At 46.8% G+C, this 57,671-nt stretch carries 45 protein-coding genes and 1 pseudogene (1 of these 46 running past the window's edge); 39 read left to right on the forward strand and 7 right to left on the reverse strand.

The annotated features are described in order from the left end of the window. The first annotated feature begins 291 nt into the window (after positions 1–291). The 3 genes from BUB86_RS18140 (at position 292) to BUB86_RS17210 (ending at position 1,612) form a co-directional block, all read left to right on the forward strand. A complete protein-coding gene (locus BUB86_RS18140; protein WP_262503386.1) occupies positions 292–423 on the forward strand; it encodes a hypothetical protein in 132 nt (43 codons plus the stop codon). Position 424: 1 nt separating this feature from the next. Beyond that, positions 425–1,279 (forward strand): DUF4595 domain-containing protein, encoded by an 855-nt coding sequence (locus BUB86_RS08695; protein WP_175549462.1) that lies wholly within the window; start codon positions 425–427, stop codon positions 1,277–1,279. 237 nt (positions 1,280–1,516) lie between these two features. Further along, positions 1,517–1,612 carry a bacteriocin gene (locus tag BUB86_RS17210; protein ID WP_139261534.1) on the forward strand — a complete coding sequence of 32 codons (96 nt, stop codon included), beginning with the start codon at positions 1,517–1,519 and terminating at the stop codon, positions 1,610–1,612. A gap of 11 nt (positions 1,613–1,623) precedes the next feature. On the opposite strand, the gene BUB86_RS18145 is transcribed toward BUB86_RS17210, so the two are convergent. After that, the gene (locus tag BUB86_RS18145) at positions 1,624–1,746 is read right to left on the reverse strand and encodes a hypothetical protein (protein WP_262503387.1); all 123 of its coding nucleotides are present in this window, start codon (positions 1,744–1,746) and stop codon (positions 1,624–1,626) included. Positions 1,747–1,913: 167 nt separating this feature from the next. Here BUB86_RS18145 and BUB86_RS17215 point away from each other — a divergent pair, with 167 nt between their 5' ends. The 8 genes from BUB86_RS17215 to BUB86_RS08725 all read left to right on the forward strand — a co-directional run bounded on the left by BUB86_RS17215 (position 1,914) and on the right by BUB86_RS08725 (position 5,880). Continuing rightward, a complete protein-coding gene (locus BUB86_RS17215) occupies positions 1,914–2,024 on the forward strand; it encodes a bacteriocin (protein WP_139261535.1) in 111 nt (36 codons plus the stop codon). 60 nt (positions 2,025–2,084) lie between these two features. Beyond that, a complete protein-coding gene (locus BUB86_RS08700) occupies positions 2,085–2,312 on the forward strand; it encodes a hypothetical protein (protein WP_073208479.1) in 228 nt (75 codons plus the stop codon). 191 nt (positions 2,313–2,503) lie between these two features. Next, on the forward strand, positions 2,504–2,626 hold the full coding sequence (locus BUB86_RS18150) for a hypothetical protein (protein ID WP_262503388.1): 123 nt from the start codon (positions 2,504–2,506) through the stop codon (positions 2,624–2,626). Positions 2,627–2,642: 16 nt separating this feature from the next. Next, on the forward strand, positions 2,643–3,548 hold the full coding sequence (locus BUB86_RS08705) for a helix-turn-helix transcriptional regulator (RefSeq protein ID WP_073208481.1): 906 nt from the start codon (positions 2,643–2,645) through the stop codon (positions 3,546–3,548). 180 nt (positions 3,549–3,728) lie between these two features. Next, positions 3,729–4,163: a hypothetical protein gene (locus BUB86_RS08710; RefSeq protein WP_073208486.1), complete on the forward strand. Its 435-nt coding sequence runs from the start codon at positions 3,729–3,731 to the stop codon at positions 4,161–4,163. A 15-nt stretch (positions 4,164–4,178) separates the two neighbouring features. Beyond that, on the forward strand, positions 4,179–4,637 hold the full coding sequence (locus BUB86_RS08715; protein ID WP_073208490.1) for a hypothetical protein: 459 nt from the start codon (positions 4,179–4,181) through the stop codon (positions 4,635–4,637). A gap of 165 nt (positions 4,638–4,802) precedes the next feature. Next, positions 4,803–5,078 carry a hypothetical protein gene (locus BUB86_RS08720; RefSeq protein ID WP_073208510.1) on the forward strand — a complete coding sequence of 92 codons (276 nt, stop codon included), beginning with the start codon at positions 4,803–4,805 and terminating at the stop codon, positions 5,076–5,078. Between the two features lie 145 nt (positions 5,079–5,223). Beyond that, positions 5,224–5,880 carry a Rha family transcriptional regulator gene (locus BUB86_RS08725; RefSeq protein ID WP_073208513.1) on the forward strand — a complete coding sequence of 219 codons (657 nt, stop codon included), beginning with the start codon at positions 5,224–5,226 and terminating at the stop codon, positions 5,878–5,880. 150 nt (positions 5,881–6,030) lie between these two features. Here BUB86_RS08725 and BUB86_RS17640 read toward each other — a convergent pair whose 3' ends face one another. Beyond that, positions 6,031–6,201, reverse strand: a complete 171-nt coding sequence (locus tag BUB86_RS17640) for a hypothetical protein (protein ID WP_175549461.1) — start codon at positions 6,199–6,201, stop codon at positions 6,031–6,033. Positions 6,202–7,203: 1,002 nt separating this feature from the next. On the opposite strand from BUB86_RS17640, the gene BUB86_RS08730 reads away from it, so the two are divergent. The 25 genes and pseudogenes from BUB86_RS08730 to BUB86_RS08850 all read left to right on the forward strand — a co-directional run bounded on the left by BUB86_RS08730 (position 7,204) and on the right by BUB86_RS08850 (position 47,105). Beyond that, on the forward strand, positions 7,204–8,343 hold the full coding sequence (locus tag BUB86_RS08730) for a DUF3987 domain-containing protein (protein ID WP_254795134.1): 1,140 nt from the start codon (positions 7,204–7,206) through the stop codon (positions 8,341–8,343). Between the two features lie 27 nt (positions 8,344–8,370). Next, complete coding sequence (locus BUB86_RS08735; RefSeq protein WP_073208517.1) at positions 8,371–8,757, forward strand: hypothetical protein; 387 nt, start codon at positions 8,371–8,373, stop codon at positions 8,755–8,757. Next, on the forward strand, positions 8,754–9,182 hold the full coding sequence (locus tag BUB86_RS08740; protein ID WP_073208520.1) for a hypothetical protein: 429 nt from the start codon (positions 8,754–8,756) through the stop codon (positions 9,180–9,182). Before BUB86_RS08735 ends, BUB86_RS08740 begins: the two co-directional genes overlap by 4 nt. Before the next feature lie 259 nt (positions 9,183–9,441). Continuing rightward, on the forward strand, positions 9,442–12,585 hold the full coding sequence (locus BUB86_RS08745; protein ID WP_073208522.1) for a SusC/RagA family TonB-linked outer membrane protein: 3,144 nt from the start codon (positions 9,442–9,444) through the stop codon (positions 12,583–12,585). Between the two features lie 51 nt (positions 12,586–12,636). Then, positions 12,637–14,208 carry a RagB/SusD family nutrient uptake outer membrane protein gene (locus BUB86_RS08750; protein WP_073208526.1) on the forward strand — a complete coding sequence of 524 codons (1,572 nt, stop codon included), beginning with the start codon at positions 12,637–12,639 and terminating at the stop codon, positions 14,206–14,208. A gap of 34 nt (positions 14,209–14,242) precedes the next feature. Next, positions 14,243–15,196 carry a hypothetical protein gene (locus tag BUB86_RS08755; protein ID WP_073208529.1) on the forward strand — a complete coding sequence of 318 codons (954 nt, stop codon included), beginning with the start codon at positions 14,243–14,245 and terminating at the stop codon, positions 15,194–15,196. A 138-nt stretch (positions 15,197–15,334) separates the two neighbouring features. Next, complete coding sequence (locus BUB86_RS08760) at positions 15,335–16,132, forward strand: hypothetical protein (protein WP_073208532.1); 798 nt, start codon at positions 15,335–15,337, stop codon at positions 16,130–16,132. 18 nt (positions 16,133–16,150) lie between these two features. After that, a complete protein-coding gene (locus tag BUB86_RS08765; RefSeq protein ID WP_073208696.1) occupies positions 16,151–17,488 on the forward strand; it encodes a family 16 glycosylhydrolase in 1,338 nt (445 codons plus the stop codon). Next, the gene (locus BUB86_RS08770; protein WP_175549463.1) at positions 17,485–18,861 is read left to right on the forward strand and encodes a CotH kinase family protein; all 1,377 of its coding nucleotides are present in this window, start codon (positions 17,485–17,487) and stop codon (positions 18,859–18,861) included. Before BUB86_RS08765 ends, BUB86_RS08770 begins: the two co-directional genes overlap by 4 nt. Continuing rightward, the gene (locus BUB86_RS08775; RefSeq protein WP_073208538.1) at positions 18,858–20,084 is read left to right on the forward strand and encodes a glycoside hydrolase family 5 protein; all 1,227 of its coding nucleotides are present in this window, start codon (positions 18,858–18,860) and stop codon (positions 20,082–20,084) included. The genes BUB86_RS08770 and BUB86_RS08775 overlap by 4 nt, the downstream gene beginning before the upstream one ends. Before the next feature lie 232 nt (positions 20,085–20,316). Continuing rightward, complete coding sequence (locus BUB86_RS08780) at positions 20,317–23,283, forward strand: ThuA domain-containing protein (RefSeq protein ID WP_073208540.1); 2,967 nt, start codon at positions 20,317–20,319, stop codon at positions 23,281–23,283. An 89-nt stretch (positions 23,284–23,372) separates the two neighbouring features. After that, positions 23,373–24,104: a helix-turn-helix domain-containing protein gene (locus tag BUB86_RS08785; RefSeq protein WP_217653238.1), complete on the forward strand. Its 732-nt coding sequence runs from the start codon at positions 23,373–23,375 to the stop codon at positions 24,102–24,104. Positions 24,105–24,126: 22 nt separating this feature from the next. Beyond that, entirely contained in the window at positions 24,127–25,071 is a 945-nt protein-coding gene (locus BUB86_RS08790; protein ID WP_073208545.1) for an ROK family protein, read from the forward strand. Between the two features lie 13 nt (positions 25,072–25,084). Beyond that, positions 25,085–25,840: a 6-phosphogluconolactonase gene (locus BUB86_RS08795; RefSeq protein ID WP_073208697.1), complete on the forward strand. Its 756-nt coding sequence runs from the start codon at positions 25,085–25,087 to the stop codon at positions 25,838–25,840. Then, on the forward strand, positions 25,830–27,047 hold the full coding sequence (locus BUB86_RS08800) for an MFS transporter (RefSeq protein ID WP_073208548.1): 1,218 nt from the start codon (positions 25,830–25,832) through the stop codon (positions 27,045–27,047). The genes BUB86_RS08795 and BUB86_RS08800 overlap by 11 nt, the downstream gene beginning before the upstream one ends. Before the next feature lie 222 nt (positions 27,048–27,269). Beyond that, on the forward strand, positions 27,270–30,401 hold the full coding sequence (locus BUB86_RS08805) for a SusC/RagA family TonB-linked outer membrane protein (RefSeq protein WP_073208551.1): 3,132 nt from the start codon (positions 27,270–27,272) through the stop codon (positions 30,399–30,401). 11 nt (positions 30,402–30,412) lie between these two features. Beyond that, on the forward strand, positions 30,413–32,383 hold the full coding sequence (locus tag BUB86_RS08810) for a RagB/SusD family nutrient uptake outer membrane protein (RefSeq protein WP_073208554.1): 1,971 nt from the start codon (positions 30,413–30,415) through the stop codon (positions 32,381–32,383). 35 nt (positions 32,384–32,418) lie between these two features. Then, complete coding sequence (locus tag BUB86_RS08815) at positions 32,419–35,196, forward strand: SusC/RagA family TonB-linked outer membrane protein (protein WP_073208556.1); 2,778 nt, start codon at positions 32,419–32,421, stop codon at positions 35,194–35,196. 11 nt (positions 35,197–35,207) lie between these two features. Beyond that, positions 35,208–36,902: a RagB/SusD family nutrient uptake outer membrane protein gene (locus tag BUB86_RS08820; RefSeq protein ID WP_073208558.1), complete on the forward strand. Its 1,695-nt coding sequence runs from the start codon at positions 35,208–35,210 to the stop codon at positions 36,900–36,902. Between the two features lie 33 nt (positions 36,903–36,935). Continuing rightward, positions 36,936–38,282, forward strand: coding sequence for an IPT/TIG domain-containing protein (locus tag BUB86_RS08825; RefSeq protein ID WP_254795135.1), 1,347 nt, complete (start codon positions 36,936–36,938; stop codon positions 38,280–38,282). Positions 38,283–38,297: 15 nt separating this feature from the next. Continuing rightward, a pseudogene (locus BUB86_RS08830) lies at positions 38,298–39,431 on the forward strand (PIG-L family deacetylase); the annotation flags it as partial. Beyond that, complete coding sequence (locus BUB86_RS08835; RefSeq protein ID WP_073208562.1) at positions 39,428–41,029, forward strand: beta-N-acetylhexosaminidase; 1,602 nt, start codon at positions 39,428–39,430, stop codon at positions 41,027–41,029. The pseudogene BUB86_RS08830 and the gene BUB86_RS08835, both read left to right, overlap by 4 nt. Before the next feature lie 12 nt (positions 41,030–41,041). After that, positions 41,042–42,913, forward strand: coding sequence for a glycosyl hydrolase family 18 protein (locus tag BUB86_RS08840; RefSeq protein ID WP_081373177.1), 1,872 nt, complete (start codon positions 41,042–41,044; stop codon positions 42,911–42,913). A gap of 73 nt (positions 42,914–42,986) precedes the next feature. After that, positions 42,987–44,705, forward strand: coding sequence for a glycosyl hydrolase family 18 protein (locus tag BUB86_RS08845; protein WP_081373186.1), 1,719 nt, complete (start codon positions 42,987–42,989; stop codon positions 44,703–44,705). A 183-nt stretch (positions 44,706–44,888) separates the two neighbouring features. Then, a complete protein-coding gene (locus tag BUB86_RS08850; RefSeq protein ID WP_073208699.1) occupies positions 44,889–47,105 on the forward strand; it encodes a glycoside hydrolase family 3 C-terminal domain-containing protein in 2,217 nt (738 codons plus the stop codon). 141 nt (positions 47,106–47,246) lie between these two features. On the opposite strand, the gene BUB86_RS08855 is transcribed toward BUB86_RS08850, so the two are convergent. Genes BUB86_RS08855 through BUB86_RS08875 form a run of 5 tightly spaced genes read right to left on the reverse strand, consistent with a single transcriptional unit; the run spans position 47,247 to position 54,231 of the window. Then, positions 47,247–48,098 carry an efflux RND transporter periplasmic adaptor subunit gene (locus tag BUB86_RS08855; RefSeq protein ID WP_081373178.1) on the reverse strand — a complete coding sequence of 284 codons (852 nt, stop codon included), beginning with the start codon at positions 48,096–48,098 and terminating at the stop codon, positions 47,247–47,249. Further along, the gene (locus BUB86_RS08860; protein ID WP_073208569.1) at positions 48,091–49,509 is read right to left on the reverse strand and encodes a TolC family protein; all 1,419 of its coding nucleotides are present in this window, start codon (positions 49,507–49,509) and stop codon (positions 48,091–48,093) included. Before BUB86_RS08860 ends, BUB86_RS08855 begins: the two co-directional genes overlap by 8 nt. Then, positions 49,506–51,611: an ATP-binding cassette domain-containing protein gene (locus tag BUB86_RS08865; RefSeq protein WP_175549464.1), complete on the reverse strand. Its 2,106-nt coding sequence runs from the start codon at positions 51,609–51,611 to the stop codon at positions 49,506–49,508. Before BUB86_RS08865 ends, BUB86_RS08860 begins: the two co-directional genes overlap by 4 nt. 5 nt (positions 51,612–51,616) lie before the next feature. After that, positions 51,617–53,368 carry an ABC transporter transmembrane domain-containing protein gene (locus BUB86_RS08870; protein WP_175549465.1) on the reverse strand — a complete coding sequence of 584 codons (1,752 nt, stop codon included), beginning with the start codon at positions 53,366–53,368 and terminating at the stop codon, positions 51,617–51,619. A 2-nt stretch (positions 53,369–53,370) separates the two neighbouring features. Further along, the gene (locus BUB86_RS08875) at positions 53,371–54,231 is read right to left on the reverse strand and encodes a biotin/lipoyl-containing protein (protein ID WP_073208575.1); all 861 of its coding nucleotides are present in this window, start codon (positions 54,229–54,231) and stop codon (positions 53,371–53,373) included. A 115-nt stretch (positions 54,232–54,346) separates the two neighbouring features. Here BUB86_RS08875 and BUB86_RS08880 point away from each other — a divergent pair, with 115 nt between their 5' ends. From BUB86_RS08880 to BUB86_RS08890, 3 genes are all read left to right on the forward strand, one after another. Continuing rightward, positions 54,347–56,020, forward strand: coding sequence for a DUF6377 domain-containing protein (locus BUB86_RS08880; protein WP_073208577.1), 1,674 nt, complete (start codon positions 54,347–54,349; stop codon positions 56,018–56,020). A gap of 137 nt (positions 56,021–56,157) precedes the next feature. Continuing rightward, on the forward strand, positions 56,158–57,498 hold the full coding sequence (locus tag BUB86_RS08885; RefSeq protein WP_073208579.1) for a TolC family protein: 1,341 nt from the start codon (positions 56,158–56,160) through the stop codon (positions 57,496–57,498). A gap of 31 nt (positions 57,499–57,529) precedes the next feature. Beyond that, positions 57,530–57,671 carry the 5' end (the start) of an efflux RND transporter periplasmic adaptor subunit gene (locus BUB86_RS08890; protein WP_073208581.1) on the forward strand. It continues 1,082 nt past the right edge of the window, so only the first 142 of its 1,224 coding nucleotides appear in the window; it begins with the start codon at positions 57,530–57,532; its stop codon lies off the right edge, out of view.

Below are 57,671 nucleotides of genomic sequence, written 5' to 3' on the forward strand. Positions count from 1 at the left end.
CATTGTCATTGTCATTAAGGTCATTAAGCTTTCTGAACTCTAAAAAGTAGCTATAAAATATATATTATATATAATATATATTTTATAGAGATAATTTTACCCCTCCAACCTCCAAACCCTTAATGACAATCATGACAATGACAATCCATGACAACGGTGAGTTTTATTTGTGCCATTTTCGCAAAAATGTTGTGCCAATTTTACAAAATTTGCTTATTTGCATTGTGCATTGTGAATTATTTCTTATCTTTGCAACGAAATCAAACATCAAACTTTTAAAATATTACAACTATGACAGAAGACAAGATTAAAAAGCAGAAAGAAGACGAGCAGCTCAAGGACGAACAGCTCGACGAAGTGAATGGTGGTCAGGTGGATGCATTTAAGGATGCATTTAATGGCAAGTATAACGTTTTGCGTTAATTTGTGTCTTTGCAGCATGAAACAAGGTCAGATATATTACCAATATACTTGGATTATCAATACGCTCATGGCCTTGGTGGCTGTGGGCGTAGTGTTCGCATCGTGTTCTAATGTTGATAATCCCTACAACGTTACACCCCCCGATGGTAAGTATGTATTGGTAAAGGATTCTATTACCAGTCCTGATGGAGAATTACAAATGTATGTGTGGGAGTACGATGCCGAAGGCAAGATGGCGAAGGAAACTTTCGATTTTCATCACTCAGATAACACTTCTGATCATATTGTAAGTACATACACCTATAGTGAGAATCTGATTACAAGAAAGTCGGTGAAAAACGACGAAACAACTTACTTTGCCTATTGCTATCTTAACTCAAAGGGGTTGGTAGAGAGAATAAAAGACGAGTTGGGGGAGTCTGAATGTAGTTATAAGTACGATGACGACGATCACGTCATGTTATGTATGGAAGATGGTAGAGATAGTCTCGTATGGAAAAACGGCGATGCGGTTAGTTATGTGATAAATACTGCTGAAGGAGGAATTATAAATTTTACATCGAGCCCCTATGAGGTTGATTTCCCTTATTTGATGGCGTATTTACCTTATTATGAAAATGCATTATCACCAATGGGTTTTTTCGGAAAGACAACACGCCACCTTATTTCCAATTTGCATTTTGAGCATGAAGCAGATGGTAAATCTAGCTATCTTAATGGTGACTTCAGCTATGTTGTGCGGGGTGGCCTGGTAGTGGAATTCACTGCCGACATCGATGAATGGTATTTCGAAAACGGCGAAACCGAAGACTATAGTCGTATCGAACATCATTACTTAACCTGGAGAAAACTGTAAACGTTTCCGGCAGTGATACATCAGTTTCGGAAATTTTGTCTACTTTTGCAGCAGAAATAAGTTCAATCATTAATTTTTATACATTACTATTATGAAAACAGAAGAAAGCAAAAAGCAAGAGGAGCTCACCGACGAGCAGCTCGACAAAGTAGCAGGTGGAGGCGCTGCCGGCAAAACAAGCAAAGTAAGCAAAAAAGTTATAAAGTAGATGTAGAATTATTTTTAAACATTACTATTATGAAACCAGAAGAGAACAAGAAGCAACAGGAGCTCAACGATGAGCAACTCAATGAAATCAATGGTGGGCTGCCAAGGAAAATACAGAAAATTTGAGTTTATACTGATTAAGCTGCCAAGGGACAGAGGTTCCTGGCACATTTTTCCTGATTTGAGACAACTTTTTCCGGCAGTGATACATCAGTTTCGGAAATTTTGTCTACTTTTGCAGCAGAAATAAGTTCAATCATTAATTTTTATACATTACTATTATGAAAACAGAAGAAAGCAAAAAGCAAGAGGAGCTCACCGACGAGCAGCTCGACAAAGTAGCAGGTGGAGGCGCTGCCGGCAAAACAGACAAAGTAAGCGAAAAAGTTATAAAGTAGATGTAGAATTATTTTTAAATATTACAATTATGAAACCAGAAGAGAACAAGAAGCAACAGGAGCTCAACGATGAGCAGCTTGACAACGTGTCGGGAGGTGGAGAGTTTACAGGTTACGATCCATCTGAGCGCCCGAGGTGAAGGAACTACGCCTGCCAAGGGACAGTTCCTGGCATACTTTAATTTTTAAACATTATAATTATGGCAACACTTACAGCAGCGCAAATTGAGCAGAAGAAGCAATTGCTCATAGAGAAAACTAGAGAGATGAAGGCTATCTACGACGAACTCGTAGCAGCTGGCGCCATTGAGCTCTCCGATGAGCAACTCAATGAAATCAATGGTGGATTTTACTGGGACAAGGTAAAGGAACAAGCGAAAAAAGCTGCCAAAGAAAGCACGGATACAGGTAACTTGAGTTTATACTGATTAAGCTGCCAAGGGACAGATCCTGGCATACAACAAGGCTCGCACCAATCCTGGCTGCGGGCCTTTTTTGTGTCAACGTTACAGAAATGTTGTGCCAATTTTACAAAATTTGCTTATTTGCATTGTGCATTGTGGATTATTTCTTATCTTTGCAACGAAATCAAACATCAAACTTTTAAAATATTACAACTATGTCAGAAGACAAGATTAAAAAGCAGAAAGAAGACGAGCAGCTCAAGGACGAACAGCTCGACGAAGTGAATGGTGGTGGTCAGGTGGATGTATTTCATGGCAAGCATAGCGTTATGATTTAATTTGTGTCTTTGCAGCATGAAACAAGGTCAGATATATTACCAATATACTTGGATTATCAATACGCTCATGGCCTTCAAGGCGTTAACGCTTGAGGAGCTGAGCCGGAAGTGGCAGGACGATAAAGTGAACGACGGCAGCCCGCTGACGCGCCCCTCGTTCACCCGCCATCGCAAGGCTATACAAGACATGTTCGGCATTATCATCGAAAGTGCACCCATCACCTATAAGTATTATATCGCCAACCCGCAGAGGTTGCAGAACGGCAGTCTGGAGCAGTGGCTCTATTCTACACTTACGGTGCATGGCGTGCTGGCCGAGAGTGTGGCTATTAAGGATCGCGTGGTGCTTGAGGATGTGCCCTCGGGCGAGCATTATCTGAGCAGTATCATACATGCCTTCCGCACGGGGCGCCGACTGCTGCTGGGCTACCAGAAGTTTGGCTCCGAGGGCTACGTGAAGACGGTGTGCCCTTACGCCCTGAAGCTGTTTCACCGCCGATGGTATCTGCTGGCGAAGAACAGCGAGGAGCAGCTGCGCATCTATGCGCTCGACCGCGTGACCAGCTTAGCGCTTACTGACCAGACTTTTGAGATGCCTGCCGGATTCCTGCCGCAGGAATATTTTGCAGAGTATTTCGGGGTGCTTACTAACGATACCCCCTTGGCGCGCGTGGTGATACGCGCTCACAACTATACGCCCAACTACCTGCGCACGCTGCCGCTGCACCACTCGCAGCGCGAGTTGGAATCGGGCTCGCTGCCCGACGGCGGTACGTATACCGACTTCTCGTTCGACATACGTCCCACTGCCGACTTTCTGGGCCAGTTGCTATCGCATGGAGCAGGTATCGAAGTGCTCTCGCCACCCGATTTGCGCGAGAAAATGCGGCAAACAATAGCCGAAAATCTTAAAAGATATTAAATTTCAGAGGGGTGTATCTTGTTTTGATACACCCCCTGTTTTATTTTGCAGCCAGAAATCAATAATTCGTGAACGATTAAAAATTTTTGAGATTATGGCAAGTGTATTTTTCATCATTGTTCTGGCGGTGGCTCTGAACGAGCTGGCATCAGACTATAATAAAGCTTAACATTAAAACTTATGGAAATGAACGTTGAAGAACTTAAGGATTGGAAAGATGGCGCTCGGCGCCAGCTCGATCGCGGAATCGAGCGTTTTAGAGAGAAAAAAGAGCGGTTGCAGGATTACTCGCGATGGATGATGGAGGCTACCGACGAGTTGATAGCCGAGAACGAGCGTCTGAGCTACGAGTTGCAAAAGGTGCAGGCCGAGGTCGAATGGGCCAGGCAGCAGTGGCTTCGCAGTTATCTGAAGACCTTGAAGCGCAAGACGCTGGCCAAGCGCGAGGCGGCCAAGATGGTCATCACCGAGCTCTTTGCCAATGCCAAGGTTGAGCTGCCCGATGACATCGTGGACATGCTTGACCATCTGGACGACGAGCAGATAGAGCCCAAGGTGGTTAACGTGGCGGGCTGCTACAACGAGATTCATGATAACGGCCGAGTAGCAGTTTAAAAAAGCAGGATTGATATGGCAGGAAACAACATTTATGTACAGGGCTCGTATGTCGATATTCACGACAACGAGGTAGTGAATCTCTCAGTTGATAAAGGCGAGGTTCATGTTGGCGACAATGGCAAGGCCGTAGTTGCCGAGGGTGGCGGCGATAATGATATAATAAAAGAGGTGATACAGCAGCTTAGAGCCGAGGAGATTATATCTCACTTGTATGATTATACCTGGGTTATGCTGGCTATGAACGACACCCAAGGGCTGCCGAGTTTCGACAGTCCTCAGTCGTTCGTTACTTTTATGAAGAATATTGGGCTAGACTGCCTGCCTTCAGAATCGAGCATCAAGAAGAAAAACGAAAAGGTGCTTGGTGTGTTCCCTGATTTGACTTTTATCGATGCTGATAAAACAGAGGGCGACCGACGTGTAAATGTTGGCAAAAGGTTCTTGAATTTATACCGTAGTAGGGTGAAGTAGGGCGATTGTTCCCTAATTCGTTCCCTATATTTTTCCCTTATTCCCCAATTCTTTCCCGACGTGCTTTTTTAACATCGCCGGGAATTTTTTTGTTTGTACTTTTGCCAACGCAAACCTGAGGTTGCTCGGGAATTGTGAGTTCTTTGACTTATTGATACAAACATTATGCAGACAAAGATTTTAAGAGTGGTGCGCCAGGGCGAGGCCTTTGGCGTGCAGTCAAGTAAGAGTGAGAGCGGCCAGATCCAGAAGTGCAATATCGTATTGCGCGAGATGGGTGGAAGGTTCGAAAACGAGTATGTGTGCGCCATGCTGGGTAATCTGGCGGCGTGCAGGTTCTACGAGGGTGACATCGTAGCATGTACCCTTCGTTTCTCTACCCACGAGTATCAGGGGCAAGTATTCCAAGAGATACTGGTTACTGATATCGTAAAGATTTAACACCGTAGGAAATTATTACTTAATCCGTAAAATCCGTAAAATCCGTAGGTAAAACAAAAAAAACTCTGAGTTGAAGTGAGGAGGATGTTCTCGAGTAAATGCGCAAAGAATCTGAAACTTCTTCTCTATTAATTCAACTCAAATTATGGAAACAAACATTATTAAAATAGAACAGACAATGACGTCGCTCGAGATTGCAGAGCTGACTGGTAAGCAACACAAGAACCTGATGCGAGACATCAGAAACATGGAGCCCGCTTGGGAGAAAGTACATGGGCTCAAATTTGAGCTCATCGAATATAAAGACCGATTGGGACGTATAAAACCCTGTTACTCTCTCACCAAAACCGAGACGCTCTATATCGCCACTAAGTTTAACGATGAGGCGCGAGCCAAGCTGGTTCTTCGATGGGAATATCTGGAGCGTAAGGAACAGGAGCGCCGCCAGCAGTTGTGCCTGCCATCGCCCAAGAAGATTCTGGCGCTGGCCGATGAGATAATTGGCAGCACACTTAGCATGCTGAACGAGGACGCCGAGGACACCCTCACCGCCACGCAGGTGGCTAAGACATTCAATATGAATGTCTACGACTTCAACGCCGTGCTGCGCGACATGGGCATTCAGTACCGCCGAGGCGGAAAGTGGAACCTATCTGACGATCTGCAGGGTCGCGGCTACACCGCCGAGCGCATCCACGTGTCTTACTCGCTAAAGGGCGAAAAGAAAATCAAGACCTACATGACCTGGACCATGGCTGGTCTGCACTATCTTAACGCTAAACTGGGTTACCCCAATTTTTAAAGGAATTTTAAAGGAATGGAAAGGAATTCTTTAACTTCCCTTTAACTTCCCTTTAACTTCAAAAAAATCAAATCTATGAGCGTACATTATATATATGTTGAGGATGGGGTGAAGAAGATGCGCCCCATCCATTCGCGAGAGGAGTATTTGTCACTGCGAAACGGCGGTAGCCAGAAGTCGATACTTGCAGCCGTTCGCCGTGGCGATGAGAGTAAGAAGCACCTGCTGGTGCAGATGAACTACAGCTGTCTGCCTAACGACGACGGCACGCTGAAGGGCTCGAAGCGTATGACTACCACCGTGGCGATGGACATCGACCATGTGCCGCCCGAGGAGATGCAGCCGCTACGTGAACGCATCCTCGAAAAGAAGGATGAACTGGGCCTTGATATGCTCGAAGGGAGTGCCCGCGGCGAGGGCTATCATCTGGTGTTCGCCCGAAAGCCTGAGCTATCGCAGGAAGAAAATCTGAAATGGGCCAGCGATCTGCTCGGTGTAGAGTACGACAAGGGCGCCAAGGACATCACCCGCGTGTTCTTCACAACTACCGAGGCCGAGCTGATTTATCTCGATGATAAGATTTTTGAGCAGGCGGCACTCCCCCCCTTCTGGGATAATCAAACCACCCCTAACCTATCTTGCGTCCCTTCGGTAGCAAGCGCCCCTTCGGGTCGAGCGGTCTCTCGAGAGGAGGGGAGTAGGGCGACTCCGGAATCGCTGGCGAAGTTTGACTTGTGCGCCAAGGAGGCGGGGCTGGATGCAAGCTCGATGGATATCTGGGGCGAGCGGAACTGGCACTCGAATCTGATGGCGGTGCTGTCGGTGGGTGTGGGCAAGCTGATGTCGAGAGAACAGTTGTTTGCTGTGGTGGCGGAGCGACTGAAAAACTACTCGCAGACGGATGACTGTCGCACGCTGATTAATTACTTCTACGATAATTATAATGCCGATAAGGGCTTTATGAATGCGGGCCTGCGCGAGATTAATGCTAAGGCGCAGAGTATGGCTTCGGGTCGAGCGGTCTCCCAGGAGGAGGGGAGTGCATTGGGGCCTGACAGCGTGAAGGGGAGTGCATTGGTACCTGCCTGCGTGGAGGGGAGTACTGGCTCGGAACTCTCAGCCAAGCGGCTGCCGCAGGGGGTGAGAGACTCCGTAGCGGCTGTGGGACCGGCGCTGGCCATGCCGATTATCACGGCTATATGTCCTTGCATCGGGGCGCTGGCCACGGGGGTGAGGCTCGATGTTCACGGGCACATGCGCGGGCTGAACCTCATCTCTTATATCGCGGGTGATTTTGCCAGCGGCAAGGGCTCGATAGACCCCGTGGTGGATGCCTGGATGAGCGAGATAGCAGCGCTCGACGCGATGTACTTGCAACAGGAAGAGGAGTACAACAAGAAGAAACTGGCCGCCAAGAACAAGAAGGAGCAGCCCGAAGACCCGAAACTGCCCGTGCGCTACATTACCTTTAATACCACGGTGGCCAAACTGGCCGAGCGACTGGGAAACACCGAAGGCAAACACGCTTTCTCGTTTACCCCCGAGGCCGACACGGTGGCGCAGAAGTGGCGCTCGAGCATGTGCGACTTCTCGGTGATGCTGCGCCAGAGCTACGACGGCTCGAAGTACGACCGTGAGGCCCGCAGCGCCGAGGCGGTGAATGTGCACATCAAGCATCTGCTGTGGAACGTCACCATGTGCGGCACGCCCGACGCCCTGTATCGCGTGGTGACCAACTACACCGACGGATTCCAGAGCCGAATCGCGCTGGCTCAGACGCCCGACAACACCTACGCGCCGCTGGAGGATAAGCCCTACGTGCTGACCGACAAACAGGCCGAACGCATCAGGCAGGTAGCCCACTTGCTGCCACTGATGTACGGCGAGGTGGTGCTGCCCAAGCTAGAGGCGCGCGGTCGCGACTGGCTGGAGAAAATACGCCTCGAAGCGATGAAGAACGACGACCGCGTAAAGGCCCGCGAGCGATTCCGCACCTGTGTCACTGCCCAGCGCATGGTGTGCTGCCTGATGCTCTGTCGCGTGTGCGAGCAGCTGATACAGAAGCACGGACAGAGCGGCGCCGAGACGCAGCTGAAGCTCCACCCGAACCTATGGAAGGAGCTGCTGCTGAAAGCGCAGACGCCCGCCATGCTCGACACCTACGACGTGATAGCCGACTCGCTGATTGATAACGCGCTCTACTTTTTCCGCGACAGGATAGAGAATGCCTTCCGCAGTCGCGAGTATGCGGCCAGAAACGAGCGCAAACGCTATGGACGGAACGATACGATTTACGAGCGCCTGGATCTGGAGTTCGGCTTTGATATGGCCATGCAGCACAGCATCAGCATGAATGGTGCCGATGTGAGTCGCAACAAGGTTCACCAGATGCTGAAGAACTGGAAGAATCAGGGGCTGATAGTACCGATTGCGCCTAATAGGTATCGCAAGGTGAGTCATTAGTTGTCATTGTCATTAAGGTCATTAACGATGATGGAAATAAGAAACGATCAAGCCTGCTTTGTGCAGCTCTGGCGTAGGCTGGAGCGCACCAGGCAGATGCTGGCGGGGCAGTACAAACGATTCTGCATCCGCAATGTGTTGAAGGTGTGGTTCGGTCAGCAGGCCACCGACAACTTTATCTGGGAGGTATGTCACCATACCATAGTAGACGACGAGTGGGCCTGCGGCAACGATATGCTGAAACCGCCCTCGCTCTACCCGCGCAAGCATCGCGAGCTGCTTCGCGCCATTGTTGCCGTGAGCCTCGGCATCAGTCTGCGCAAGGTAGACCTCAAGGCCCTCGACGCCGCGTATAGCGTGGCATTCCCGAATAGTACACCGATTAATGTAAACAAGAAAAAAAGAAAATTATGACTACACCAAGAGGAATAAGAAACAACAATCCACTGAACATCCGCCGTAGTAAGGATAAGTGGAAGGGCCTGAGGGCTCAGCAGACAGACGCAGCGTTCTGTCAGTTTGAATCGATGGAGTGGGGCTGGCGCGCAGCCTTCTGGCTGCTCACGCGTACTTACTACCATAAGTACCGCCTTTATACCATCCGTGCTATCATCAGCAAATGGGCACCGCCGATAGAGAACAAGACCGAGGCATATATCGCCAACGTGAGCCGCCTAACGGGCATCGCCCCCGACGAACCAATCGGCATACCGAGCGACCAACCCGCCCGCTGGATGGCAGTAGCCACCGCCATGGCCATCCAGGAAAACGGCACCGCCGCCCTCGACTATTTCGCCATGCTCAGAGGCTGGACCCTATGCCGGCAGGATGTAGCATAAGCGTTTTGTGGACACTTAAAAATTAGCAAAAATTAGCTAAAATGTACAAAATACACCTCTATATTTTATCCACTCTTTTAATGAGATGTGACTTATTTAACCGCCTGATAATTAGGCGGTTAAATTTTTAGAAACATTGAAACATTCCACTTTTCACTCTATGAGGTGAGGTGAGAATGTTTTTTTTTTACTAATTTTGCAACAGGAAAACCTAATTGGTATATTCTAACTTATAATTAACATTTAATAAAACCAAAGTATGAAGAAAAGCAGGTTTATGATGATGATGTTGGCACTTATGGTGTCACTTACATCTTGGGCCCAAGGTATCTCGGGCACTGTGATTGACGACCAGGGCGAAGCCGTTATCGGTGCCTCAGTCGTTGAGAAAGGTAATCCTCAGAACGGAACAATCACCGACTTTGACGGTAGATTTACCATCAAGGTGAAGGAGGGTACACCTATTATTATTAGTTATATTGGCTATGTAACCCAAGAGGTTAAGGCCGTAAACAACGTGAAGATTACTCTGCGTGAGGATGCTCAGACTCTGCAGGATGTGGTTGTTATCGGTTATGGCGTTCAGAAGAAAAGCGTGGTAACAGCCTCTATCGCCAAGGTATCGGCTGATGACTTGGAGGGAACAGCTCCCGTGCGTATGGACAACGCCCTGAAAGGCTTGGCAGCTGGTGTTAACGTAACATCTTCGTCAGGTCAGCCTGGTGCTGCCTCTCGTATACGCGTACGTGGTACAGGTACTATTAACAATTCTAATCCTCTTTACATTGTTGACGGTATGCCTATCGAGGGTGGTCTTGACTATATCAACCCTAGTGACATCGAGAGTATCGAGGTACTGAAAGATGCTGCTTCGGGTGCCATCTACGGAGCTCGTGCTGCCAACGGTGTTATTCTGGTTACCACTAAGAAGGGTAAGATGGGTAAGGTTTCTGTTAACTACAACTTCTCTCAGGGTTGGCAGTCGGCATGGAAGCATCGCGACGTTCTTAACGCTACTCAGTATGCTATTATGCGTAATGAAGCACTTGTAAATGCAGGTCAGGCTCCTCTTTATGATGATCCTTATAAGTTTGGTGAGGGTACTGACTGGCAGGATGTGCTGTTCAACGACAATGCTCCTGTTCAGAACCATGAGTTGACAGTTAGTGGTGCCAGCGAGAAGATTAACTACTTCCTTTCAGCAGGTTACTATACTCAGGAAGGTATCGTAGGTGGTAACTTCGACCGCTCTAACTACAGACGTATGACTCTGCGCGGAAATTTTAAGTTTAATATCTTTGATGAGTCAAAGAACCGCAACTGGCTGAATAAGCTTGATGTAGACGTAAACCTTTCTTACGCACGCGTAAATAGCACAGGTATTAATGTAAACGATCAGTATGGTGGTCTGGTAACTACAGCTGTTGCTCTTTCACCTATCTTGAAGCCATATTTGGAGACAGAAGCTGAGCAGAAGGCACAGGATGACTATTACTCAACCATGTATCCTGATTACTATTATCCCGTGTTCCACAATGGCAAGCAGCTTGCACTGCCTGGCGTTGACTACAACGAGTTTGGTAACCCAATCGATGAATTGCTGATTCCTGTACTTCCTTCTTGGAGTCATAAGTTCGTTACAAACTTTGCTGCTACTCTGCAGATCTGGGACGGTCTGAGATTCCGTACAAGCTACAGTGCCGACCTCTCTTTCTGGGGCAGTGACTGGTATTCTAAGGTGGGTTATCATAAGCCTACAAATATTATCCAGCGTTCGTCTGCTGGTTCTGAGTCAAGCCGTGGCCTGGTTTGGCAGGTTGAAAACGTTCTGACTTACGATAAGGAATTCGGCCCCCACGCAGTCAACGTTGTATTGGGTCAGTCGGCTTTCGAGAACACTGGTTTCACCGTTGGCGCTTCACGCTACAATATCAACGACTATAGCAAGCCTTGGGTAAATGCTTCACTCGGTCTGGCTGCTGATGGTGATCGTGATGGTTGGGCTGGTCCTCATACCCCACACACTATGTCATCACTCTTTGCACGTGTAAGCTACAACTATGATGAGCGTTATATGTTCCAGGGTACTATCCGTCGTGATGGTTCTAGCCGTTTCGGTACCAATAATAAGTATGGTACATTCCCATCTGTTTCTCTTGGATGGAACGTGATGAACGAGAAGTTCATGACTAGCACTCGCGACTGGTTGAACAATCTGAAGGTACGTTTCTCTTGGGGTAAGAACGGTAACGATAATATTGGTGACTTCCGCTACACCGTGTTGACACAGGGCGGTAATAACTACGGTTTCGGTCGTGGTGGCGCAGAGCAGGAAGTTGTTAGTACAAAGGCTGCGGGACTTGGCAACCCAGATATTAAGTGGGAGGAGTCTGAGCAGTACGACCTTGGTATCGACTTCGGATTCTTGAACAATAAGGTGACCTTTACTGTTGACTGGTTCAAGAAGAAGACTAATGGCATGCTGATGACTATGGCTATCCCAAGTTATGTGGGTGAGTCGAAGCCTATTGGTAACGTAGGCGACATGGAGAACAGCGGTTTGGAGTTTGAGGCTGGCTACAAGTTCAATATTGCTGATGCCAAATTCCAGATTAAGGGAAATGCCTCTTACCTGAAGAACAAGCTGATTAAGCTGGGTAATGACACCGGTACTGCTACTTATGACTGGGTACAGGGTGGTGTAGGTAACGTCTCTCGTGCTGAAAACGGTCAGCCTTGGCCTTTCTTCTGGGGCTACAAGACCGCAGGCATCTTCCAGAACATGGATGAGGTTAACAATTATGTCAATGCCGAAGGCGGTCTGATTCAGCCTAATGCAAAACCTGGTTACGTACGCTATGTTGACATCAACGGTGATGGTAAGATCAGCGACGACGATAAGACCAACATTGGTAACGGTACACCTGACTGGACCTTCGGTATCACGCTGAACGCAGCTTGGAAGGGTTTCGACTTTATGATGTTCTGGCAGGGCACAGCGGGCAATGAGGTGTTTGATGCTACTCGCCGTGTAGATATTGCATCAAGTAACCTTGCTTCATGGTATTTTGCACGTTGGACTGGAGAGGGAACCTCTAACAAGTATCCTATCTGGGTTAACAACGATACTGAGAACTGGAAGTCCTCTGACCTGTATGTTCATGATGGCAGCTACTTCCGTCTGAAGAACATAGAATTAGGCTATACTATCCCTGAGTTTATAACAAAGAAGGCATTCATCAGCCGTCTGCGTGTATATGTAGCCGCTGAGAATCTGCTGACCTTTACTAAGTACTGGGGCTTCGATCCAGAAATCTCATCTGGTGGTACATCACTCGGTATCGACTACGGTGTATATCCCCAGCCTCGCACCTTCAGAGTGGGTCTTAACCTCTCTTTCTAATAAGATCAAATCAATCAGGTTATAAGAATCAATAGTAAAATATTCAAGCATATGAAAAGAAATAAAATATATACAATAGGTCTGTTAGCACTGGCTACTCTAACGGCAACCAGCTGCTCTGACGGCTTCCTGGAGGTAACCAGTCCCAGTGATTTCCCTATTGAGGAGTATTATACCTCTAAGGAGAAAATCAACGAGGCTTTGGTGGCTGCCTATGCACCTCTCCATTGGTTCGACTATGGAACAACCAGCAACTACAATGCGCTCAACCTGTCGTCTGACATCATGAGTGACGATATGTATCCCAATGGTGGTAACGATGCCGACTGCCCTTACTTGCAGCTGGCCTTCAACTTCTCGGCAACTCCGTTGACAGACATTAATGGAATCTGGCTTGACTGCTATTCTGGTGTGAAGCGTTCCAACGATGTTATTAAATATCTTGACTGGGCAACTGAAATGTCGGATGCAGACAAAAACGTGATACTGAGTCAGACTCGCGTGCTCCGTGCCTACTATTACAATCTGTTGTGGAAGTACTATGGCAACATTCCTTTCTTCTTCGAGAATCTGGAAGCTCCCTACACAGCTCCACAACTTAAGGCCGATGAGGTTTATGCTAATGTAATTGCTGATTTGGAGGATGTTATTGAGCGTGGCGCATTGAAAGATGAGTGGGATGACACCAACATCGGTCGTGTAACAAAGCCAATGGCATACATGCTCTTTACAGAGATGGTGATGTACCAGAACGATCAGACTCGTTATGCTAAAGCTCTCGGTTATATGCAGAATATTATCGGTAGTGGTAAGTTCGGTCTGCTTGACAACTATGCCGATATTTGGACCGAGGCTGGCGAGTGGAGCAAGGAGTCGATCTTTGAAATCAACTATTACTCTGTAAATGGTGGCCGTGCATGGGACAATGGTCTTGGCGCTGGTGGTACCGTGAATGTCCGCCTCTGTGGACCCCGTGGCTTTATTGCCAAGGCTGGCGATCCATACGAAGGTGTTGTTGAGGCAGGATGGGGCTTCGGCTACATTCCTCCAAAGTCAATCCGCAGCTTTGAGGACGGCGATGTACGTAAGGACGTAACAGGATTTGATATTTGGGAACATGGTGATGCAGAGAAGATGCAGGATGCAGGCTGGATGTTCCGTGAGAGAACACCAGGTAGCTACTACAGCAATGGTAAGTATCTGCCTATGGCTGGTGGTAACGCAGGCTGCACAGGTGCTGGCGACATGAATTTCAACAACAACTTCCGCGTGTACCGTTATTCAGAGACTCTCCTCTATGCTGCAGAGCTTCTGTTGAAAACAGGTGGTAGTGCCTCTCAGGCTGCCGACTATGTTAATCAGGTTCGCAACCGTGCTGGTCTGGCTTCACTGAGTTCTGTTGACCAGGATGATATCCTTAATGAGCGTCGTCATGAGTTCATGGGTGAAGGCAAGCGTTATTGGGACCTCGTACGTACAGGCAATGCCGCAACCGTACTGAAGGCTGCTAACGACGAACTCAACTTCCGTACCAAGGACTGGGATGTTCACAACAAGTATCTGCCTATTCCACAGGACAATATCGAGGCTGATCCAAACCTTGAACAGAATCCTGGCTATTAATTCATCAAATTCAACATTTAAAAGATTATAGAATATGAAGAATATTATTAAATATATGGCTGGAGCTCTGTTCGCAGGGCTGACGATGACCGCTTGCTCTCCTGAGTCGTTCGATGGTCCAGACCAAGCTGGTATCCCTACAGCCAATGGCGCAGACTTTGATGTGGTTGTTGACCAGAGCATCAACCAGGTGACAGTGAGCTACAACCAGAAAGGCTCTTACCCTATTTGGTCGTTCGATGGCGGTAAGACTTACTCTACCCAGCCTGTACTTTCAAAGATTTTTGCACTTCGTGGCGATTATGAGGTGTCGATGAAGGTTGGTAACCGCAATGGCATTAGCCAGGGTGCTGTAACCAAGACTTTCACAATGAATGAGACAAAGGTTGACTTCGATGCCTTCAAGAGCAAGTTTGTTGGTAAAGAGTGGCGTATCAAATACGACGAGGCTGGTCACTTGGGCTGTGGCCCTTCAGGAACTGATGGTCTCGGATGGTGGAGTGCTGCTCCTAACGACAAAGTAGACTATGGTGTTTACGATGACCGTATCACATTTGGTGAAGATGGTAGCTATACCTACAATCCTGGTGCAGGCGGTACAGTTTACGTCAACTGGGGATGCTCAATCTATCCGGATTATAATATCAACAAAGCCACCGAAACTGACTTCATGGTCCCTGTTGATCCTCAGACCTCTTCTTACACACTGGATGCCGATGCCGACGGAAACGTAATCATCAAGTTGGCTGCTGAGACGCTCTTCCCTTATATTGCCAACGACGAGCAGTATAATGCTGGCGAGTACCACATCGAGAGCATTTCGGCCAAGAAGATGTCGCTCATTATTGATAATGGCAATATCGCTTGGCACTTCATCCTGACCAGCGAGGAAGATACACCTCCTACACCTGCTATAAATTGGGTAGATGTTGACTCTCCCGATAATCTCGGAGCCGGCTTTAATACAGTAGGTAATATGGAATTCTAGTGGGCCGATGGTAGCTGGACCAAGCTTGGCGATCCTCAATTCTCTTATGCCAATGGTGTATACACTATCGTTGCATCAGAGAATGGCGGTGCTGAATGGCAGGCTCAGAACTCTATCCATCACGTAACAACAAATATTGTGAAGGATGAGTACTACGATATCCGCTTCAAGATTAATGCTAGCGAAGCTATAGATCGCTATACTTTCAAAGTTTGCGATGAAGCTAACGATGACAATTTGCTCATCTACCGCGGTGATCTCTCGCTGGATGGCGGTGATAATATTGTAGAACTGACAGGTATCAAGAGTGGTGGTTCATTTGCAGAGGCCAAACTCATCATTGACCTCGGTGGTATCAACTCTGGTGTAACTGTCCAGTTAAGCGATATCATCATTCAGAAGGGTGAAGAACCAACAATTGATGAGAGTGATCCGAAGTTGATTGACTGGGCTGGTGTTAACTCTGCCGAAAACATGGGAGCTGCTTTCAATAGCGTAGGCTCAATGGAATTCTGGTGGGCCGATGGTAGCTGGACCAAGCTTGGCGATCCTCAATTCTCTTACGCCGACGGTGTATACACTATCGTGGCAACAGAGAATGGCGGAGCAGAGTGGCAGGCTCAGAACTCTATCCAGAATGTTGCTCTCAACATCGAAGAAGGTCAGGTTTATGATCTCAGTGTAAAGATTACAACAAGTGCCGATCTGGAACGCCTCACAGTAAAGATTTGTGATCAGAATGATGACGACAATTTGTTGTTCTATAACGGCAATATCACTGCAGATGCGGGTGAAAACCTGATACAGTTTGCTAATATCACGAAAGGAAAGGGTTCGTTTACTACAGCCAAGTTCTTTGTTGATCTCGGTGGTATCCCTGCTGGAACTGAGGTTAAAATCAGTGATATCATTGTTCAGAAGCACAAATTGAAGTAAGAAAGAATGACTCAAAAGATGAATTTCTTAGTAATCCTTTGGTCGTTGTTATCACTGACAGCGTGCAGTGGCAGCGATGATGGAGGCGGCAATACGCCGCCCGCCTCCATCATCATCACTGTCTCGCCCGAAAGCATTAGCAGTCCTGCTACTGGAGGCTCGTACACTATCAACGTGACTACAACGGGCGTGGAGTGGGGGGCTTATCCGGATTCTGAGTGGATAAAGACTACAGTTACCGGCTCTAACACATCGAAGGGTAGTATTTCAGTGAAGATCAGTGAAAATAAAGGAACCACTCAACGAACTGGTACTATTACCATACAGTCAGGTACGGCTCGTAAGGCTATCATCATTTCGCAGGATGCACCACTCCAAGTGTCGAAGACTCAGGTCTACACATCTTCGAAAGGCGAAACGATTGATGTTGATGTGATTAGTTCGTCGGACTGGACGGCAACCGCTAGCGACTCATGGATTACGACTGCCAAGAACGGTTCTGTATTATCAATCACCACATCGGCCAATGATGCTCAAAAGGAGCGTTCGGGCAAAGTGACGGTAAAGACTGCTGTTGAGAGCAAGGAGATTACCGTCAATCAAGCATCGGCCGAAGATAGCGAAATTAATGCTCCGGACGGCTATCGATTGGTGTGGCACGATGAATTTAGCGAGGGAACAACCCTGAACAGCGATTGGACTCACGAGGTTCAGAACTCTGGTTGGGTGAATAACGAGCTGCAGAACTATCGTAACGGCATTGCCGATGGAAAGCGTGTGACAGAAATCATTGATGGACGTCTACACATTAATTGCTTCAAAGGTTCTGACGGTAAAATCTATTCTGGCCGTATATACGCTAAGAAAAATCAGGGTTGGAAGTATGGCTACATCGAAGCCAGCATCAAATTGCCAAAAGGTAAGGGCACATGGCCTGCCTTCTGGATGATGCCGGTAAACTTCCGTTCATGGCCTGCTGATGGCGAGATTGATATTATGGAGGAGGTAGGCTATCACCCCGACTATGTGTCGTCGAGCTTGCATGCCAATACTCACGTACACAGCAATGGAACCCAGGTAACCCATGAGATGTATTGTAAGGGCGCAGAAGGTGAGTTCCATAAGTACGCCATTGAGTGGACACATGAGAACATCACGACCTACGTTGACGGCAAATTACAATTGTCATACAATAATCGAAATCTTGGTCGCGACGACTGGCCCTACGACGATCCGTTCTACGTAATCCTCAATCTTGCTTGGGGAGGCGACTGGGGTGCCGCTCAGGGCGTAGACCCAAGCGCACTGCCATGTACCATGGAAGTAGATTATGTACGTGTGTTCCAGAAGAAATGAAATTAAGGTTAGTTTTTATGTTGTTCGGTATTGCTGTGGCCAGTCAGTTGCTGGCCCAGCAGTACAAACAACTTACCGATGTGCCTACGGTGTATATCGAGACTGAGAACAGTCAGAATATCACCAGCAAGGAGAATTATATCAAGTGCACTCTGATAGTGGTTGATGGCGACAACACAACCCGTTACGAGAATACCCAGATAAGAGGACGAGGCAACTCATCGTGGTGGAACTCGGACAAGAAACCCTATCGTGTGAAGTTCGATAAGAAACAACAACTGCTAGGTAAGGACTTTGCGAATGCCAAGAACTGGACTCTGCTTGCCAATCACGGCGACAAGACAATGATTCGCAATGCCCTGACCTATCGACTCGGACGATTCATAGGGATGAAGTTCTGCCCGGCGGCTAAGTTCGTCGATCTTTATCTTAATGGCAATTACCGCGGTACCTATCAGATTAGTGATCAGGTGCAGGTGCACAAGAAACGTGTGGAGGTGGACGAGGACAACGGATGGATGTTGGAAGTGGCCAACGATAACTCGAAAGAGGATCCTTACATCACGTCGACTAAATACAGTATCATCTATAATCTCAAGAATCCAAAGGACGAGATGCTGACGGTAGACAAGCGTATAGCTATGGGCCAATGGATAGAGGCTTTCGAAGCTGCTGTGGCCTGCAACGACTATACCGACCCGGAGAAAGGCTATCGGGCCTATATCGATGAGACCGACTTCATCAACTGGTATGTAGGCGCCGAAATCACGGGAAACATCGATGCCCTCTACAGTATCTATATGTACAAGGAGGCCGACGAACAGAAGATGCACTTCGGTCCGCTGTGGGACTTGGACCTGGGTTACGATAACAGCTCGGAAAAGAGTTTGCTGCGCAACCTGGAGGCTTATCTGGGGTTGTGGAACCGCCCGTTCGAGAAAATTCTGCAACGATTGTGGCAAGACCCTTGGTTTGCCAAGGCATGCAACGACCGCCTGAACCAGTTGGTAGAAGATGGCTTGCAGGCCCATCTGATAAGCGCTATCGACAGCCTGCGTGGCGCCATCTGGCAGACTCAGGCAAAGAACTTCGAGGTGTGGCCCATCAACCAGAAGGTGTACGACTGGGAGAAGCATAGCTACTACAATACCTACGATGGCTACATCAACGACCTGAAGGGGTTTGTGAATATTCACATTCCATATCTGCAGCAAGCCTTTGCCCAGAAGTTGGAAACCGCCGGTATCAACAGTGCCAAGGCTATCGGGCCCCGTAACAATGGTGCCATCTACGATATGCAAGGTCGTCGAGTACAGAAGATTAACAAGAAAGGAATATATATCCAGAACAGACTAAAAATAGTAAAACAATGAAGAAGATTTTTGTTTACCTCTTTGCGCTACTGCTTGTTGCCTGCAGTGCAGGACAGAAAAGCACTACAGGTTTTGTAACTATCAATGGGCACGACCTGGTGAAACCGAATGGTGAGAAACTCCTGATTCAGGGTACTAACCTGGGCAACTGGTTGAACCCCGAGGGATATATGTTCGGATTCGGACGTACCAACTCGGCCTGGATGATAGACCTGATGATGAAGGAGGCTGTAGGCCCCGATTTCACCGCAGAGTTCTGGCAGCAGTTCAAGGACAACTATGTGACTAAGGCCGATATCGACTTTATTGCACAGCAGGGTGCCAACACCATCCGTCTGCCCTTTAACTACAAACTCTTTACCGATGAAGATTACATGGGGCTTACCGGACAGAAGGACGGCTACCAGCGCATCGACTCGGTGGTGAACTGGTGTAAGGCTAACAACCTGTATCTGATTCTGGATATGCACGACTGCCCAGGCGGACAGACTGGCGACAACATCGACGACGGCCACGGCTATCCCTGGCTGTTCGAAAGCGAAAAGAGTCAGGAGGAGTTCTGCCGCATCTGGCGCGAGATAGCATTCCGCTATCGCAAGGAAACAACCATTCTCGGCTACGAGCTGATGAATGAGCCCATCGCACACTACTTCGACAATCGCGATTCGCTCTATCAGCTGCTGCAGCCGCTGTACAAGAAATGTGTGAAGGCCATTCGCGATGTAGACCAGAACCACATCATACTGTTGGGCGGCGCCCACTGGAACAGCTTCTTCTGGATGCTCGACGATGCCAGCTACGACGATAAGCTGATGTACACCTGTCATCGCTACGGCGGGCCTGCCACTAAGGAGGCTATTACGCACTACATTAACTTCCGCGACTCTATCAACCGCCCCATGTACATGGGCGAGTTCGGCCATAATACCATGGAGTGGCAGCGCGACTTTGTAAACGTGCTGAAGCAGAACAACATTGGCTACACCTTCTGGCCCTACAAGAAGGTTGATAACTCATGTATGATGGCTATTCAGCGCCCAGAGGGTTGGGACAGTATCGTAGTGAAATACTCCGAGACATCGCGAAATACCTACAAGGAGTGGCGCGAGGCACGCCCCAATCAGGCTCAGTTCCGCCAGCTGCTCAACGAGTTTGCCAAGAACTGCCGCTTTGAAAACTGTAAGCCCCAGACGGATTACATCCAGTCGATGGGCATGAAATAGGAAATTATTACTGTTATACTGCCACCATCTTATCTGAAACCTTTGTGTTGCGGGAGGGATAAGATGGTGGCGTTTTTATATCCACTAATTTTATCGGCTTATTTTCTTAGAAATGTATTGATAACCAGAGATTTGGACGATTTTAAACTACCCGGTTGTCCACATTCTTGTAAGTACCCGTTTGAGCAATGTGTTTTTTTTCATAACTTTGCAAGCGCTAAACAACTAAAATATGAATAACAGATATATGGAGAAAAAACTATGGGTGGTATTATTACTCCTGTGTTTTGTCGTTAAGATTCTTGCTAATCCTCAGCGTGTACTGGTTATTACAGAACTTGGTGGACAACATGCGGAGTTTACCCAAAGAGGATTGCGCTGGTTGAACCAGCAGGCCGAGCTTCAGAACTTCAGTGTGAGAGAAATCAACGACTGCAGGGAATTGAAGGCGGGTGAAATTACTGAATACGATCTTATAGTGCAATTAAATTATCCGCCATATGTGTGGAGTGATGCTTCTGTAAAGGATTTTGAAAAGACTGTCGACGAAGGTAAAGTGGCTTGGATTGGATTTCATCATGCTTCTTTGTTGGGCGAGTTTGACGGCTACGGCATGTGGCAGTGGTTCAGTGATTTTCTGGGAGGCATCCGATTCCAGAACTATATTGCAGAAAGGGCTGATGGAGAGGTAACTGTTGAAGATCCTGGCCATCCTGTGATGTTGGGTGTTCATCCAAAGTTCATCATCCGTGAAGACGAGTGGTATACTTATGACAAAACCCCGCGTCCTCAGGTCCATGTGTTGGCCAGTGTCAACGAGGATTCCTACCAGCCTACCTCCAAGGTTAGGATGGGTGATCACCCTGTTATTTGGACTAATCCGAAAAAAGCAGCGCGTAACGTGTATTTCCAAATAGGACATAGTGGTTCGCTTTTCGATAATCCAGATTTTGTCAAGATGTTTTTGAATGCTATCCTATGGGGATTGAACCGTCCGATGAAGTGTTATGATGATGCTTCTTTAGAGGCAGGGTTGAAAGTGCAACCTGTTATGGCCTCTAAGCAGATACGAGATCATCTTACTTTATCTGTGCCGATGAGCACAGGTAAAAGGGCCACAGGACAGCCTGATGATCCTGACTATGCCATTTATGGAACAGCCAGTATCACACTGCCTTTAAAGAACAGAAATCTGGAAAAATGGAACCGACTTTCGTTTGATGTCCGTACAGATCTGGATGCAGGTGTTGCCAATGTGAATGTAGCTTTGGAAACGAAACGAAATAGTGGGTTAGGTGCTCATTTGGTGAATGTGAAGGGTAATGACTGGCAGCATGTGGTTTATCAGATTGCGGAATTGCCCCGTAAAGATGTGTCGGCAATACGTTTATATACAGATATAAAAGGTAAAAATATATCTCAGAAGGATTCTATTCATTATGAGATCCGGAACTTACAACTGGAACGGGTGGCTCAGCCTGAACCGGTGAGTGGTTGGCAGGTGGTGCCTGGACAGATAGCCTATTCAATGTCAGGCTATCTGCCTCATGGTAATAAGACGGCAGTGGTTACTGGCATAGGTGGCAATTTCCAACTGATTGATGAGTTGACGCATCAGGTAGTGTATGAGGGAACTACGATGATGCCTGAAACGACGCTTGATGGTAGGCTGTCTGTTCTTGACTTCTCAGATTTTAAGCAGGAAGGTATCTATAGCTTAACCCTCGATACGCTGCATACACTGCCGTTCTCCATTAGTAGTCATTGCATGGATGGTACAATGTGGAAGATGCTGAACTTTATACGTTGTCAACGTTGCGGTGACGTTGTACCAGGTATTCATGGAAAATGTCATACTGATGTGTTCTGCGACTATAACGGCAGACAAATAAGCTATGGTGGTGGATGGCATGATGCAGGTGACCTGTCGCAACAGACGCTTCAGACTGGCGATGTGGTTTATGCATTGTTAGAGACCTATCAGGCATGTAAGCAGAATCAGCCGCAGTTGGCTGCACAGCTGAAAGAAGAGGCTCTTTATGGTCTTCGCCAACTTGTTAATACACGATTGGGAAATGGTTGGCGGGCCAGCAGTATCGGACTGTTACATTGGACAGATGGCGTTACAGGAACAGCTGATGATATTCATTCTGTTCGCAAACAGCATAACGCTTTTGATAATTATCTCTATGCGGCTTACGAAGCTTATGCTGCTATGGTGCTTCAAGATAGCAATCTCAGGAAAGTAGCCATAGAAGATTTCGGTTTTGCTGATGAACAGTTCCTGCGTGAAGGGATTGACAGCTTTAAGATTGTGATGGAGCATGTTTATAACACTTCGGATGCTACCTGGATGGCTGCTGCCTCATGGTCTGCCTCAATGTTATATGAACTGACGGGAGAAGCATCGTATGCAGAAAAGGCAGCAAGGTATATGGCCTACACTTTAGACTGCCAGGAACAGACTGGTCATTATGCTGGTTTTTTCTATCGTGACAAGTCGCGACGTGCCATAATTCATTATATCCATCAGTCGCGTGAGCAGTTGCCTATTCAGGCACTTGTGGCGCTTTGTAAAACTCAGCCGACTCATGCCGACTTTATACGATGGAAGAATGCCATAGAGCTGTATGGGCATTATCTCAAGCAGATTGTTGCATCGACACAACCTTATGGTATGGCTCCCAGTGGTATCTACAAAAAGAACGAATATGAAGATAAGGACGGTTTTTACCGACTTCATCTTTGGGTCCCTGAGAATGCACCTGAACTTTATAATCTGCAATTGCAAGAGGGCATACAGATGGATGATAATCACTATATACGTAGATTTCCGGTGTGGTTCAGTATCTTTAATGGCAATGAGGCGCTTATTCTCTCTACAGGAAAGGCAGCTGCTCTCTGTGGAAAATATCTGAATGATGATACTCTGCTTAATATAGGACGCGAACAGTTGTATTGGACTGTTGGTAAGAATCCCCTCTGTCAGTCACTCATCTATGGCGAAGGCCATCGTTATCCTTCACAGGATAGTTTCTCTTCTGGAGAGATTGTTGGTGAGATTCCTGTTGGTATTCGCTCACTTGGAAATACTGATGTTCCATACTTCCCTATGACGAATAATGCATGTTATAAAGAAGTTTGGCTTACCTCGGCAGGAAAATGGTTGTCGCTAATAGCTGATTTGATGTCCCTATGATGACCTTTAGTATTTTTATCAATTGTTTGCTGATAGCAGTTTTTGTATGGCTTTATGTCAGACGCAGACAACCTAAGCCATGTTCTGCCGTGAAGAGCAGAATACTATTGGTTGGAATGGATAAGGATACTGAAGTTGATCTGAAGGCATGTCTGCAAAAAGAATATGATTTAGTCTTTGTGAAAAATGCCCAACAGGCCATCAGTACAATCGACAATATTCAGATAGACCTTGTTATTTCAGAATTCCTGATGCAAGAAATGAGTGGCGATGAATTCTGTCATGCCATCAGGGAAAAAACAGGAGCAAGTACGATACCTGTGGTATTCCTGTCGTCATTGTCTCATAGTGCAGATATCGTTTATGGTCTGGAGGCTGGTGCCAGGGACTATATCACAAAACCTTACGACACAACCATCTTGAAGGCAAGAATAGGTATCGTGCTTAATGAAAAGCGAGATGACGGCTCGCATCCTGAGGGGGTTCAGACGGTGAAAGATTCGCGTGATCTGGAGTTTATACAGAAACTGGATAAGGTCATCAGAGGACAACTATCTAACAGTTACCTGCAGATTAATGATATCTGTAAGGAGATGGGAATGAGTAGAACTGCCATGTTTACCAGAGTTAAAAGCGTAACAGGACATAGCCCCAACGACTATCTGCGGATCTACCGGCTTAACGAGTCGAAAAGACTGTTAGAGGCTAAGTTATGGACAATTGCAGAGGTTGCTGTCAAGGTGGGGTATAATGATCCGAAATACTTCAGTACAAGTTTTAAGAAACAGTTTGGGGTCTCTCCTAGTAAAATCATTAAATAATCATTATAATTAATAGCAGAATATGGAAACTTATTTGGGCTTAGACTTGGGTGGAACTAAACTCCTGATAGGAGAAGTTGACAATCAAGGCACAATTTACAACTACAAGCGTTATGACTCGGGTTATTTCAATCAGCATGTGGCTTTTGATATTATCCGTCATTCTCTGGACGACTATATTGAACAGGTAGGTTGGTACAAGGATAAGCCTGTTGCCATGGGGGTTGGACTGATAGGTCGTGTGGATTATGAACAGGGCATCTGGCAACAGATAGATCCTGAGCGCACTTATCCGATGCCATTGGCGCAACAGTTATCAGAGGAGTATGGCATTCCTTGTTTCATAGATAATGATGTAAAAAGTGCTACCCGTGCAGAGATGTTGTGGGGAAATGGTAAGATATCTGACAATTTTCTCTATATTAATGTGGGTACAGGTATTGCAGCTGGTATGGTAATTAATGGTAAGCAGATACGGGGAAGTCACTTTAATGCTGGCGAAGTAGGACATGTAAGAGTAGGGGTACAGGTAGGCGTGAAGTGTCCTTGTGGACGTATCGACTGTGTAGAAGCTATTGCCTCTGGCATGGGATTCGACCGTTGTGCACGTCTGCTACAGGGACAATATCCCACGTCGCTTCATATTCCCTCTGTTAATGGTGAACGTGTTGATGTGAAGGATATCTTTAAACTTTATGGACAGGACGACCCGCTGTGCAAGGTATTGGTAGATAACGCTGCAGAGGCACTGGCTAACCTGATTATGAACCTTGTCAGGATGACTGACCCAGATACAGTTATTTTGGGCGGTGGCGTGGTAGCCGATGGTTTTATGCTGGAGCATATCGAGCATTATCTGCATCCTGTTACTATGCGTTTTGTGTCAAACGGCGTTGTGCTGACCAAACTCGATCCGAAGTTTGTTGGTTTGTTGGGTGCTGCGGCAATTTCTATGAATTCTAAATGATTGTTATGATATGATGAAGATTAGTATTGTTGGTGATGAGGCGGCATTTGATCAGGCTGCCTCGTCGCGTATTATTAGTCAGATTATTGAAAAACGAGAGAGTGTGATAGGACTTTCTACAGGCAGAACTACAGGCAATATGCATCGTCTGGTAGTGGAACAGTATCGTAGGATGCAGTTTGACGTCAGCCGTGTTACTATCTTTGGCCTTGACGAGGTGATGAATGTTCCCCGTACATATGCCGGTGCTTGTTACACTATGCTGAAGACGGAAATCATTGATGGGCTTGAGCTTGATGATTCGCATTTCCTCATGTTACCTACCGAAAGTGAAGATTGGAATACAACATGCAAGCACTTTGAAGAGGAAATAGATAGGCGTGGCGGAATAGATCTTCTTATGCTTGGATTAGGAGAAAATGGCCATCTCGGGTTCAATCAGCCAGGTACGCCTTTTGAGAGTGTGACATGGACCTCGCAAATGAACGAAGAGTTGGAAATGCGCATCAGAAAAGAAACTCAGTTACCTTCCTGCATAGAGTTAGGAGGAGTTACTCTCGGCATTAAGAATATTATGCATGCTCGTAGAATAGTTCTTGTAGCTAAAGGGGTAAACAAAGCTGAGATTGTACGTAAAATGCTTGAAGGTCCGGTATGTACTGAAGTGCCTGCATCCATTCTGCAACTTCATCCTAATTGTGAGTTCTTGTTGGATGAGAAAGCAGCCCAATTTGTGAAACATTTAAATCCGAATAAAAATGAAGACTGATAAAACTATAGAGACCAACTATATAGGACCTTTCCTAACCATGGTATTTCTTTTTCTTATTGTAGGTTTCCTTACTACTGCTAATGGACAGTTCCAGGGACCTCTCAAGGCAGCGTTCCTTTCTGATGCTGGTAATATGAAGAATACCTTAGCCACACTGATTACTTTTTCGTGGTTCCTGGCTTATCCCGTCTGTGGCAGTCTTGGCTCAAAATGGATTGCCTGCTATGGATATAAGGGTACGCTTATCCGTGGACTGGTAGTTATGATCGTAGGTTTGCTGCTTTTCTTTCTTTCTGCATATTTTTCTGCGTTTTTTGTCTTCCTGATAGGCTCGTTTGTGGCAGGGGCATCAGCCACCATACTTCAGGTGGTTATTAATCCCTATCTATCTGCCTGTAGTGTGAAGGGTACCCAAGCTGTACAACGTTTGGCTATCGGTGGGACAGCCAACTCTGTAGGAACGACTGTTGCTCCTTATTTTGTGTCGGGCATTGTATTTGGCGGATTAGCTTTGGAGGATGTACAAGTCAGCCAACTCATGACACCCTTTCTGATGCTGATGTTTCTAGTTCTACTGATTATTATTGTTCTGCTCCGTCTCTCATTGCCAGACATTGAGGGTACCCATAACGATGCTGGTGAGAAACTGGAGAAGAGCGTGTGGTCATTCCGACATCTGAAATATGGTGTTGCGGCAATCTTCTTTTATGTGGGTTGCGAAGTGTGCATTGGTATGAATATCAACCTATATGTGACTGAAGATCAGGGACTGGATGTCTCTACGGTGACTCTGATGGCTACTCTCTACTGGGGTGGCTTATTGGTTGGTCGTCTGTTAGGTAGCACTATCAATTCGATACATCCACGCGTTCAATTAACGTTTACTACAGTGATGGCTAGTCTGTTAGTGGTTCTGGCAATGATTATCAATAATCCATGGATACTGGTGGCTGTTGGTTTGTTCCATAGTATTATGTGGGGAGCCATTTTTACTTTGGCTGTGGCGCAGTTGGGAAAATATACGTCGGCTGCTTCTGGTGTATTCATGATAGGCGTGGTAGGTGGTGCACTCCTGCCACTCATCCAAGGTGTATTGGCAGACTGGATTGGAGACTGGCGTTGGTCGTGGAGTATCGTGCTTTTTGGTGAGTTGGTTATGTTTTTCTATGCACAGATAGGATCCCGTATCCGTCAGACAGTTTAAAGACATATCTCGTAGGTTTGTAAAATGACGTTTATTGTCTAAATGAACTATTTTAGACGATAAATGTCATTTTTTAAACCCTTTTATAGAGAATAATCATCACTTTTGCAATCGTAATAACGGACAATAGTCTGTAAATTCAATCAGAACCTTTGCTTTATTGCATATGGGCTATCTGTATGATAAATTATTATTAACTCTAATATTTTTGTTTTTTTACTAATGGGAAAGTTATGCAAACTGAGTCTCCTCTTGTTGGCATTGTTGTTGCAGGAGGTGTGTCTCGCACAAGGACTAATTGATGTGCGAGGTTGTGTTACTGACGAGCAGAACGAACCGATTATCGGAGCCACTGTGCAGACTTTAGACAAGTCGAAAGGCACGGTGACAGATGTCGGTGGTAATTATCTTTTAGCGGGAGTTCCCAAGGGTACTACATTGGTATTCTCGTATGTCGGCTGCAAGCCAGTGGAAAAGAAAGCAACATCTGGTTCAATGAATGTTGTCCTGTTGGCAAGTAATGAGATGCTGAACGAATTGGTCGTTATCGGTTATGGTCAGCAGCGTAAGGTGACACTAACGGGATCTGTTTCTAATGTGAGTGGAGATGAACTTCTTAAGTCGCCGGCAGCCTCGCTCGGTAATGCACTTACAGGTAAACTCCCAGGACTTCAGTCGGTGCAATACACCGGTGTGCCTGGCGGCGACGATCCTGTGATACGTATTCGTGGTATCGGCTCTTTTAATAGTGCAGAGCCCCTTGTATTGGTTGATGGCGTGGAGCGAGAGTTCAGCCAGATAGATCCGAATGAGGTGCAGGACATTTCTATTCTTAAGGATGCCTCGGCTACGGCTGTCTTCGGTGTGCGTGGTGCCAATGGTGTTATTCTTGTTACAACTCGTCGTGGTGAGGTGGGTAAACCCAAAATCTCGCTAACAACTTCGGCTGGACTGCAACAGATTTCCAGATTCCTTGAACCTGCTAGCTCCTATGAATATGCTGTGGCCTACAACCATGCACAGGAAGTGGAGGGAGTAGCTGAAGACGGATGGAAATTCTCTAAAGAAGCTATCCAGCATTGGAAGGATATGGATATGCCTACGGTCTATCCAAGTACCAACTGGTTTAAGTACTTGATGAACGACCACGCATGGCAGGAACAATATAATATTAATGTGTCGGGTGGTACTGAACGTGCCCGTTATTTCGTTTCTGCCGGTATGCTTAATCAGAACGGTTTGTTTAAGACCTTCGATCAAGGTGATGATGCAAACTTCAAGTACCGTCGTTATAACTTCCGTGCCAATCTGGATGTTGATTTATCGAAGTTGAGCACACTTTCTATTGGTATTGGTGGTCGCATTGGTAGGCGCAACTCCATCGGTAATGGTGAGTACAATGGTCAGTCAGGCGTCTTCGGCGTTGAGGGGCTTCTTAACAATGGTACGCCGATGTCAGGCTATGGCCTTGATAGTGAAGGGCGTCGAATTGTGTCCGATCCGGATCTTGTTGGCGCAGTTGGATCCGATGGCCTCGGTCTTATCTATGAGCATGGCTATACCACTCAGCGTCAGAGTGTTGTAAACCTTGATCTTCAGTATAAACTTAAACTCGACTTCATTACCAAAGGACTTGAGTTCCGTATTAAAGGTTCCTACAATTCTGACTATACTCAGCAGAAAGCTCGTACCACAGGCGGTGGAATCAGCTACAAAGCAACCATTGCTAAGGGCGAATTTAATGAAGATGGTTCTCCAAAAATTGTCTATGTAAGGCAAGGTGACTCATGGCCTCTTGGCTATAGCGAGTCAAAATGGGGCGGTAGAAACTGGTATGCAGAAGCGAGTCTCAACTATGCCCGCAAATTTGGTGACCACAATGTTAGTGGACTCGTGCTTTATAACGAATCCAAAAATTACTATCCTGGAGGTATATACAATTCTATTCCCCGCGGCTATGTTGGTATGGTGGGACGTGTTACCTACGACTACCAGACTAAATATATGATAGATCTCAACATGGGATATAACGGATCAGAGAATTTTGCTAAAGGCAAGCGTTTCGGTTTCTTCCCATCTGCCTCTCTTGGTTGGATTGCCTCTTCTGAAAAATTCTGGGAGCCTATCCGTAATATAATTTCTTATTTCAAGATTCGTGGTTCTATCGGTAAAGTTGGTAATGACCAGGGAGTTGGCCGTTTCCTCTATTTGCCAGGTACATGGCAGTTCTACTCAAATAATGGTGGTGCATGGTGGACCAATGATCGTACAGGAAACTTCGGCGTCAACAATGGCTCGTTCATGTCTGGTGCACGTGAATCCACAAATGGTAACCCCGATGTTACATGGGAAACTGCTACCAAGCAAAACTACGGCTTTGACATACATTTCTTTGGCGACCGCTTAAGTTTTGGCTTAGACCTCTTTTGGGAGGACCGCAAGAATATTCTTGTTTCTAACCAAACTACCATCGCAGGCATTTCAGCTCTTAAACCAAACTCGATCAATTTCGGTCGTGTAAAGAATCATGGTTATGAGCTTACCTTGCGTTGGGCCGATAAGATTGGCGAAGTGAGATACTCTATTGCTCCTACTTTTGCTTTTGCTCGTAACAAGATTGTTGAAATGGCAGAAGTAAAGAAAGAATTCCCCCACATGTACCATACAGGACATCCTGTTGGACAACCTTTCGGTTACGACTTCTTTGAGTTTTATGTTCCTAATGAAACCGAAAAACACTACAAGGAAGTCTATGGCGTTGACATGCCTGACCAACAGATTACATTACGTCCAGGTGATAGTGTGTTTGTCGACCTTACAGGCGATGGAAAAGTTGATGCCAACGATGTACATGCCATCGGCTACAGCGATATTCCTGAGTATACAGGTAGTGTTAATGCAACGCTCAATTGGAAGAACTTCGACTTTTCTATGACTTGGGTAGGTGCCACACACGTCAACCGTCAACTCAGTTCATTCTATACCCCAGCTTTTGGTACTGGTAACCAGTCTATGCTCAATAAATGGGTCTACGACAATTCTTGGACTGAGAACAACCCTGATGCCATCCTGCCACGTATCTCTCTTGAGAAATCGGCACGTGAGCACAATGGTTCCATGTCGTCTCCATGGATGGTTGATGCATCATATATTCGTCTGAAAAATATTGAGATTGGCTATTCGTTCCGTATACCAGGTGTGCCCATCAATAGCATTCGTGTCTATACCAATGGTTACAACCTTCTTACTTTTACGAGTTTCAAGGCCAATGACCCAGAGGCACAAGCCGGTTATGGTAGCACGCGTTATCCTATGACACGTGTATACAACTTCGGTATCAATTTTAACTTCTAATATTCAAGACAATGAATCATTATATCAAGAAATTCAAAATGAAGACTGCTGCTTTTTTATGTGCAGCTGCTACGGTGGCTATGGGGTCTCTGACTTCCTGTGTCGATGAAATCAACGTTGGAAATGGTTTCCTCGATAAGCAGCCGGGCGTTGATGTAACTTTGGATACTATTTTTGTCAAAGGAGAGAGTGCAAAGCGATTTCTCTGGCATATGTATGGTGCTATGCACAACCCTTTTACCTATACAGGTGCAGTGTGGTATTCACACCCCGATGCCTTAACAGATATCTGCCAGTCATACTGTGGATGGCACAATCTGGGAAAGTACTATGGTGGTGATCTCACAGAAACTGATCAGGATAATGGTGGTTTCGTCAAGTTCCCTTTCATTGCCAATGGTGACGGCAATAATCGTGCTGGCATCTGGCGTACTATTCGTGAGGGGTGGATTTTTGTTGATAACATCATGCAAGTTCCCGATTTGAGTGAATCAGAGAAGAGCCAGCTTCGTGGTGAGGCATATGTCATCATGGCATCGAGGTATCTTGATGCTTTCCGTAACTTCGGAGGCCTTCCTAAAGTCGACCGCTCATATGAGGCCGCTGATATTGTAGATGGTAAGCGTATGAGCGTAGTTGAGACTGCAGAATTTATCGACGAGCTTATTCAGGCAGCTATCGACGAGCCGGGACTTCCTTTCTATGTACAAGATCAGGCTTCTAATTCTGGTCGTCTGACCAAAGGTTCGGCTTACGGCTTGCGCGTAAAACTGTGGAATTTCGTTGCCTCACCTCTGTTCAATAGTGACCAACCGTATCTTCAATTTACTCGCAACGAGGAAAACCAGGATCTCAATCAGATATGGACTGGCGGTTACAAGCCCGAATTATGGCAGAAAGCCCTGAATGCTTGTGAGGATTTCTTTAAGGCCAATAGTTCCAACGGAGGTTACTTTGCTCTTGTACAACCAGAAGGTAACAGTGAGCAAGATTATTGCAATGCATATCGTGCAGCTTACTGGTTCCGTGGTAATAGCGAGAAGGTGATTGAAGTTCATGCAGGTCCTGGAAATAATGCATGGAATGGTGACTGGAATGTAGAAGGTATGGATGAGTTTGGAATGGCCCTCTTCACTCTTGAATACATGGAGATGTTTGGTATGGCAGATGGCCGCAACTTCCCATATAACGATGTCTTCAATACCAACAATCCCCAAAACATAGACATCTTTGTCAATCGCGATCCACGTCTTTATGAGACAATGGTGGTAAATCGTAACAATCTTGTAGAGCAATATAATGGGCTTTCAAGCACAGAAATATGGCAAGGGGGAAATGTAGATCAGAATTTTAACCCTCAGGTTACAGACAACCCTTGGTCTACCCGCTTGAAATTGTTCAAATACCTTCGTGACAACGGCTATGCAGCATATTATCCCACTAACTATGCTTATTTACGTATGGCTGACATCCACTTGTGTTACGCTGAGGCTCTGGCGCAGACTGGCAACCTACAGAAGGCTTGTGATGAATTAAATAAGGTTCGTGCACGCGTAGGTCTTGGCAAGGTAGAGGTGATGAATCCAGAGCTTAATCTCACCTCAAATAAAGACAACTTTATTGAACAACTATTTAAGGAACGTGCCTGTGAATTCGGTTATGAAGACTCTCGCTGGTATGACCTCATACGTTATAAGAGGTCGGATATATTCAAGAAACAGGTACATCAGTTGCGCGTATGGCGCAAGGATGCTAACGGCAATAAGATGGATCCCGCTGACTATAATGGTGACACAAGTCTACAACCTGGTGAACCATGGCCAAACTGTATTTATGAGAAGATACCTTGCACAAATAATATCCGCGTATGGTGGAACACTGACAACCAAACAAGCAAGTGGACTGACAAGTGGTATCTTTCGCCAATTTCACGTGATGAGATTAACAAGGGCTATGGTCTGAACCAGAACCCAGGTTGGTAATTTAGTTTTAAAATATCAAGTAAGAATTGCAGAATATGAAAACAAATAGAATGTTGATCATTGCAGTGGCGGCTTTCTCTCTGACAGCAAGTGCGCAGGTAAAACTCAACGATAAGAATGCAAGTACCTATGATTTGGGTTATGGTGTGGAGGTGAGTAATTTCCTCAGTACTGCTTCAGCAACCACAATCACTGGCGAAGAATTGCAGCAGACTTCGGCAACCAATCTTGCCCAGGCTCTCTATGGAAGACTATCAGGTCTCACGGCTCTTTCTACAGGAGGCTTCTCGGGCGATGAAAATAAGGGCGCTTCGTTTAATATCCGAGGTTATCATACGCTTAACGATAAAAGTATCCTCATACTTGTCGATGGCTATGAGCGTCCCATTGATCGACTCAGTGTAGAAGAGGTGGAGAGTGTCACAGTTTTAAAGGATGCTGCAGCAACAGCTCTTCTTGGCCACGAAGGTATCAATGGTGCTATATTGGTAAAGACGAAGCGTGGCTCAGAAGGTAAAACGCATGTCAAGGCAGACTATAGTCATAAATTCTTGTTCAGTCCAGAATTTGCAGACATGGTGGACGGCTACCAATATGCCGAAGCTTTCAACCGTGCACGACTCAACGACGGACTCTCTGCCGCATATACTGAGCAAGAACTGGAACTTTTCAAAAATGGTTCTGCCCCTTGTTTCTATCCTAATGTCAATTGGCATGATCTTACTTTTAAAAACAAAGCAGAGGAAGATCATGCATATCTCTCGGTGTATGGAGGCACAAATAGGGTGAAATTCTATACCAATATCGATTATACCGATGCTCGTGGCGCTTTTAAGGATACCAAACAATCCGATTACAATGCTCAACTGCGCCAGTCGAAGGCAAACATCCGTACCAATCTCGATTTCAACCTCACCAGCACAACATTTATGTCGGTAAATCTCTTTGGTATGTTTCAGGAAACCAAAAGGCCTTCCGACATCGGTGCCGATGATGCAACAGCTGCCATTTATAACCTGCCGGCAAGTGCTTTCCCACTTAAGACCACAACAGGTATCTGGGGAGGTAACGAAACTTACGGTGACGCAAATCCTGTTGCTAAGATTCAGGAGTCAGGTTTCTACAAAACCCATCAGCGACAGTTGTGGGTAGATGCTAAACTAACCCAAAAACTCGACTTCCTGCTAAACGGTCTGAGTTTGTTTGTTGGTGCCGGATACGCCAACTCATCGATATATGCTGAAAACATGCATAAGGCTCACGAGTATGGCTATGAACGGTACACAGCCACTATCGGCGACATGAATCATGTAGCTCTGACCACATTCGGTAATAAGGAAACAAACCTTACTTTCAGCAATTGGAATGCCGGCCAATGGTGGAAAGCAAAATCTAGCATAGGAGTTAACTACAAGCGATCGTTCCTTGGCAATGACCACTTTAGTGCTACAGCTGTATATACTAACAGCGGTTCAAGTACCGATGGACGAGGTAATACCATTTATCGTCAGAATATCATGGGAGCCTTCCACTACGATTTGCAGAACCGTTATATTGCAGACCTTGTATTTGCAGGTAACGGATCCAATCGTACCTATCCTTCAAAGTGGGCTTTTTCACCCACACTATCACTCGGTTGGATATATGCCAAGACTAACGATGACTTGCTCAATTATGGCAAACTGCGTGCATCGGCTGGCATTCAACATACCGATTATATGCCAACCCATGGTATGTGGCTTCCTACATGGGATGCTTCGCATGGTTATGTGATTATTGGAAACAACTATAATGCTACATGGGGTGCATCGCTTGGTTCCTTCCCAACGACAGATTTCTCGCAGGAGACATCAACGAGTTTTAATCTTGGCACGGACCTTTGTTTGAAAAATGCTCTTGATTTCTCGATTGACGCCTTCTATCAACTTCGCAGCCACATCATGCTTTCTGCAAACAATGAGAATTCGTCGGTAGTTGGTATACAGTCTGCATACAATGATGTGGGAAAAGTAAAAAGTTATGGTTTTGAGGTAAGTGCCAAGTATGTGAAGAAATACATTCCTGATCTTGATCTTAATTTGGGTGCCAACTTGTCGTGGGCCCGCAATGAGGTAACGAAATATATTGGTACTCCCACTTATCCGTTGCTCGATCCTGTAGGCCATCGCGTTAATGAAGCATGGGGACTCAAGTCGGCAGGTTTCTTTAAAAATCAGGCTGACGTAGATGCCTGCAATCGTCAGGAATACTCAACTGTAACTCCGGGCGACATCAAATACCAGGACCTCAACGCTGATCAGGTAATCAATGAATTCGATATGACCAGCCTTGATGGAGCTACAGATATTCCTGAGTTAAACTACGCCTTCAATATCGGTGTCGAGTACAAAGGTTTTGGCCTGAACGCTTGGTTCCAAGGTACTGGCAACTACATGAAGTATCTGCCGTCTGCAATATGGGGTGGTATGGCTAATAATGGTAACCTCTCTGTGGATTACTACAATAACTGCTGGGATGTAGCTGGCAATAACGCCCTATACCCACGATTAACAACTCAGAACAGCAGCAATAATAGCCAACCTAGCGACATCTGGTTCAAGTCTGTTCACTTCTTGAAGATGCGGAACATTGAGGTTTACTATAAAGTTCCTGCCACGTTGCTGTCAAAACTCCCTCTTTCAGGAGTCAAGGTGTTCGTGCAGGGTGAGAACCTTCTTTCTTTTGATAACGTTGACGCTATGGATGCTGAAGTACTTTCTACTGCATATCCAATGTTCAAGGGTGTCAACATGGGTGTCACATTAACTTTCTAATTTAAAATTTTATGAACAAGATAAAAATTGTTTTATTTGGTATTGCGGCAGTAATCCTTACTAGCTGTGCCGATTTGAATTACAACGAAGCATCAGGTCGTGATGAAAAGTGGACTTATAATAGTCCCATCAATGGTGTCAAAGCTCTTGTCTACGATGTATACGCTCAAATGCCGAGTGAATTCAAGGACAATCTGTATGGTAATGGGGCCATGATAGCCAGTGCCACAGACGAGTCGGAATTTTCGCTTTCATTCTCTCCCATTCACAAGTATTACAATGGTGGATGGAATCCTTCGAATCCTTTCCCGGACATATGGGACAGATCATATCGTGCTATCACACAGATACATATGTATCTTGAACGCATTCACAAGATCGATTTGTCGGATTATGAGTATGATCCCGACTATCAGAACATGGTGCAGCAGTTTGAGATATTCCCTTATGAGTTACGTTTCCTCCGGGCCTATTTTTACTTCGAGTTAGTGCGTGCCTATGGTGGTGTACCTTTGGTGACTACAACGCTTACTAATGAGCAGGCCAACAGGGTGGAACGCGCTTCTGCTAGTGAAGTTTTCAAGTTCATCATTGACGAGTTAGATGCTGTGGCTGAGTATTTGCCTGTGTCATATAATGACATTCCTGGTCAGGAGATAGGACGTGCCACTCGTGGTGCTGCTCTTGCCCTGAAAGCACGTGCATTGCTTTATCAGGCTTCACCCTTGTTTAATACGAGCGGTAACAAGGCTCTATGGAAAGAGGCTGCTGTTGCTAGCAAGGTAATCATTGACAATGCGCAGCGTTGGGGATATAAGTTTAGCAGCTATGCCAATCTATGGGGGCACGATACCTTCACAAATCCTGAATTCATCTTCGTTCTCGGCACTCAGGCCAGCAACAGCTTCGAACAGTTTAACTACCCAGTGGGTGTGGAGAACGGTAATTCAGGCAATTGTCCAACGCAGGCACTGGTGGATGCATACGAATATCAGGCTGATGGCATGACATTCAAAGAGAAGCATCCTGGTGATGTCGATGTGACTGATGAGAATCCATACGAAGGTCTTGATCCACGTTTCGAACTTACTGTCGTTAAAAATGGCGACCTCTGGCCAACAAATACAGCTCAGCAGATTCCTATCGAAACTTATCAGAACGGCTTTAATGGAGCACCAAAGTATGGTGCTACCCCTACGGGTTACTATTTGAAGAAGTTTGTTGATGGCAACTGTATCACTACAGCAAACAACCAAACCTCTACACGTCACAATTGGATTGTGATGCGTTTGGCTGAGGTATATCTTAACTATGCAGAAGCCATGTACAACTATTACGGAGATGCCGATGAAAAGGGAGAATTTGATATGTCGGCTAACGAGGCCATCAATGCACTTCGTAATCGTCCCGACATCATGATGCCCGAATTCCAAGGCAGTAATGGTTTTGAAGAACGTTACATGCGTGAGCGAATGGTAGAATTAGCCTTCGAAGGTCATCGTTTCTGGGATGTTCGTCGTTGGAAGAAAGGTGCTGAGTTCTTCAAAAATGTTGATGTGGCGGAATTCAAACTGGATGGAAGTGGACACTTGATTCTCAATAGAGTCACCAAGACTCGTCAATGGAACGAAAAGTACAATCTCTATCCAATTCCGCAGTCTGAAATTCAGAATAACAGTAATCTGAAACAGAATCCCAATTGGTAAAGAACATTCAATCACATTTTAAATAAGAAAGAAATGATAAAAAAACATATTTTGGTCACAAGCCTCGCATTGCTGTCTATAATGCTGGTGATTTCATGTAGCGACGACGATACCGCTGGTGCCAATCACCAGCTTGAAGTGAAGTCTGTCCTGCCAATAAAAGTCATAGAAGGTCAAGTTGTTACCATTACAGGAACGGACCTTGATGAAGTTTCTTCTGTTATATTCCCAGGCAATGTAGTTGTGAATAACATCACTAAGGTTGGCAACGGATGTATTACTGTAACAACCCCTGCAGGTATTGCTGCTGAAGGTGGAACTATAACTATTGAAGCCAATGGTGAATCTGCAGAATCCCCCATGTTACTGACTATTGGCAAACCTGAACCAGTACGCGTGGCTCCGCTTGACAAAGAAATAAAAATCAATGAGTGTTTAGAGGTGTATGGCAGCGACCTTGAATTTATTACAAAAGCATATTTCCCAGGTAAAAACGGTGATGATATTGTTGTAGCATCAAATCTTTTTAGACGTAAGGCTACAGGTTCGCTACACATCTATTCGCCAATGGGTATTAAAGCAGGACCGGCTCAGGTAGTTCTTGAGGATTGCAGTGGAAGGAAGTATACGTTGCCTGAGATAACACTGTCTGATGAGATTTCAGGTGAAAACGAAGAAACTGGAGGTGAAAGATATGTTCCAATTTGGCAAGATGAAGTTTATATTTACGACTGGGCTAACTGGCAGTATCTATCATCAGACCAATTAAATCTTGAAGATATTCAGATCCATGAAGGTCTTATGATGCGTCTTACTTTCGACAATCCTGATGGTGCTAGCGTATGTGTATGCGATGCAAATTGGGGTACGCCTAATGTTGACGGTCAAGGAAATAATACAGTATGGGTTGCCGCAGGAATAACTCAAATAGAATTCCCTATATCGCAGGGTATGGTAGAAACTCTTAATGCCGGTGGTGGTATTATCATTGGTGGCGGAAACTATACATTGAAGAAGATTGAGCTGTTTCGTGAATATCCTACACTTTGGTCGGGTGAATATACCACTGGCTGGTGGTGGTATCTCCCTGCGTCCGAACTCAATCTCTCGGCGATAACACCAGAGGCCGGACAGATTATCAGGTTTACGTTTGTTCACCATGACGCTCCTCAGACTTTCTGTCTGTGTGACGGTTGGTGGGGAGCTCCTTACATCCGTGATGGCGGTGAAAGCGATAATAATATCACACTTGCTGCTGGTGAGGATTTTCTTGAATTCGAAATTTCGGAGGGAATGGCAACAACAATGAATGGGACTGAAACTGCTCTCATTATTGGTGGCGACATAACTATCACCAAGATTCAGATAAAAAAAGATTAGACAATGGATTTTAATCTTACAGGTAAAATACAAATGCCAGATCACTCGCAACGTCGACAGGTAATCGACTTGTGTAAGAAGGTTGGCAAACCATTATTAAAGCTCTCTACAAAGGATTATGTGGATAATGGGCTTGGTCATTTAGTTAGGCAATACGACGGACAGGCAGGATTGATAAATATCGATGTGTTTAATGAACTGCAACACACCATTACTGGCTGGCCTGGTGGTAAACCCTATGTGGATGATGCAACCCGCCCAGAACGATCCTTGCCGTATCCGAAACGTGTTGTTGTGTTTTCACCCCATCCTGATGATGATGTCATCTCTATGGGTGGTACTATCCATCGACTGATGCAACAAGGACATGATGTACATATTGCTTATGAGACCAGTGGCAATATTGCCGTAGGCGACGAAGAGGTAACGCGTTTCATGCATTTCATTAATGGTTTCAATACGATTTTTGCCAATGGCTCAGACGAAGTGATTAAGCACAGCTACCAGGATGTAAAGAATTTCTTGAAGAGTAAGCAGGAAAATGCTCCAGATAATGAAACAGTGCTTCGCCTGAAAGGACTGATACGTCGCGGTGAGGCTCGACTGGCTTGTGCATACAATGACATCAATAGTGATCATATCCATTTTCTCGATCTGCCGTTTTACGAAAGCGGTAAGATCGAGAAGTTGCCAATGTCCGAGCAGGATGTCATCCCCATCCAGCAATTGCTCTCTGAAATCAAACCACATCAAATCTATGTTGCCGCCGATCTTGCAGACCCGCATGGTACACATAAAAAATGTACGGATGCTGTTCTTGCTGCTATAGACGAGGAACGAAAAGGTGGCAAATTGTGGCTGAAAGATTGTCGAATATGGATGTATCGTGGTGCCTGGGCAGAGTGGGATATAGCTGACATAGAGATGTGTGTACCGATGAGTCCAGAGGAATTACGCGAAAAGCGAAATGCCATTCTGCGCCATCAGAGTCAGATGGAGTCAGCCCCTTTCCTTGGCAATGACGAACGTCTTTTTTGGCAAAGGGCAGAAGACCGTAACCGCGAGACAGCCAAACGTTATGATGATCTTGGATTGGCTTGCTATGAGGCTATGGAAGCATTTGTGGAATATAAATTCCAGCGAGTATGAGAAAGATTTTTGTTGTTTTTTTCGGACTGATACTCGGCGTTCACGCTAAAGCTGTGTCATACGATGTTGTTCCTCTGCCACAGAGTATTCAACAACAAAAGGGTGAACCCTTCCAGTTGAATGACAGAGTGCAGATTCTTGTCGGTGAGGGTCTACAAGGTGAGGCAACCTTCCTTCAGGTTTATCTAAGGGAATTGACTGGCCTCCAACTTTCAGTTAGTCGGAAGCGCGAGAAGAAGGTTCGTTATATCGAGTTAGCCGTTTCATCAGAAAGTAAGGATTCTGAAGGTTATGTACTCAGCGTATCTAAAGAAAGGATCTCCATTACAGGAGGTTCTGGAGCAGGTGTTTTTTATGGTATTCAAACGCTCCGTAAAGCTCTGTCTGTAGGCAATAATACTCCTGTAACTGAGTTCCCTGCCGTTGTCATTACCGATGCTCCACGTTTTTCTTGGCGTGGCATGCATTTGGATTGCTCTCGCCATTTCTTCTCGGTGGAGTATGTCAAGAAGTTTATTGACCTGTTGGCACTCCATAACATGAATACTTTCCATTGGCACCTTACAGATGATCAGGGTTGGCGTATTGAGATAAAAAAATGGCCACGGTTGATTGAGGTAGGGGCGAAACGCTCAGGCACTACCGTGGGTATCAATTCCGACCTCGATGATCAGATTCCCTATGGCGGCTATTACTCTCAGGAAGAGGCCCGCAATATTGTGAGGTATGCTGCAGAACGCCACATTACTGTTGTGCCGGAGATTGATATGCCTGGTCATATGTTGGCTGCCTTGGCTAGTTATCCGGAACTTGGTTGTACGGGTGGTCCTTATCAGGTGGGACATTATTGGGGGGTATATAAAGATGTTCTCTGTGTAGGAAATCCCAAGGTCTATCAGTTTGTGGAGGATGTGTTGACAGAAATAATGGAAATATTTCCTTCGGAGGTCATACACATCGGAGGCGACGAGACACCAACAGAGAAGTGGGAACAATGTGCGAAATGTCAAGCTCTCGACATACGGGATGCTACGCTTCAAGGGTATTTTACTCAGAAAGTGTTTGATTTTCTTACGTCTCACCATCGTCGTGTACTTGGCTGGGATGAAATTTTGGAGAACCATGCGCCTAAAGACGCTATGATTATGTCGTGGAGAGGCACGGAACCTGGCGCAAAGGCTGCAGAATTAGGTTACGATGTGATAATGTCGCCTACCACCTTTTGCTATTTTGACTATCTGCAGTCAGAGGATGCGATGTTCGAGCCAACGCGCTGTGGTGGGTACGTTCCTGTAGATAAAGTCTATTCGTTGGAGCCTGCGCCTGATTCCTTGTCGATTAAAGCTCGAAAGCATATCATCGGAGTACAAGCTAACTTGTGGTCTGAGCATCTAACGACTGAGGGTCTTGTTGAATATCAGGCACTGCCACGTATGTCTGCATTAGCCGAGGTTCAGTGGTCATTTCCGGAAAATAAGGATTATCAAGCTTTCCTACAGAGGTTGACACGACTGACATCGTTCTTCGAATTATATGATTATCAGTATGCTAAGCATATTTGGCCAGAACGTCAGCTGCCTAACCGCTGGCAGTTTTAGAAAATATTTTATATGAAGTATTATATGATTAAAAAGTTGTTTTTGGTAGCGATAGTCTTATTCAGTATGATAGGCCAGGTGAAGGCCGCAGAGAAAGTGGTTGTTGCCTACGTGACGTCGTGGAGCAGCATCATGCCCGACCCATTTGTGATGACCCATATTAATTATGCATTTGGGGGTGTGGGCAGCGACAATAAAGTGTACAGCGATGGTACCAGTCGTTTGAAAAATATTGTGAAACTGAAGGAGAAAAATCCCGAACTGAAGATACTACTTTCTGTTGGTGGTTGGGGACGTGGCAAGTTCACACCCATGGCTGCTAATGAGAAGGCCCGCCAGATTTTTGCGGAGTCATGTGTGAAATTCTGTAGGGATTACAACCTCGATGGTATCGACATTGATTGGGAGTTTCCCGGCAATAACTCTAGTGGGGAGAAGTCGCCTAACGATGAGAAACAAAACTACACACTACTGATGCGTGATCTCCGCGAAGCCTTGGGTGACAAGTTCTTGCTGACTATGGCCTCGTCGGCCGATCCAGGTTATTATGACTATAAGAGTTGTATCCAGTATTTGGACTTCGTCAATGTGATGACTTATGATATGTCTGGTCCTCCCAACCATCATTCTGCCCTTTGTCGTGGTGGAGTTGTTGGTAATGGCTGGCTCGTTATGCACGAGAGTATCCAACGGCATCTGACGGCAGGCATTCCTGCTCACAAGCTGGTGATGGGACTCGCCTTCTATGGCAATAGTGGTGCGGGAAGTCAGATATCTCTACAGGAGATTAAGAACGGCATTGCGAGCGGTAAGTGGATAGACCATTGGGATGATGTGGCTAAGGTTCCATATGTAACAGATGCGAGCGGAAAATTTGCCTATGGTTATGATGATGAGCGTTCACTCACCATCAAGTGCCAGTATATCCTTGACAACGACCTTGCTGGTGGTATGTATTGGGAATACAATAATGATGATAATATCGGCACTGAGCGCACCACGGTTTTTGAAAAACTGATGGGTGGCATAGTGGAAAAGAAAGAGGTGAAAATCGGAGATTATCCCCTTGATTATATCGGCCTGAATACCTATAGTGCCATTCTTGATATGGAGCAAGACTGTGTCTATACTATGAGTGGCGCAGAGGAACTTACCGATGGGAGTTGGTATTACGACCCCGATTTCCTGAGGCCTGTCGATGGCGGCTATGGGTTCGTACCTATCACTGGTAGATACAAGATTACAGCCTTCTTCAATACTCACTATTTCCAGATCCTTCCCGTTGATGCTACAGGAAACCTACTTACGTATAGTAAGGAAGACGGAACAGGTGCAATATGGATGATCGGCAACGCCAATGTGGGCAAACCTGATATTGCTCATGCTGGCAATTGGGGAGCAAGCAATGGCTGGAACCCTACACCTGATATGTTTGTAGCTGTACCGCAGGTTGCCGACAAGATCTATCAACTCACGCTCACCGTGGGACAGCAACTTGTAGCTACCGATGTTAATTTCAAGTTCTTTCATCAGCCAGGTTGGGGAAACAACAATAGCGATGAGTTTAACGTACGCGATGGCTCTCACTACCATATTTCGACTACCAGCAATGTGTTCCGTATCGACAATGAGGAAAATGGAAATATAAAACTGGTTGAGGGCGCTAAGCTAACGGATGGGGCAACATATGTGTTCACCATCGATTGCAGTGATCCTACAAGTGCAGTATTAATAGTTTCGGATGGAACCACGGGTGTTTCTGCTCCCTGGAATTTCTACAGTCGTAATCAGTCATCAGGTATCTTCGACCTGCAAGGCCGACGTGTGGTGAACCCGTCAAGAGGTATCCATATCCAAAATGGACGTAAGTTTATGATAAAATGAAAACAAAAGTAGGAATATAAAAAAAAATAGTTTATCTTTGCAGCAGATTATGAATCAAACAAATATCTCGAATATGAATAACAAAATCAATAGGTTATTTCTGTTATTAGCTCTCCTTTGTTTATTTGTATCAGTCAACGGACAGAAAAAGGTTGTTGTTGCCTACGTAACATCATGGACTCAAACAATCCCTGATCCAATGGTGATGACACATATTAATTATGCTTTTGGCTACGTTAACAAGACTTTTGATGGTATAGATATCGACAACGAAGCGCGTCTCAAGCAGATCGTTGCTTTGAAAAAGAAGAATCCTAAGCTGAAGGTTCTCCTATCTATTGGTGGATGGGGCAGTGGAAGATTTAGCGAAATGGCAGCAGCGAAAGAAAAGCGGATGGCATTTTCCTTAGATTGTCGTCGGGTAGTGGATAAATTTAAGTTGGATGGCATTGACATCGATTGGGAATATCCTACTCAGTCGTCTGCAGGTATATCATCTTCTCCTGAAGATACGCGCAACTTTACACATTTGATGCGTGATCTGAGAAATGAGCTGGGAGAGAAACTTTTGACATGTGCTACCGTTGCCAGTGCAGAGTATATTGACTTCCGCAGTTGCATCCAGTATATCGACATGGTCAATGTCATGTCGTACGATATGGGCAATCCGCCCTATCATCACTCTGCCTTATATCCTTCTGAAATTACCAACAGGATGACAACCTCTGCTGCTATCGAAGCCCATCTGAAGGCTGGCGTACAATGTGAAAAGCTGGTGATGGGAATGCCACTTTATGGCCGAGGCGTGCAGGGTTATACTACTGAGCCCGATAGTACAAAAGGTGTAACTGAATGTTGGCACGAACAGTCTATGGTGCCTTATCTGGTAAATTCGCAAGGAGAGTTTGTCATGGGCTATGAAAACGAGCGTTCCATTGGCATCAAGTGCCAGTATATCATCGACCACCGTTTGCATGGAGGTATGTACTGGGAATATGGCGATGATAGACAAGAGAAATTGAGGAATGTTATTTGTGAGATACTGATGCATGGTGAGGCTGGCCCTTATACAGCTAATTACGTAGGTAATAAGGTCCGTTTCAATGTGTTACTTGTATGGGATCCTTCTGCTGAACCAGCCCATGTTGAGTTCGATAAGCAGGCCATACGTTTCTTTCATAAATTGTCTTATGGAGAAGGATTTACCTACGATGTACGTACCGATTGTCCCGCAAGTCTTGATACACTGAAGAAGTACGATGTGATGGTAATGTTGAACGCCTTGCCATATAGTGAGTCTGCCCGTAAGGCTTTTCAAAGTTATATGGAGCAGGGTGGGGGCTGGCTAGGATTCCATGCTACAGGATATAATGATAGAAATACGCATTGGCCATGGTTGAATGAGTTTTTGGGTTGTGGTCCTTTCTTAGCCAATAACTGGCCACCGCAGTCTGTACTCGTTGATGTCGAGACTCAGCAGAGTCCGGTTACACGTACCTTGCCAAAGTCTTTCGTTGCACCGTCAAGCGAGTTCTACCAGTTTTCCCCTTCACCTCGCGCAAATAAGGATGTTGAGGTTCTGGTAAGTATCTCACCAAAGAATTATCCCTTTGGTATCAAGGATATTGTTACGCATGGAGACTTCCCAATCGTGTGGACTAACAAGAAATATCGTATGGTCTATCTTAATATGGGACATGGTGACGAAGCTTTCATTGACGCTACCCAGAACCTGCTCTTTACAAATGCATTCCGATGGGTAGCCTTTAAAAATGACAAAATGACGCGATGATTGTTATTTTACACCTCTATATATAATCCACTTAAAGTGAAAACAACAAAGAATGTAATTGTCTGTATTTCAGTGATTTGGTTTGTTTGGCTTGCTTTTGTTGTCCACTTTTCTTTCTATATGTAGTAAATGGGTGTTATTATTTTGTGTAATTTTGCACCACGATAAATTTAAAGCCAGATGATGAAAAAAATAACTATTATGATGTCGTTTCTGATGCCGGTAATGGCGCAAGCCCAGACGACTCCTGTTTATCTCGACGAGTCGAAAAATATAGAGCAGCGCATTGACGATGCGCTGAGTCGCATGACTCTCGATGAGAAGATTGCCGTCATACACGCGCAGAGTAAATTTAGTAGTCCGGGCGTAAAGCGTCTTGGATTCCCCGATCTCTGGACTGATGATGGTCCTCACGGTGTTCGTCCCGATGTGTTGTGGGACGAGTGGGAGCAGGCTGGACAGACTAACGACTCGTGTGTGGCTTTCCCTGCGCTCACCTGTCTGGCTGCTACATGGAACCCTCAGCTGGCACGCCTGTATGGCGAGAGTCTGGCTGAAGAGGCTCTGTATCGCAATAAGAATGTGATGTTGGGTCCTGGCGTCAATATCTATCGCACACCATTGGGCGGACGTAACTTTGAATATATGGGCGAAGACCCCTGGCTGGCATCGCGCATGGTGGTGCCTTACGTTCAGGGCCTGCAGTCAAAGGGCGTTGCTGCCTGCGTCAAGCACTATGCACTGAACAACGACGAGGAGTATCGTCATCAGGTCAACGTGGTTATTAGCGACCGCGCCCTGCACGAAATATACCTGCCAGCCTTCAAGGCTGCCGTGCAGGAGGGTGGGGCATGGTCCATCATGGGGGCCTACAACCTCTATCAGGGTGTGCACAACTGCCACAATGCCACTATGCTCAATAAGATTCTGAAGAAGGACTGGGGCTTCGATGGCGTAGTCATCAGCGACTGGGGCGGCTGTCATGATACCGAGGAGGCCATCAAGAACGGACTCGACCTGGAGTTCGGATCGTGGACTGATGGACTCACCATGGGTGCCACCAATGCATACGACAATTATTATATGGCTTTGCCCTACAAGAAACTCATTCAGGAGGGCAAGTACACCACTAAGGAACTCGATGAGAAGGTTCGCCGCGTGCTGCGTTTGTTCTATCGCACCACCATGAACCGTCAGAAGCCTTACGGTTTCCTCTGCTCAGAGAGTCACTACGAGGCTGCACTCAAGATAGCTCAGGAGGGCATTGTGCTGCTCAAGAACGATGACAATCTATTACCACTTAATATAAATAAAACAAAAAAGATTCTGGTTGTTGGCGAAAATGCCATAAAAATGATGACCGTCGGTGGAGGTTCTTCTTCGCTTAAAGCGCAGAAGGAAATCCTCCCCCTCGACGGTATCAGTGCCCGATTCGGTGGTGTGGATTACGCCCGTGGTTACGTGGGCGATACCGTTCAGAGCTATAATGGCGTAAAGGTTGGACGTTCGCTCTACGAGACTCGCACCCAGGCCGAACTCACTGCCGAGGCTGTTGAGAAGGCTAAGCAGGCCGATGTGGTTATTTTCGTGGGTGGACTCAACAAGAGCGACCATCAGGACTGTGAGGGACATGATCGCCAGGGCTACGATCTGCCTTATGCCCAGAACGAGGTTATCGAGGCCATCCTCAAGGTAAACCCACGTCTGGTTTATGTAAACATTTCGGGTAACGGAGCTGCTCTTCCTTGGATCAATAAAGTGCCTGTTGTGGTTCAGGCTTGGTTCATCGGTAGTGAGGCAGGCGAGGCTATCGCATCGGTACTTGCTGGCGATGTGAATCCATCAGGTAAGCTGCCATTCACATGGTATGCTTCACTCAATCAGTGTGGTGCTCACGCCACAGGCAGCTATCCCGGCACCTGGCGCGAGGATTATAAGATTATAGACGAAGAATATAAGGAAGGCATCTACGTGGGCTATCGCTACACCGATGCCAATGGTTTGAAGCCACTGTTTGCCTTTGGCCACGGTTTGAGTTATACCACCTTTAAGATGGGTAAGGCCGTAGCCGATAAACAGCAGATGGCTGCCGATGGCACCATCAGTTTCACTGTACCAGTCACTAATACAGGCAGTTGTGCAGGTAGTGAGACGGTTCAGCTTTATATCTCTGCTGTTAAGAGCAAGATCGATCGCCCTGTTAAGGAGCTGAAGGCCTTCCAGAAGGTTTATCTGCAACCAGGCGAGACTCAGAATGTAACACTCACCATCAATGCCGATGCGCTGAGTTATTACGATGAGGCAACAAGCCAGTGGCGTGCCGACGCAGGTAAATACGAGGCACACCTTGGCACTGCATCCAACAAGCTCTCAACCAAATGCACATTCAGACTAGAATAAGGTTTCATACTCATACATAACAATTGTTTTAGGTACATACATAGTTGATATTAGTTAGTAATTAGTAGTTCAAAAGATTGATTTACCAGAAATACACGTAAAAAGGAGTTTGCAGTGATGCAAGCTCCTTTTGTTTGGTTGTTACGATGGTTTTGCCAATGTGACGATGGCAGTCATGCCAGGCATCAGATGCGGGTGAGGTGACAGTTGGGCTTCAAGATGCACCATGCCGTTTTTCTCTATCACCGGACTGATAGCCGTTACAACAGCCGAATGGCTTTCGGATGGATAGGCTATCGAGACAACCTGGATCTTAGTACCAATCTGAAAATTCTGGAACTCGCTTTCCAGTACATCGAAACACACCTTCAGATGTTCTGTGTCAACCATATAGAAAAGAGGTGTACCTGGAGTGGCAGCACCATACAAGGCAGCTTCTATTCTGCTTACGGCACCAGAAATAGGAGCAGCGATGGTACAATAAGATAGCTGGTGCTCCAATTGCTGTAGCGAAGCTTTGGCGGTGTTATAGCCACTGTTGATACGAGCCTGGCGCTTGATATCGTCCGAAGCCTGTTCCAACTCATGGCGTTTGTAGCCCTGGCCCATCAGGATGGCCTGATATTGGTACTCGGCATGTTCCAGTTCGGCTTTACAGCGCACAATCTGGTCGTGCAGTGCAGCCTGACTGAGTCGCACCACTACCTGTCCCTTCTTAATTCGCTGACCCATCTCCACATTGAATGCCACTATCTGCTCATTGATTCTGCTGTAGACGGGCACCTCGGTTACAGCCTGTATGGTGCCTTTGCTCGAAAAGCCGTCGCGGTTGATGGCCTGTTGCAGACTCTTCGTACCTGCAGACTTGATATTGGCAACTGAATCCCCAGGATTAGTGCCAGCAGCCTCAGCCGAACGGTCAGCCTCTTTACTATGATTACTGCATGCTGCCGAAGCCAGCAATAATATGCATAATGACAGATATTTATTCATGTTGGGTAAGTGTAAGTAAATGATAATATGTGGTCCAATATTTCTCTAGCGCCGTAAGGTGCTGGTTATAGGCATTGTCACGTCGACTCTGTGCCAGCGAGTAGGTGTTGATGTCGCAGATACCATTGGCATAGTTCTCGGCATTCAGTTCAAACACTTCGTCTGCCATTTTTACGGCCTGATCCGTATGCTCCAGCAGTTGCTGATGTGATTGCAGGTTTTGGAGTGTGGTAAGCACATCCTCGCATAGAGCCCGCTCCACCTCGTCCAGGGCGCTTGTCTCGCGAGCCGTCCATGCTGTGGCAGCCTCGTAGCGTTTCTTGGCTGCACCGTGGTCCATCAGGGGCACACTTACAGTAACTGCTCCCAGCATGTAGAACTGCTGACTACGATAGGCCTCGCCTAGGTTACTACCTAGCTGCTGAAAACCCACGTTAACGTCCAGTCCCACGTTGATGCCCTTTTCGTTTTTCGCCTTTTGCTGCTGGTGGGCAGCCTCTAGCAGCAGAGCCTTCTGGTGCTGGAAAACGGGGCTGTTCGACTTGGCCAACTGCAATGCCACATCAGTAGTCATATCCAGTGGTCGGGGCGCGTCGGGCACGGTCATACGCAAGTTCAATTTGTCTACCTTGAGATACGATTTCAGTGCTTCGCGAGCAACTTGCTCTTCGTTTCTGGCGGTAAACAGCGCATTGCTGGCGTTTAATCGCTGTAACTCCAATGAGCGTAGTTCTGCCAGCGTCACCATGGCAATGCTGGCTTTCTCCTTGGCGATAGCATAAAGCGTGTCGGCTGTCTGCTTGTTGCGCTCACACATATCTAATATACCCTGTGCACATACCAGTCTGAAAAAACGTCGTGTGGCTTCTTCTGCTATCAGGTGCAGTTCGTAGCTATGTTGCTGTTGTGCAGCCTTCAGTCGTTGGTCTTCCACAAGCTTCTCCCAGCGGTAGGGGTTGTATCCTAGCAGTGACTGGCGGTATCCTAGCAGTATCGGGGTAGCCACGAAATCACGCGGATAGCTGTTCTTGTCGTTGGCAAAATATTCGCTCCACATGGCTTGTGAACCCATATAGGCCTCACCTCCCCAGTTCAGTACCTTTTGTGTCAGCTTTAGTTGTGCCGATGCCGACAGACGGTCGTAGTTTCGTAGATACACGTAGTTTCGCGTCGGGTCGCTTATCACTCGCGAGTAGTTTGGCATAACATCCAAGTACACCTGAGGTTTGCGTAGCGCCTCGAACTCTTCGTATTGTGCCTTTCTAGAGTCATATTCATACCGGCTCTGGAAGGCGGTGATGGCGCTGTCTTGTGCCATGGCTATCACCTGCTGCAGACTCTGTGCGCGGCCGATGGCCTGGCAGCCCAGCAGCAGTATGATAACACCGGTATATCTTAATTTCTTCATCATAGTTTCTGACGTTTAATCATCTCACTCAGCAGTCCGCCCTTGGCCATCAGCTTTTCGTAACTGCCGTCTTCGGCCACGCGCCCGTCGTTCAGCACGATGATGCGGTTGCACTCGCGGATGGTGCTCATGCGGTGGGCAATGGTGATGCGTGTGCACTTCATCTTGGCCAGATTTTCGGTGATGATGTGCTGACTGATATTGTCGAGTGCCGATGTTGCCTCGTCGAGGAACAGAATCTTTGGTTTGCGTATCAAGGCGCGTGCTATCAGAATGCGCTGGCGCTGACCACCTGATACACCTTGTCCGTCGGCCGATATGTGCGTGTCGAGTCCGTTTGGCATGCGTTTGATATCGTCTTCGAGTGCCACTTGGCGTACGGCCTCCCACACATCGTCATCGCTCAGTCCGGTATTACCAAACAGGATGTTTTCGCGAATGGTTCCCTCCACCAGGTTGCCGTCTTGCAGGCAGATACTCACGCAGTTCTGTCGCAGACTGGGCTTGCTGATGTCGTTGAGGTTGTGCTGATCGTAGAAGATAGAACCACTCTCGGCCTGTTCGAATCCCAGCATCAGTCTTACCAGCGTACTCTTTCCGCAGCCCGACGGTCCTACCAGAGCCACATAGTCGCCTGGGGCTATGTGCAGGTTCAATCCATTGAACAGGTATGGCATATCTTCGTCATAGCGGAATTTCAGTCCGCTGATGTCAATGTTTCCACTCACGTCTTTCATCATCACCGTGTTGGCTTGCATCTCTGTTTTGGTTTGCAGTATCGGTTTGCAAAGCTTTATTTCGGGAGCCAGCAACGACATCTCTTTGATGATGCTCTGGAACTGCTCTACAGCTTGGGTGGCAATGGCCAGCACGCTGCAGTAGGCGATGTAGTCGGATAGTCCCAGTCCGTAGTGCCAAGCCGCAATCATGGTTACTATCATCGGTAGCAGACGCATGTTGTAGCTCAGTGAACTGCTGAAGGTGAACATCCGTGGATGGCGGCTGCTGAAGGGGTCGGATGGCTCGTATGCCAGTGCCCAGTGCTTGTATGCCCTTGCCTCGGCTCCATTGGTTCTTATCTTCTGCGCTCCCGAAACAAGGCTGAACACCAGTCCTTTCAGTTTTGAGATGTTTGAGTTGACGCTTGTCTGTACCTTCGACCAATAATAATACTGTATGTAGATGACCAGCATATACAGCGCCAAAATCATGATACCCGTGTAGAGTAGCTGACCGCCATAGGTGAAGAACTGTATGAACAGCACAGCGGTAAACATGAATGTGAGCATTGTCGACAGCATGTCCTCGGTGATTTGTGAACTTAATCGCACAACCGACAGGATGCGGTTCGACAAGTCGCCAGGGGCATACTGCTTGAAGAACGTTGCGGGCAGCATCAACAGGCGTGTCATCAGTGGCGCTTGCATGTTGTATTCCACTTTGTCCTTCATACGTATCACTATCAGGTTACGTGTGAGCTGAACCATCACCAGTCCGAAGGCCGCGCTGAACAGCAGTATGGTGATGGGCAGAAGCTGCGATGAGTCGCCCGATGGAATAACCTCGTTGAACAGCAGCTTGCATACGTATGGGGTAAACATGGTAAGCAGCGTCAGTCCCAGACAGGCCAACAGGGCGTAGGCGTAGTCGTATACGTTCAGTTGTCGCAGGGCGTAGCTTATTAACGATGTTAATGTAAGCTCCTTGTCGGGTAGGGGATAGCACAGTGTAAAGGCCTCGGGCTTTAACATGTCGGCATGCTGACGTACAAAGACCTGCTTTCCCGATTTGGGGTCGGGGAATGAGTAGTCGGAGAAATGCGGTGTAAGAATGACGGGCACATCGCCATCGGAGGTGAAGGCCAGAAGTTTTCCCGAGCACGTTGCCCACCAGCGACCTTCAAGTTTTACCTGTCTGAAGAATATGCGCTGATTATAGAGCGCCTCATCCAGCTCGTTGATGTCGGTAGGAATCTCGCGTTGCTGATTAATCTGCCGCCATACTTTCCTGTCAATCATCCCACGGAAAATGTCGGCAGCCTGATTCATAGCCTGCCTGTCGCCTTCAATGCGTTTTACTAACTGATCGAACAATATACTCTTCATAGGCATCAGGCGTATTTCATGAGTTTACTGTACAGACCCTCCTGCTGCATCAGCTCGCTGTGCGTGCCGTGCTGCAGTATCTGTCCGTTCTCCATCACGTATATCTGGTTGCAGTCGCGAATGGTGCTCAGTCGGTGAGCCACCATCACCTGCGTTATTCCCATGTTGCTGATATGCTGCATAACCAGTTCCTCGGTCTTCGGGTCGAGTGCCGATGTAGCCTCGTCAAGAACCAGTATGGTGGGGTCTTTGGCCAGTGCGGTGGCTATCTCTATGCGCTGTCGCTGTCCGCCGCTGAAGTTCTTGCCGTTCTCGCTCATTCTGGCCTTGTAGGCACCCGGTCGCTCGGCTATTTCCTTGTGTATCTGGGCATCGTTGGCAGCCATCACCATGGCAAAGTCCTCTATGGATTCATCCCACATTTTGATATTGTCGGCAATCGAACCCTCGAACAGGGTGATGTCCTGATTCACTACCGCCAGCGAGTTGATCAGCAGGGCGCGGTTCACCTGTTTCATAGGTACGCCGTCGAGCAGTATCTCGCCCTCCCATGGCTCGTAGAGGCCTGATATCAGTTTGGCGATGGTGCTCTTGCCGCAGCCCGAGAATCCCACAAACGCTACGCTCTGACCAGCCTCTATCTTCAGCGAGAAATGACTGAGCACCGGAGGCAGATTCCTGTTGTAGCCGAAGGTTACATCGCGGAGTTCTATCTCGCCTCTGAGTTTTGTCTGTTTCGACTCTGCTTCCTCATCCGGAATCTGCATGGTCTGCTCTTTTACTTCGGCCTCTACCTCTTCCAGACGCTCCATGGCTGCATGCGACTTGAATATGGCCTGTGTAGCCTTGATGGTTTTGTTTATTGGGAAGATGATACTTGAGGCCAGTCCCTGCGTAGCCAGCAGCATACCAGGTGTAAGCTCGCCCTGCAGTATGTACCAAGCTCCAAGACATAGAATCAGGGCATTGCAGAGGTGTAGTGCTAAGAGTGGAGCCGAACCTACTATAATCATACTCATGTTAGAGCGTACGCGTGCGTTCAGAGAGTTGACGTATGTCGCATCCCATTTCTCGAAGAACACGTGCTCGGCTCCCATCGACTTGATGGTTTCCATATTCTTGATGCCGGTCATCGTCACGCTCTGGAGTTCTGCATCGGTAACTTCCATGCCTTTTGCCTTCTGTTTCAGCGAGCTGGCTGTTACTCGCATCACTATTACCAGCACCACCATCGAGAAGACCACAATCAGTCCCAGTTTCCAACTGTATAGCATCATCAGCCACGCGCATAGAAACGGGCGGAGGCATAATACAATGGTGGGGAGGAACGAGTCGATGGTTTTCGATATCTTTGCTATACTTGAATATCGTGCCACCAGCTCGCCCGATGAGTATCGGTCGATGACGCTCATCGGTATCTGCAGAATACTGCTGATAAAACGGGATGAGGCGATGATGTTAAGCTTGCTGTAGTGTTTCTTGAGATGGGAGTTGATGAATAACCATGCCGTGAGTTCCACAACAAATAGCATGATGTATAATATCATCATCGGCGTGTACCACTCCGGGTTCTTCATGGTTATGATGTTGTCGGTAAATACCTGCTGGAAGAATGGAGGCAGCAGATACGATGCCATGTCGATGACATACAGCAGGAGCGTGAAAACAATGAAGCCCATACTACCTTTCATGTAGTGAGCTATCAGTGCAGTGGTAGATGCGTTGCCCTGCTGTTGATTGTTTCTCTTGCTGTCCATCTTCATTCTGTGCTAAGTTGTACGGCGCGGAAGCGGGTTCTTACCGATTCAAACAGATACTGGAACATGCTGCGGCGTTTTACCTCGCTCAGCACCGAGCAGTATGTGCCTACGTGCATGCTTACATCTTCGGGCACGCCGAACGACCAGTCGTACTCCTTGGGATTATCTTTCGATGGCAGCAGCTCTATCTGCACCTGATACATCATGCCGCCCGTCTCCAGCAGTCGTTGTGTCATCACGTCGCTCTTCAATGTCTGTTTCACCACTTCGGCGGCCACGGGGTATCGGTCTATGCGTGTCACGCGGCCCCTTACGTAACCTATCTCGTCGCGTTTCTCGTCTTCGGGCCACACCTGTGCGTTCATGCCCACCTGCAGGTCGCGCTGCCCGGCATTGTCAACGTATGCTATCAGAATGGTACGGTTGATGTCGGTGTCGATGCTGTCTACCACGCTCACTATGGGCTCAAAGGCCTCGAACTCCTCGTTGTCAACCTTGGTGCTGATCACTGTTCCCTCAACGGTGCTGGTCAGTATGCTGTAGCTGTCGCCCACGGATACGAGTGCTACCGACTGTCCTTGCTTCACGTGGTCGCCGCTGTGCACCAGCATGGTGCGTATCATGCCCTTGTTAGGCAGCGACACATCGGTGGTGCCTTGGTTAGGGAATACCACGCCACTATAATACACCTTGTCCGAAACGTTGCCCAAGAACCCCCAGGTAATAAATGCCACCAGCAAGAGCAGCACTGTTAGTGCAATAAGGTAGGTAGGCACTGAAGTAATTTTCAGTACACTTCCTATCTGATCGGCAGATTGGAGTCTCTGTTGACGATTTTCAGCAGAAAAAGGATTCTTCATACACAGTTTAACTTAAATTTATTTTTTCGTTGCAAATTTACAAAGAAAATGGATAAAATCGTATCATTTACGAAAAAAAATCTTATATTTGCACCCGAAACAACAAAAATAAACAATGAAGAAGGGACTACTAATAGTATTCTTGTTCGCATTTGCCGGTATGGTGCTGGCAGATGGTAAAAAGAGTTTGGAAGACTACTGCAAGCAGATAGACGAGGCTATTGCGCACTCGGCTGACTACGTGGCTGCGCACGAAAAGAAGATAGGTGAGACGAAGCATGCGTTGAACATCGAGACGTCGGCCAAAGGAAAATACCAGTTAAATTTTCAGTTGTACGAACTATACAAGCCGTTTGTGAGCGACTCGGCCATGTATTTCCTCGGTAAGTGTATTGCGCTGGCCGACGGGCTTGGCGATACATCAGGCGCCATCAAGTGCCGATCGCTGATGGCCATCAGGTGCTCAAACATCGGTATGTATGATGAGGCTTTGAACATTCTCGACTCGATACAGCCTGTGGGTGTCGACACTCTGACGCTGGGCACATACTACGATGCATATAATAATGTATATAGTGAGCTGGCCTACTACACAAGGCTTGACATGATGAAACAGCGATACCAGGCCAAGGCCGACTACTACAAGAAACTGATGCTGCAGACGATGCCCGAGACCTATGAGTCGTGTTTCCTGCGACGGGAACAGGATGCTCAGGGCGAAGGCAAGTTAGACGTGGCAATGGCCATCAACAACAAGTGGATGAATACGGTAGAGAAGGGCTCGCATCCTTACGCCCTGGTGGCGCTGTACCGTTATATAGAATACAAACTGCAGGGCGACAGAGACCAGATGATGTTCTGGCTGGTAGAGTCGGTGCTGGCCGACATCCATAATGCGGCGATGGATCAGGGGTCGATGTGGGAGCTGGCCAACGAGCTGATGCTGAGCGGTGAAATCGACAAGGCATCAGAATACATCAGCTTTACCAGCGACTGCGCCAACCGCTACGGGTCGCGACAGCGAAACTGGCAGATAGCACCGCTGCTGACACACATTGCCAAAACCTACAAAAGCCAGAGTGAGGATACCACCACCCAACTGCGTATCACGTTGGTGGCCATCAGCTTGTTGCTGCTGTGTCTGCTGGGCGTACTGATATTCCTGCATCGCCGCAACCGACAGCTTAACATCGCCCGAATGGAGCTGAAGGGTAAGAACACCGAACTGCATACGGCCAATTTGCAGCTGGCCAAGCAGACCGAAGAACTGTCTACTCTCAATGCTCAATTATCAACCCTCAATTCTCAATTATCCGAGAGTAACCGGGTGAAAGAAGAGTACATCGGCCGATTCATGAGTCTGTGTTCGCAATACATCGACAAACTTGATAACTATCGTAAGATGGTGAACAAGAAGATGAAGAACAAAGAGTTGGAAGACCTGTTCCGCATGTCGAAGTCGACCGAGTTGAAAGAGAAGGAACTGGAGGAATTGTACCAGAACTTCGACTCGGTATTCCTGCACCTGTTCCCCAACTTCGTGAACGACTTTAATGCGCTGCTGCAGCCCGAAATGCAGGTGCACCCGAAGGAAGAAAACAGGCTGGCAACCGAAATACGTATATTCGCATTGATACGACTGGGCATTGAAGACTCGTCGAAGATTGCCGAGTTCCTGCATTACTCGGTTAATACCATTTACAACTATCGAGCCCGCATCAAGAACGGCGCTCTCGACAATCGTGAGAGCTTTGAGCGACGCATCAAAGAACTTGGGAATATCCAATAGTTAAAAAAGTATTAACAAATTTTATTTTATCGAATATTTGGCGGTTAAAATCTACTAACCGTTAAATATTCGTTGAAAAGATTTGGTGGTTATCGACAAAGTTATTATCTTTGCCGACGAAATCAATGATGATTAGGATGAAAAAAGGATTAGTTGTGCTGAGTATGATGATGCTGACAATTTCGGCATCGGCGCAAAAGAAATGGACTATGCAGGAATGCGTAGACTACGCAATGGAAAATAACATAACTCTGCAGAAGTCAAAACTGCAGAAGCAGAGTGCTACCGAAGACCTGAAAGGGGCGAAGGGAGCGCTGCTGCCTACTCTGAACGCATCGACCAACCAGAGTCTGGGTTATCAGCCCTGGAAAGATGCTGGCGTGGCTACCGTTACCAACGGAACGGTGAATACCAAGGTGGATAAGACCTATTATAATGGTTCGTACGCGTTGAACGCACAGTGGACCGTTTGGAATGGTGGTAAGAAGACCAACACCGTAAAGCTGAATCAGATAGCCGAGGATGAGGCTGAGCTGCAGACACAGGAGACAGCCAACAGCATTCAGGAGCGTATCGCTCAGATATACACTCAGATTCTGTATCTGGATGAGAATGTGAAGGTGAACGAGCAGATGCTTGAAACCGCTAAGAAGAATGAGGAACGTGGTCGCGAGATGGTGAGTGTTGGCAAGATGAGTAAGGCCGACCTGGCACAGCTGAGCGCACAGAGAGCTACCGACGAGTATAACATCGTGGAGACCAAGAGCCAGTTGCTGAGCTACAAGCTGCAGCTGAAACAGCTGTTGGAGATTACTGATGAGACAGAGTTCGATGTGGCTATCCCTGAGATTACCGACGCCATGGTGATGCAGGAGATACCATCGTTGCAGAGTGTTTACGAACAGGCGCTGATAACGCGCCCTGAGATTGAGCGCTCTAAGCTGGCCATCAAGAGCAGCGACGTGAACCTGAGTATCGCCAAGGCCGGATGGATGCCCACGGTGAGCGTATCAGGAAGCTTTGGCACCAGCACTAACTCGCTGAGCAGCAACGGATGGGGCAAGCAGATGAAGACCAACTTCGATGCCATGGCAGGATTCTCAGTCAGTGTGCCCATCTTTGACGGTCGTTCTACCAAGACATCGGTCAACAAGGCCAAGATTCAGCAGCAGTCGGCCCAGCTCGACCTGCTCGACCAGCAGAAGACGCTGTATTCTACCATTCAGGACTATTGGCTGAATGCACAGACTAATCAGCAGAAGTACAAGGCTGCCAGCGCTACCGTCGAGAGCGAGCAGCAGAGCTACGACCTGCTCTCAGAGCAGTTCCGTTTAGGATTGAAGAACATTGTAGAGCTGATGACGGGTAAGGACAATTTGCTCTCGGCTCAGCAGAACCAGCTGCAGTCTAAGTATCAGACCATCTACAACCAGCAGATGCTACACTTCTATGAATCAGGAAGTCTGATTCATAATTGAACATTGATCGTTAAATATTGAACGTTAGGATATGAAAAAGATCGGAAAGAAAGGATGGATAGCGATAGCCGTGGTGGCCGTTATCGTGATTGTGGGCATAGTGAAATGCGCAGGTGGCAAGAAAGAAGAGAAAATCAGCTTCGATACCGCCAAGGTGATGAAAACCAATATCC

Origin of the sequence: Xylanibacter ruminicola (genome assembly GCF_900142525.1) — a bacterium.
GTDB lineage: Bacteria > Bacteroidota > Bacteroidia > Bacteroidales > Bacteroidaceae > Prevotella > Prevotella ruminicola_A.

What these genes read in the sequence shown, in the direction of transcription:
- BUB86_RS08725 (WP_073208513.1), top strand. Translation starts at nt 5,224, where the DNA reads ATGGAAACAAACATTATTAAAATAGAACAGACAATGACGTCGCTCGAG.
- BUB86_RS08755 (WP_073208529.1), top strand. Translation starts at nt 14,243, where the DNA reads ATGAAGAATATTATTAAATATATGGCTGGAGCTCTGTTCGCAGGGCTG.
- BUB86_RS08845 (WP_081373186.1), top strand. Translation starts at nt 42,987, where the DNA reads ATGAATAACAAAATCAATAGGTTATTTCTGTTATTAGCTCTCCTTTGT.
- BUB86_RS08780 (WP_073208540.1), top strand. Translation starts at nt 20,317, where the DNA reads ATGAATAACAGATATATGGAGAAAAAACTATGGGTGGTATTATTACTC.
- BUB86_RS08720 (WP_073208510.1), top strand. Translation starts at nt 4,803, where the DNA reads ATGCAGACAAAGATTTTAAGAGTGGTGCGCCAGGGCGAGGCCTTTGGC.
- BUB86_RS08740 (WP_073208520.1), top strand. Translation starts at nt 8,754, where the DNA reads ATGACTACACCAAGAGGAATAAGAAACAACAATCCACTGAACATCCGC.
- BUB86_RS08860 (WP_073208569.1), bottom strand. Translation starts at nt 49,509, where the DNA reads ATGATGAAGAAATTAAGATATACCGGTGTTATCATACTGCTGCTGGGC.
- BUB86_RS08735 (WP_073208517.1), top strand. Translation starts at nt 8,371, where the DNA reads ATGATGGAAATAAGAAACGATCAAGCCTGCTTTGTGCAGCTCTGGCGT.
- BUB86_RS08810 (WP_073208554.1), top strand. Translation starts at nt 30,413, where the DNA reads ATGAATCATTATATCAAGAAATTCAAAATGAAGACTGCTGCTTTTTTA.
- BUB86_RS08825 (WP_254795135.1), top strand. Translation starts at nt 36,936, where the DNA reads ATGATAAAAAAACATATTTTGGTCACAAGCCTCGCATTGCTGTCTATA.
- BUB86_RS08715 (WP_073208490.1), top strand. Translation starts at nt 4,179, where the DNA reads ATGGCAGGAAACAACATTTATGTACAGGGCTCGTATGTCGATATTCAC.
- BUB86_RS08765 (WP_073208696.1), top strand. Translation starts at nt 16,151, where the DNA reads ATGAATTTCTTAGTAATCCTTTGGTCGTTGTTATCACTGACAGCGTGC.
- BUB86_RS08745 (WP_073208522.1), top strand. Translation starts at nt 9,442, where the DNA reads ATGAAGAAAAGCAGGTTTATGATGATGATGTTGGCACTTATGGTGTCA.
- BUB86_RS08700 (WP_073208479.1), top strand. Translation starts at nt 2,085, where the DNA reads ATGGCAACACTTACAGCAGCGCAAATTGAGCAGAAGAAGCAATTGCTC.
- BUB86_RS17215 (WP_139261535.1), top strand. Translation starts at nt 1,914, where the DNA reads ATGAAACCAGAAGAGAACAAGAAGCAACAGGAGCTCAACGATGAGCAG.
- BUB86_RS08815 (WP_073208556.1), top strand. Translation starts at nt 32,419, where the DNA reads ATGAAAACAAATAGAATGTTGATCATTGCAGTGGCGGCTTTCTCTCTG.
- BUB86_RS08820 (WP_073208558.1), top strand. Translation starts at nt 35,208, where the DNA reads ATGAACAAGATAAAAATTGTTTTATTTGGTATTGCGGCAGTAATCCTT.
- BUB86_RS18150 (WP_262503388.1), top strand. Translation starts at nt 2,504, where the DNA reads ATGTCAGAAGACAAGATTAAAAAGCAGAAAGAAGACGAGCAGCTCAAG.
- BUB86_RS08795 (WP_073208697.1), top strand. Translation starts at nt 25,085, where the DNA reads ATGAAGATTAGTATTGTTGGTGATGAGGCGGCATTTGATCAGGCTGCC.
- BUB86_RS08855 (WP_081373178.1), bottom strand. Translation starts at nt 48,098, where the DNA reads ATGAATAAATATCTGTCATTATGCATATTATTGCTGGCTTCGGCAGCA.
- BUB86_RS08880 (WP_073208577.1), top strand. Translation starts at nt 54,347, where the DNA reads ATGAAGAAGGGACTACTAATAGTATTCTTGTTCGCATTTGCCGGTATG.
- BUB86_RS08710 (WP_073208486.1), top strand. Translation starts at nt 3,729, where the DNA reads ATGGAAATGAACGTTGAAGAACTTAAGGATTGGAAAGATGGCGCTCGG.
- BUB86_RS18145 (WP_262503387.1), bottom strand. Translation starts at nt 1,746, where the DNA reads ATGATTGAACTTATTTCTGCTGCAAAAGTAGACAAAATTTCCGAAACT.
- BUB86_RS08865 (WP_175549464.1), bottom strand. Translation starts at nt 51,611, where the DNA reads ATGAAGAGTATATTGTTCGATCAGTTAGTAAAACGCATTGAAGGCGAC.
- BUB86_RS08805 (WP_073208551.1), top strand. Translation starts at nt 27,270, where the DNA reads ATGGGAAAGTTATGCAAACTGAGTCTCCTCTTGTTGGCATTGTTGTTG.
- BUB86_RS08770 (WP_175549463.1), top strand. Translation starts at nt 17,485, where the DNA reads ATGAAATTAAGGTTAGTTTTTATGTTGTTCGGTATTGCTGTGGCCAGT.
- BUB86_RS08775 (WP_073208538.1), top strand. Translation starts at nt 18,858, where the DNA reads ATGAAGAAGATTTTTGTTTACCTCTTTGCGCTACTGCTTGTTGCCTGC.
- BUB86_RS18140 (WP_262503386.1), top strand. Translation starts at nt 292, where the DNA reads ATGACAGAAGACAAGATTAAAAAGCAGAAAGAAGACGAGCAGCTCAAG.
- BUB86_RS08850 (WP_073208699.1), top strand. Translation starts at nt 44,889, where the DNA reads ATGAAAAAAATAACTATTATGATGTCGTTTCTGATGCCGGTAATGGCG.
- BUB86_RS08705 (WP_073208481.1), top strand. Translation starts at nt 2,643, where the DNA reads ATGAAACAAGGTCAGATATATTACCAATATACTTGGATTATCAATACG.
- BUB86_RS08800 (WP_073208548.1), top strand. Translation starts at nt 25,830, where the DNA reads ATGAAGACTGATAAAACTATAGAGACCAACTATATAGGACCTTTCCTA.
- BUB86_RS08790 (WP_073208545.1), top strand. Translation starts at nt 24,127, where the DNA reads ATGGAAACTTATTTGGGCTTAGACTTGGGTGGAACTAAACTCCTGATA.
- BUB86_RS08870 (WP_175549465.1), bottom strand. Translation starts at nt 53,368, where the DNA reads ATGGACAGCAAGAGAAACAATCAACAGCAGGGCAACGCATCTACCACT.
- BUB86_RS08840 (WP_081373177.1), top strand. Translation starts at nt 41,042, where the DNA reads ATGAAGTATTATATGATTAAAAAGTTGTTTTTGGTAGCGATAGTCTTA.
- BUB86_RS08875 (WP_073208575.1), bottom strand. Translation starts at nt 54,231, where the DNA reads ATGAAGAATCCTTTTTCTGCTGAAAATCGTCAACAGAGACTCCAATCT.
- BUB86_RS17210 (WP_139261534.1), top strand. Translation starts at nt 1,517, where the DNA reads ATGAAACCAGAAGAGAACAAGAAGCAACAGGAGCTCAACGATGAGCAA.
- BUB86_RS08885 (WP_073208579.1), top strand. Translation starts at nt 56,158, where the DNA reads ATGAAAAAAGGATTAGTTGTGCTGAGTATGATGATGCTGACAATTTCG.
- BUB86_RS17640 (WP_175549461.1), bottom strand. Translation starts at nt 6,201, where the DNA reads ATGGTCGATGTCCATCGCCACGGTGGTAGTCATACGCTTCGAGCCCTT.
- BUB86_RS08835 (WP_073208562.1), top strand. Translation starts at nt 39,428, where the DNA reads ATGAGAAAGATTTTTGTTGTTTTTTTCGGACTGATACTCGGCGTTCAC.
- BUB86_RS08750 (WP_073208526.1), top strand. Translation starts at nt 12,637, where the DNA reads ATGAAAAGAAATAAAATATATACAATAGGTCTGTTAGCACTGGCTACT.